Below are 49,529 nucleotides of genomic sequence, written 5' to 3'. Positions count from 1 at the left end.
CAGACGGCTGGAGCCGGGCCGTTTAGCTGCCGGTCCGAGACGGCCGGCGTGACGTGCACGGTGACCTCGGGGCGCGGCTTCACCATATCCAACGCCGGGATAACGGCCGTGGGCTGACTTTCGGCCCTCAGCCGCCCCGCGCCTCGATCATCGCCGAGCGGTTGACCTTGGTCGCCGCGGTGCGGGGGATGGCATCGACGAACTCGACGGTCTTTGGGGCCTTGTAGTGGGCGAGCCGGCCCTTCGCGTACTCGATCACGTCGTCCTCGGTGAGCGTCGCGCCGGCGGCGAGCTGCACCACCGCATGCACCCGTCGTCCCCACTGCGCATCGGCGAGGCCGATCACGACGACGTCGGCGATCTCGGGGTGGCCCGCCAATGCCGACTCCACTTCCGCCGGAAACACATTCGCTCCGCCGGTGATGATCATGTCGACCCGGCGGTCGACGATGTAGAGGTAGCCGTCCTCGTCGAGGTAGCCGATGTCGCCCGCGGAGCGGAAGCCGTCCTCGGTCGACGGCAGCGGCGCCGCGCCGCCCACGTAGCGGGACCCCGCGCTCATCGGTGCGCGCAGATAGATTTCGCCGTGCTCGCCCGGGCCGAGCTGTCTGGTGCCGGCGTCGAGAATCCGGATCTCGGTGTCCCGGAATCCGCGGCCGACGCTGCCCGGATGAGCGAGCCACTCGTCACCCCGCAGCGCGGTCAGCCCGAGGTTTTCCGTCATGCCGTAGGCCGACACGATCTGCTGCGGGCTCAACAACTCGAACCAGGTATGCATGAGCGACGGCGGCATCACCGCGGCGCCCTGCAGGATGAACACGATGCTGGACAGGTCGCGTTCCCGGACATCCGGCCGGGCCGCTATCCGCGCGAGCATCGTGGGCGTGGCCGTGAAGTTGGTGATCTTGAAGCGTTCGATCACGTCCAGAACCAGTGCGGCATCGAACTTTTCCAGTATCACCAGATGATCGCCGGTCAACAGGAAGAAGAAGGTGGCGAAGCCGTTTGTGTGATACATCGGCGCGGGCACCATGATGGTCTGCGGCTGCGCGACCGGCGTCCAGTTCGACAGGAACGGCTCGCCGTGCTGGGGCGTCCAGAGCGACGGCGCCAGGCTGAGGATCACCTTCGGTGTGCCGGTCGAACCGCTGCTGCAAATGCCGTTGACGTTGGGGGACACTGCCACCGGCATCGGGTCGGCGGACTCGGCCGCGGCCTGCTCCTCGAGGCGCCACCGACTCGCCTCATCGACGACGACGGCCGGATCGATCACCTCACGCACCCGATCCCGCTCCCATTCGGGCAGGTCCCAGTGCATGGGAACGGGAACGGCGCCGATCTTCCAGCAGCCGAGCGTGGCGAGGACCAGGTGCGTCGAGTTCGGAATTGCCAGCGCCACAAGGGAACCGAGCTCGGCGCCGTTGGCGGCCAGCGCGCGCCCCCACTGGTTGGCACGGGCGTCGAGCTCACCGAACGTCAGCGACTCCGCGGCGCCGTCGAGGGCGACGATGGTCACCCCCGGCTCGTCCCGACGCTGCGCGGCGAGCTCGGAAAGCTTGACCCCGAACGGGATTCCGTCAGCTAGCGGATTCGCCGCGCCTTCGGCCGCGATCGGTTCGGTGGTACTCACGCCGATACCGGCCCGCTGAACAGCGTCTCCAGCGAGCCGTCCGGGACACCCGGGATGAGCCGCAGCGTCAGCCCCTCGGCACCCAGCGGCAAGCGGATCAGCGGTTGGGTGTGCCGGTCGAGCACGCTCACGTCGGACTCATCGCAGAAGCCCAGGGCGCCGAGCAATTGATGGGAGGTGCGCAATACCTGCCGGGCAGTGTCGGATGCCTTGAGCCGCAGAACCAGTGCGTCCGCCGACCGAATCTGCGTCGGCAGCGATTTCGGGCGGCAGATGGTGTACTTCGCCAACTCGTGCAGTCCACGCACGGCGACGGCGGCCTCGGCGACGGCGAACCTGACGGCCTGGAAGTCCGCCAGCGGCTTGCCGAACTGGATTCGGGAGCGCACGTGATCGGTGACGATCTGCAGCGCCTGCTGCACCGATCCCAGAATCCGCCATGATCCCAGCACGAGATGAAGGTTAACGTCGTCGGCCGGAATCGTGCCATCGGGTGCGTCGAGGGAAGCGGGCACCAGGAACGGCCCCAGTTTGGCGTTGGTGCGCGACGCGGCCCGCGGGCGGTACCGGTTGCCGTCCAAGTCGGCGGCGACCCAGTCGCCGGGCAGGTCGCCGTGGTCGATGCGCGGCGCCTCGGGGTTGACCAGGGCGAGGCGCGCGCCGTCGATCGAGAGCAACTCCTCGACGAGGGGATAGGGCAACACGGTCGCGCCGGCCGCGCGGCACAGCACGGCCCCTGCGAGCAGGTCGTCGGGTGCCGACCGGACATCGAGCTCGAACGCGCCGACCTCGGTCAGGGCCGCGCGGGCGGCGTCCCGGACACCGTCGTCCGTTTCGGCGCGCAACGCCGCCGGCGGGCCGCCCAACCGGGCGAGCCGCTTGGCCGCGACGGCGGCAAAGTCGCTGATGTCTTGTGGCAGATCGGTTTTCACCGGTGTTCTCCCAACACGTCCCGGGCCACCAGCATCTTCTGCACTTCGATGGTGCCCGATGCCACGGTGGCCGCCTGTGCGTAACGCCAATGGTCTTCGATCGCCCCGTGCAGTGCGGCACCGGCGCCGCTGTCCAACGCGACCGGGCCCAGGACGTCGAAAAGTAGTTCGGCCACCTGCTGATCACAGGTCGTGGTGGCGATGCGGGCGGCGCTGGCCGCCGCGCCGGCCGCGGGGTCGTCCTGCAACGACACCGCGCGATACGCCAGCAGCCGGGCCACCCGCAGATCGACGAGCGCCCGCACCCAACGGGAGCGCAGCGATTCCGGCAGCGCGCCCCAGTCGTCGCCGAGCGCGGTGCTCATCCGGTCGAGCAGCGATTCGCAGCGCGCGTAGCGGGCGATGCCGACCCGCTCGAAGGCCAGCGCCTCGCGCATGACGCGCCAGCCGTCGCCGACCTCGCCGAGAACGTCGCCGGGGAACGCCTGCACGTCGTCGAGGAACATCTCGTTGAGGTGATGCGGTCCCAGCATCGACCCGATGGGCCGGACGGTGAAGCCGGGCCGGTCCATCGGGATCAGAAAGAGCGTGAGGCGCTTGGGTTTTGGCGCCTCGGGATCGGTGCACGCCGCCAGCACGCACCACGACGCCATCAAAGCGTACGACGTCCACACCTTCTGGCCGGTGATGCGCCAACCGTCCCCATCCGGGATGGCACGCGTGCGCAGCGAGGCCAGGTCGGTACCGGCCTCCGGCTCGGAGAAGCCCTGGCACCAGATCACGTCGCCGGCGGCGATGGCGGCCAGGTGCTTGGCCTTCTGTTCGGCCGTTCCGTAACGCATCAGTGCCGGACCCACCCAGTTGATTCCCATGTACTGCGGGCCGCGGGGCTCGTGCTGGGCCCACATCTCCTCGCGCAGCACCGTCTGCTGCCAGACCGAACCGCCGCCGCCGCCATGCTCTTTCGGCCAGGCCAGCGCCAGCAGGCCCTCGGCCGCCAGCAGTTTGCAGAACGTCTCGGTGGTGGCCAGGTCGCGCGGGTTCTCGGTGCAGGCGCCGAGGAAGTCGGCGGGGATGTTGTTGGAAACCAGCTCGCGCAGGTGCTTTCGCAGCTGCGCGGCGTCGTCGCCGAGGTCGTAATCCATTCGTCGTCATCCCTTCGGCAGCCCGAGCAGCCGCTCGGCGATGATGTTGCGCTGGACCTCCGATGTGCCGCCGTAGATGGTCGCGGCCAGCGCGTCCTGGCGTTCGAAGAGCAGATCCGGATCGCTGAGCGACTGCGTCCCCTCGGCGACGGCGGCGAGCTCCCAAACACGCTGCAAGGTAACCGATCCCAGCAACTTCATGATGTCGGCCTCCGGGCTCGGTCGTCCGGCCAGCTCGTTGCCCAAGGCGCGGTAGCCGGTGACCCGCAGCGCTTCGGCGTCCGCGAGCAGGGAGCCGAGTTCCGTGCAGATGTCGGCGGTCGGCTGCGCCCCGCGCACCGCATCCAGCCCGCGCTTGATCTCGACCCAGTTCATGATCCAGATCATCTGGCGTTCGTGGTGCAGCGACGACAAGGCGACGTTCCACCCGCCGTGCAGGGGGCCGAGCAGGTTTTCCGCGGGCACCTCGACGTCATCGAGGAAGACCTCGCAGAAAGTCTCGTCGGAGATCGAGGCCATCCGGATGGGCTCGATGCGCACCCCCGGGGAGTGCAGGTCGAGGATGAGGCACGAAATGCCACGGTGTTTCGGCGCCGCCGGGTCGGTCCGGGCGTACAGCGTGCACCATCGCGATTCGTGGGCTTGGGTGGTCCAGATCTTGTGACCGTTGACGCAGAAGCTGTCCCCGTGGCGTTCGGCGCGCGTGCGCAGGCCGGCGAAATCCGAACCGGCTTCCGGCTCGGACATGCCCAGCGCCCACCACTCGTCACCGCGCAGCAGCGGAACCAGGAGGCGGTCGACCTGGGCCGGCGTGCCGAACTGGCGGATGCCGGGCGCGGCGACGTTGGGGCCGGCGATGTTGGGCAGCTTGGGCGCGGACCGCATCGCCGCCTCGAGCCGCACCTCCATGGCGTCGCGCAGGCCCAGCGACCGGCCGCCGTGTTCGCGGCTCCAGGTCGGTTGTAGCCAGCCGGCCTCGAAGGCCGCCCGCTGGTAATCGCGCCGCAGCTTCAGGTCCCAGCGGTAGTCGCGATAGTTGTCGTAATAGTCCCTCGGCAGGAAGTCCGTCAGCCACGCGCCGAATTCGTCGACTATCGAAACCGGCGCGGTCATGCCGCGCCTCCCGCGAAACGGCGGCCCACCTCGTGATAGAGCGCGCGGCTGTCGCCCAGCATGGCGGCGGCCTGCCAGGCGTGCCGGACGTAGAGGTGGGCGTCGTGCTCCCAGGTCTGCCCGAGCGCGCCGTGCACCTGGACCGCGGTTCGCGCGCAATTGCCGGCCGCATCACCGGCCGCCGCCTTGGCCAGCGCCGCGGCGGTCCAGGCATCGGCCGGGGGTGTGGCCGGGTCGCCGAGGCGGGCGGCGGCGGCGTAGGTGAGGCTGCGGGCGCGCTCCACTCCGACGTAGTTGTCGGCGAGCGCGTGCTTGATTCCCTGGAACGCGCCGATCGGTCTGCCGAACTGGCGGCGCGTCTTCGCGTGCTCGACGGCGCGATGCAGGGCGGCGCTCGCCGTGCCGACCAGGTCGGCGGCCGCGGCGACCATGGGCGCCGTCAACGCCTTTTCGATGCCGACGGGCGCGGTGGCCAGCGGCTCGGCTTCGACCTCGACGTCGGCCAGCGGCTGGGCGGGGTCGGTCGATTCCCCCGCGACCACGGTCACCCCCGCGCCGCAGCGGGCGACCGCCACCACGGTGCCGTCATCGGAGTGCGCCAGGGTCACCAGCAGTTCCGAACGGGACAGGTTGGGGACCGCGACCGCTCGCCCGCGCAGGCGGCCGCCGCGCAGCGTCATCGGCGCGCCGGGCAGCCGAGATCCCCGGGAGTGCACGGCCAGGGTGGCGACGACACCGCCGGCGATGTCGTCGAGAACCGCGTCGAGACCGGCGCCCCGCAACGCGCCGGCGGCCAGGCCGACGCTGCTCAGCAGCGGAATCGGTGCGATCGCGGCGCCGCATTCCTCTAGCACCACCGCGAGCTCGACCGGTCCGTAGTCGCCGGCCCCGGGCGCCGCCAGTTCCGTCCAGCCGAGGTCCACCACCGTCTTCCACAGCGTGCGCCACCGCTCCGGATCCGTCATCGCCTGGCGAGCGGAGTCGGGCGGGCACTCCGCGCGGAGGATGTCGCGCACGGTGTCGCGCAGCGACAGCTGCTCCGAACTCAGTCCGACATCCATAAGACCCCTAACATAATAAAAATAGTAAACTAGCGGCCCGGTTCGCAATCGCACGGGAACACGCATAGGTGGGCGCATGGTCGAGTGGTATTTGTTCTTGCCGCAGGTGCGGCTGTCGGTGGCCGACATCGCGGAGCGGGCACGTCACGCCGAGGCCAGCGGCTTCGACGGCATGGCGTTCATCGATCACCTCGAGGCGCCGGGTCTGCCCGACGAAAGCATCTGGGAGGCAATGGGCGTCGCCAGCTGGGTGGCGGCCAAGACCGAACGGCTGCGGATCGGCCACCTGGTGCTGTGCGACGCGTTTCGGCACCCCGCCGTGCTGGCCAAACAAGCCGTCACCCTGTCCGACGCGTCTGGGGGCAGATTCGATCTGGGCCTCGGCGCGGGGTCCTGGCCCGCGGAGTTCGCCCGATTCGATGTCGGCCGGCGGGATGCGGTGGCCAGGGTCGAGCAGCTGGAGCGGCACCTGGCGCTGCTGCGGCGGTACTGGGGTGACGATCCGCAGGCAGGCCCCCCGCAGGCCCCCCGCAGGTCTCATCCGATCCCGCTCGTCCTCGGCGGCACCGGGCCCAGGATGATGAAACTCGTTCGCACATACGCGGATTGGTGGAACCTACCGGCCAACCACCTCGACAAGCTGTCCACGCTGGTCCCCGCCGCGGGGACGGCCCGGGTCTCGGTTCAGCAGATGGTGGGGTTCGTGCGGGCGGGCGGTGATCCGGACCAGGTGCGCGAAGTGAGCACGCGCCGGTTCGGCAACCTTGGGTCCGGGCTGGTGTGCGGCGACGCCGACGAGCTGATCGCCCACTTCACCGGGCTGGCCGCCCAGCGGGTGGAGCGGTTCTATGTGTGGTTCGCCGACTTCGCCGTTCCCGATTCCCTGCACGAGTTCGGCGAAACGGTGATCAAGGCGTTTGCTGCCGCCGGCGCCGGGCTTCCGTAGGCACGACGGGCGGCCGGGCGAACGGCCCGCGCGGCACCGCGCTGAGCCGGATCTCCGGCAGGTCGACCGACGGGTCGACGGTGTCCAGCCACGCGACGGCCTCGGCGACGTCGGACACCTGGATCGCGTGCATCTCGAAGGGAACGTCCTGCAGCATTTCGGTTTCCACCGGGCCCGGGGTGACGATGTGCACGGCGATGCCGTCGCGGTCGACTTCGGCCGCCAGGGCGCGGGCGAACGCGTTCATGCCGGCCTTCGACGCCGAGTAGGCGGTCCGGGCCATCATCGGCTCGTGCGCCGCCGACGACGACACGAACACGAACCGCGAGCCCGCCCGCATCCGCGGCAGCGCGGCGGCGGTCACCACGAAGCAGGAATCCAGGTTGGCCGAGAGGATGGTCCGCCACTGCTCGAACGTCTGCTTGCGGGCGTACGTTCCGCCCAGCGTGCCTGCGGCGTGCACGAGGAGGTCGATCCGCTCCAATGCGCTTGTGGCAGCGGCAAATCCGTCCGGGTCCGATGCATCGGCCACGATGTGGCGCGCGCCGATCTCCGCGGCGGCCGCCCGCAACGGGGCCTCGCGGCGCGCCGCCAGCACCACGTCGTAGCCCAGCTCCACCAGCTTGCGAGCGCACCCCTTGCCGATCCCGCCGCTGCCGCCGGTGACCAATGCCGTTCTCAAGGCTGCCTCTTTAGGGTTGGCGGAAGTCCCGCGTCCGCGACAGCGCCTGCGGCGACAGCGCGTGAATTCGTTGATCGTGCCGGTCGGAGAGCACATAGGTCTGCGTGTCGGCGAGATGACGACCCGCGATGCGGCGCGCCCGGTCGACGTCGCCCTCGGCGATGGTCTCGGTCAGCTTGACGTGCGTGCTGAGCACCGCGCGGCGTTGAGCCAGCGACGGGTAGGTGCCGCGTGCCGCGCTCTCGTCCGCCCACTGTTGTTCATGGCTGGTCCACAGCGTTTCCAGGCTGCCGACCACCGCGATGATGGTGTGGTTGCCGCAGCCGCGAACCACGAGATCGTGGAATTCGCGGCCGATTTCGGTGAACAGGCCGCCGTCCTCGATGTTGTCGGCCATGGACTCGTTGACCCGGTGGAGCTCGGGGACCAGGGTGTCGGCCCGGTCGGGGCGGCGCGCGGCCAGCGCGGCGCACGCGGGCTCGAGTTCCTGCAACGCCATGCCGAGGTCGGCCACCGCGACGGACTCGCTTTGCAGCAGCAGCCCGAGCATGTACGCGGCGCTGGTCTTCGCCGGGGCGTGCACGACGGCGCCCCCGCGGTTACCCCGCCGGACAGAAACCAGCCCCTCGGTTTCCAGGATTCGCAGCGCTTCGCGCAAAGAAACCAGGCTCACGTTGAACTGTTCGACGAGCACCTCTTGGCGCGGCAACAGGTCGCCGTCGGCGAGCTCGCCGTTGATGATCTGGCGGCGCAGCTCGTCGGCTACGATTTCTGCGATCCGCGGCGCCGACAATCGGCGACGGGCGTCGTGGCCAATTCCCAAGGCGGTCATCCGATCCTCGAAATAACTCAACTCGCTGGCTTAGCTATTTTAGCAGTAATGGTATAAATAGCTTCTTCGATCGCGTGCCGGTCGGGAGGGCGGTGTAAGTGAGCGAGCGGTCCGACAGCCACCCGGCACCGCTGCATGACCTGCGTGTCATTGAGATCAGTGACCGGATAGCCGGCGGCTACTGCGGCAAGTTACTGGCCGACGCCGGCGCGCAGGTGCGCAAAATCGAACCGGCGCAAGGAGATTGGCTCCGCCGGTACTCCGCGACGCAATCGACGGTGCCGGACGGGCAGAGCTCGCCGTTCTTCGCCTACCTCAACGCCGGCAAGCGCAGCATGACTTACCCGCCGGACACGCAGCGGTTCTCGGACGAACTGGCCGGCGCGGACGTTGTCGTGGTCACCGCGGGCCGGGCGCGGGCCGCGGCGCTGGGCGTCGACCCGCAGCGGCTGCTGGCCGCCTCGCCGCACGCGATCGTCGTCACGATCTCCGACTTCGGCTGGACGGGCCCCTATGCCGAGCGGGCCGCCAACGAATTCACCCTGCAAGCGTGGGCGGGCTCGCCGGGCTTCCGTGGCGATCCTGCCGGGCCGCCCATCTCCATCGGCGGCGACCTGGGGGAGTACATGGGCGGCGTGTACGCGGCTTTCGGCGTACTGGCCCTGCGCCGCCGGGTGGAGCGCGGCGGCCCCGGCGAGCACCTCGATCTGTCCATGCTCGAGGCGTTGACCGCGATGCAGAGCAGCGAATGGCTGCACTCCCAGCTGCTGCGCGTTCCGCCGATCCGTCGCACGCTCGAGGTGCCATCGATCGAGCCCGCGAAAGACGGCTACGTCGGGATCACCATGGTCACCGGTCAGCAATGGCTCGACTTCGTCGCGATGGTCGAGTGCCCCCAGCTCGAGGAGATCGAGCAGCTGCGCTTCCAGATCGGCCGGTGGGCCTACCGCGATCTGATCCGCGAACAGATCGGGCCATGGCTGGCCGAACGGACGGTCGAGGAGGTCGTCGAGCTTGGCCAATTGTTCCGGTTGCCCATCGCGGCGCTGGGCAACGGCTCCACGATCCGCCAGCTGGAGTACGTGACGCAACGGGGGGTGTTCATCGCCAATCCCGCCGGCTTCCACCAGCCCCGGCCGCCGTGGCTGATGTCGGCGTGCGCGCCCGCCCCGGCGCGGGCCGCCCCGGCCCTGGGGGCAGACAACGACGAGAACCCCTGGCGACCAAGGGGATCCGAGGTGAGCCCGGACGTGCGTGGGCTGCCCCTGGCGGGTGTGCGCATCGTCGACCTGACCGCGTTCTGGGCCGGTCCCGCGGCCACCCACCTGCTGGCCGCCTTCGGTGCCGACGTTGTCAAGGTGGAGTCGATCCAGCGGCCCGACGGCATCCGATACTCCGGCGGCATGCGCACCGATGTCGACGATTGGTGGGAATACGGCTGGGTGTTCCACGCGATGAACACCAACAAGCGTTCCGTCACATTGGATTTGGGTTGCGACGACGGCCGTCGCCTGTTCACCGAGCTGGCCGTCGGCGCGGACGTGGTGATCGAGAACTTCTCACCGCGGGTGATGGACCAGTTCGGCCTGACCGCCGAGGCGCTGCTGAACGTGAACCCCAAGCTCGTCGTTGCCCGGATGCCCGCGTTCGGACTGGACGGGCCGTGGCGGGACCGGGTCGGGTTCGCCCCGACCATGGAGCAGATCGCCGGCCTGGCCTGGGTGACCGGGTTGCCCGATGCCCCGCCGGTGACCCCGCGCGGTGCCTGCGATCCGTTGGCCGGGGTGCACGCCGCGTTCGCCGTGCTGGCCGCGCTGACCTTCGCCGAACGCACCGGTTCGGGCCAGCTGGTCGAGCTGCCGATGCTCGAGACGGTGCTGAACGCCACCGCGATTCAGGCGATCGAAGCCGAGGTCTTCGGGACGACGATGACCCGCCGGGGCAATCGCGGTCACGGCGAGGCGATCCAGAACATCTACCGGTGTGCCGGCGACGACGCCTGGATCGCCGTCACCGTGCGCGAGGACGCGCAGTGGCGTGCCCTGGTCGAGTTGATGGGCCGACCCGCGTGGTGCGACGAGGGGCTGGCCACCGTCGCCGGGCGGCGGCAGCGGGCGGACGACGTCGATCGCCGGCTCGCGGATTGGTTTGCCGGCCAACCCCTTCAGTCGACGGTGGAGCGGCTGGCCGCCGCCGGTGTTCCCGCCGCGCCGGTGGTGTCGCCGTCGCTGGTCACCGACAATCCGCAGCTGCGCCATCGGGGGTTTTTGGAGACCTTGCACCACCCGAGCACGGGCGCGGGCCTCTATCCCTGCCCACCGTTCGCCCGGCTGGCCGGTCGGGACGAGTGGCTGCGGTGTCCGCCGCCGCGGTTGGGCGAGCACAATGAGGAGATACTGCGCGAACGGTGCGGGCTGACCGACGAAGAACTGACGCGCCTCGCAACCAGCGGGGTGATCGGGACCCGACCCAAGGGCCTGTAAGGAGTGGAGGGCATCTGATGCGCGTGACGGTTGACGAAAACCTGTGCGAGGCCAATGGCTTCTGCGAATCGCTGGCGCCGGAGGTTTTCGAACTGGGGGACGAGGACGTCGTGCAGATCGCGGAGGGCCCCGTGCCGCCGCGACTGGAGATCGACGTGCGCGCCGCGGTGGACCAGTGCCCCAAGGCCGCGCTGCGGCTCACCCAGTGAGCCCCTAGCGCCGCTCGGCCAGCGAGATCGACATTGCGTCGAAGATGGACATGTTGGTCATCAGGTTCGGGTGAGCGACCGTGGCCGGCCCGATCTCGATCTCGTCGCAGCGCAACAACAGCTCGTCGAACACCGCGCGGAGTTCGGCGCGCGCCAGCATCGCGCCGAGGCAGTGGTGCGGCCCGCCGCCGCCGAAAGCCACGTGCGGGTTGGGTTGCCGGCCGATGTCGAACGTGAACGGCGACGAGAAAACGTCCTCGTCACGGTTCGCCGACCGCAGCGTCGACACCACTCGCTCGCCCTTGGCGATGCGCTGGCCGTCCATCTCGACGTCGACCTTGGCGGTGCGCGTCCAGTAGGCCACCGGGGACGCCCAGCGCAACACCTCCTCGACCGCGGTCGGCCGCAGGCCTTCGTCGGAGCGATAGCGCTCGACCTGCTCCGGGTTGGCCAGGAAGGCCTGCAGTCCGATCGCCAGGGCGTTCTTGGTGGTGTCGCTGCCCGCGAAGGCCAACACGAAGAAGAAGAATTCGAGTTCGTTGGGGGGCAACCGGAATTCCACGCCGTCGTCGCCGGTGATCACCGCCGACGCGAGGGTGCTCCAGATGTCATCGGTGGGATTGCGCCGTTTCTCGGCGGTCAGCTCCATCGCGTAGTCGAAGACGGACGCGAAGAGCTCCACTTCCACGTGCCCGCTCGGGCTCGCTTCCGGGGCGAGCGCCTTCAGGATGCGGTCGAAGAGGTCGAAGACCCGCGGTCGGTCCTCCTCCGGGATGCCGATGATGTCGCCGATCACTGTCATCGGCAACGCGTCGGCGACGTCGGAGATCCAATCGCCACCGCCCGCGGCGAGTAGGTCGTCGATCATCCGCGCCGCCCGGGCCCGGATGCCGGCCTCCAGCTTGGCGATCGCCCGCGGATTGAACGCGTTGGAAATGAGTTTGCGACGTTTGTTCAGGTCCGGGGGGTCCAGCGTGATGATCGTCGGCGACGACGAGAACATGGCAACCGGCTGAATGAGCGGCCCGTCGGCCGCGGTGAACGAGTCGGTGTCGCGGTGCAGGCGGACGGCGTGCCGGTGTTTGGTCGCCACCCAGAAATCGCGGTGGACGGTCTGGGCGACGCCGGGGGTCAGTTCGTGTCGGAACAGGGGCCGGCTGCGCCGTAACTCCGTGAACAACTCGTCGGGAAACCCGTTGCGCCACAAGCCGAAATCGGAAAGATCCACTGCCGCAGCCGTCATCTGTAACCCCGCTCTGCCGGACGCGTTTGGTCCCGCGTTGACGTTCAATGCTTAAAATAGTAAAAATAGACCTTGTCGTCGAACCGCGGTGAGTGATGGGCGGCCCAGTTGCGCTCGGCTCGCCTCGGTCAGGGCGGGATATGGAGAGCTCGTGACGCATACAATTTCGGATCCGGCGTCGGATCCGGCCGGAGATCCGTCGGAACGTGAGTTCGGACAGTCCGGCATCGCGCTGTCGACCTATCGGTTCCCGACGGGCTGGTTCATCGTCGCCTTCGGCTCCGACCTGGCCGCGGGTGACGTCAAGCGGGCGCATTACTTCGGTGAGGAGCTCGTCATCTTCCGCACCGAGTCCGGCCGGGTGCACGTGATGGACGCCTATTGCCAGCACCTCGGCGCCAACCTCGGTGTCGGCGGCACGGTGGAAGGCGACAACATCGTCTGCCCGTGGCACGGCTGGCGCTGGCGGGGCGACGGCACGAATGCTCTGATTCCCTACAGCAAGATCGGTTGCAAGAACAACGTCCGTATCCGCACTTACCCGACCGTGGAGTGGTACGGCTTCGTGCTGGCCTGGCACGAGCGCCACGGCCGGGCGCCGTATTGGCAGCCCCCCGTGCTGCCCGAGCTGGAGACCGACGAGTATTACCCGCTGCACCCGCACACCCAGATGCTCAACCGGGTGAAGGTGCACCCGCAGATGATCATCGAAAACGCCGCCGACCCCTACCACGTGCAATACGTCCACAAGGCCGCCAACCCGGCCACCACCGCGTCGTTCGAGGTGTCCGGCTACCACTTGCACGCCACCGTCAACGCCCATTTCGGCGGCGGGCGCGCGTCAACCTGGCTGACCCCCAACGGGCCAGTCGACGCCAAGATCATCTACGACAACTACTCGCTGGGGCTGGGGGTCGTCCGGTTCCCCAGCGAGCTGGTGGCCACGGTCCAGGTGACCGGGCAGACGCCGGTGGACGAGGATTACACCGATTACTTCTACACGCAGGCCTCCGTCCGCGAGCCCGGCGACACGGGCGACGTGCCGACCGGTCGCGCCGCCAAATTCCTGGCGCTGCAGCAAGAGGTCATCAAACAGGACTTCTTCACCTGGGAGAACATGAAGTACTTGGAGAAGCCGAACCTGGCTCCCGAAGAGGCGCATGACTATGCGGCCCTTCGCCGCTGGGCCCACCGCTTCTATCCGGGCCCGCAGCCCGCGCCGTCCGACTTCGGCTACACCGCGGCCGGTGAGCCCGACCCGGCGGCCGCAAAAGCCTGATCGGCGAGCCGATGCATGCCGACCGGAGCGCGCCGTCAGGGCCCTCCGATTTCGGCGTCGAGAGCTTCACCGTCCCCGCCGTGCTCGATCGGCGCGCCGAGCAGCATCCCGACCGGGTGATGATGTCGATCGGCGGTGTCGACGTGACGTTCGAGCAGATGCGGCAGCGGTCCTGCGCCGCGGCGAACATGCTGACCGACTTGGGTGTTGGACGCGGCGACGGCGTGGCCTTGTTCACCGGCACGTGCCCGGAATGGGTCTACTTCTGGTTGGGTGCGGCGCGCATCGGCGCGGTCAGCGCGGCGGTCAACGCCGCGAACAAAGGCGACTTTCTGGCGCACACCCTGCGGCTGGCCCAGGCCAAGGTGATCCTCACCGATGCCGAGCGCCGGCCCCGGGTCGACGAGGTCGTCGGCGCGCTGGATCAGGTGCCCACCGTTGTGCTGCAAGGCGATTCGCTCGAGGCGGCACTGAACAGTGACGCCGGCCGGCCGGTCGCCGACCTCACCGCGGCGCTGGGGGAGGTGGGCTGTCTCTTCTACACGTCGGGCACCACCGGGCCGTCGAAAGCGGTTGCCACGACGTGGCATTACCTGTTCACGGTGGCCGCGACGGTCGCGTCGGCCTGGGAATTGCGCGCCGGGGAGGTGCTGTGGACGGCGATGCCGCTGTTCCACCTGAGCGCGGCGCCCAGCGTGCTGGCGCCGATGCTGCTGGGCGCGACGACGGCGCTGGCGCGGGCGTTTCACCCCGGCGAGGTGTGGGACGACATCCGCGCCCGCGGCGCGGTCGGCTTCGCCGGCGCCGGCGCGATGGTGGCCATGCTGCGGAACCTACCCCCGGATCCGCGCGACGGGCAGCTGCCGTTGCGGTTCATCTCCGCGGCACCGATCACCGCCGAGGCCTATCGCGACATCGAAAAGCGTTACGGCTGCCGCGTCGTCACGATGTACGGGATGACCGAGGCCTTCCCGATCGCCGTCAAGGCCCTCGCCGACGACGGGGCGCCCGGAGCGTCGGGGCGGCCGAATCCGAACTTCGACGTGCGCGTCCTCGACGACGGCGGCGATCCGGTGCCCGCCGGCGCACTCGGGGAGATCGCGTGCCGACCGCGCCATCCCCACGTCATGAGCGAGGGCTACGTCGGCCAAGGCCTGCGGGTGATTCCCCACCAAGAATGGTTTCGCACCGGCGATCTGGGCCGGATCGACGCGGAAGGCAACCTGACGTACGTCGACCGCAGAAAAGACTCGCTGCGCCGCCGTGGCGAGAACGTCTCCTCGGTGGAGGTGGAAACCATCGTGATGAGTCATCCCGCCGTGGCCGAAGCCGCCGCGGTCGGGGTGCCCAGCGACTTGGGCGAAGACGACATCCTGGTGGTCGTGACGTTGCGGCCCGGGGCGGCAGTCGATTACACCGAGCTGCTCGATTTCTGCGCGGCCCGGATGCCCTATTTTTGCGTGCCGCGATTCGTCGAGACCGTCGACGAGCTCCCGAAGAATGTCATCGGGCGGATACGCAAGGACTTGTTGCGCGAGCGGGGGGTGACTGCAAAGGCGTGGGATCGTGAAGCTCAGGGCTATATCGTTAGCCGGTAAGTTACGTTAATGTTACGTAATCGTCGGAAAGTTACTTTAATGTTACGTCCGTCCGCTCATTGGCAGTCGTTTCCCAGGAGAGTCTGGAGTCCAGAATGACCATGTCCTATCAGGAGCAGCAGATGCTGCAGGCCGCCACGGGTCGCGCTGCCATCCTCAACCTGAACGCCCGACACAACCGCGCCTACTCCGACGGGGATCGCGAGCGCTGGATCGCCACCTTCCGCCACTCCGGCGCCACCTATCACCGCGACGGCGACACGTTCGACGACCTGCGCGCGGCATTCGACGGTGGCGACGGGCAGCGGCTGGTCACGGTTGACCACGAGATCCGCGTCGACGGGGTCAATGCGACACAGCATTGTGTCGCCGTGCTTTTCGCCGCGATGTACGGTGACACCACGCTGCGCGCCACCGGCATATTCCGGGACACGCTGATCTACGAGCGGGGCGGCTGGTACTTCACTTCCCGCTCGCTGCAATGGGATTCGGTGCCCAGTCGGCACCCGCTCGTTATGTGAGCGGCGTGGACCCGGACCTCAGTTACCAGCTGGCCTTCGGCACCTATGACGACGCGCTGCGGATGGTCGGCGCGACCAGCGAGCCGCGCACCGCGGCCACGGCGGTCAGCGGGGCGCGCATCCAGTTGTTCGCCGCGATGGTCCACGACAGCAATCGCTCCTACTGGGACGCCGAGTTCGCCCGCGGCAAATGGGGGGGCCTGCTGGCGCCGCCGGCCTTGCTGATGGGCTGGCTGATCCCGCCGCCCTGGGAGCCGCTGGGCCGGCCGCCGGTGGCATCCCTGGTGTTGCGGGTGCCGCTGCCGGGCACCACATTCATCAACGCCGCCAACGACGTTGAGCTCCTGGAGCCCATCATCGAAGGCGACGTGCTCACCGTCGTCGAGGAACTGGTGTCGGTGTCACCGGAGAAGCGGACGCGGCTGGGCGTCGGCCATTTCGTCGAAACGCTGGAGACGTACCGCCGCCAGGACGGGGCGGTGGTCGCCACCTGCCGCAACACGTTGTTCCGGTTCACGCCGGGGGCGGCATCGTGACCGCAGACGACCTCAGCTTCGACGAAATCACCGTTCCGGTCGACCTGCCCGAGGTGGTCGACCACATCGGCTACCAGCGGGTGGTCGAGAATGCCGGAGCGACGTGGGATTACTTCCCGGGCCACTTCGACCCCGAATACGCTCGGCGGCAAGGCAATCCGACGATCTACGTCAACACGATGCACCTCGCCGGCTTCGCCGACCGCGTCGCGACCGATTGGGCGGGCCCGAGCAGCCGCGTGGTGCGGCGCTCGTTGCGGTTGACGGGCTCGGTGTACGCCGGCGACACCATGATCGGCCGGGGACGAGCGGTGGCCAAGCGGCTGGACACCTCGGTGGACCCGCCGCGCCGCCTCGTCGACCTCGAGATCCAAGTGACCAATCAGCACGGCGCGCTGTGCTGCCCGGTCGAACTCACCCTGCAGATGCCGCATGGCCCCGGGCGATGACGAGGCGGCCGCAGGTTCTATAAGGGCGGCAACTGCCCTTTGCACACCAGGGTCTGAAGCTCGACATACTCGTCGAGGCCCTCGGGGCCGAACTCGCGACCGATCCCGGACTGCTTGAAGCCGCCGAACGGCGCGCCGATGTCCAGCGTGTACATGTTGATGCCGTAGGTGCCGGTGCGCACACCCGCGGCGATCTGAAGGCCGTGCGCGATGTCGGAGGTCCACACCGAACCGGCCAGGCCGTAATCGCTTTCATTGGCGATCCGGATCGCGTCGTCCTCGTCGAGGTAGCGCAGCACGGTCAAGACCGGCCCGAAGATCTCCTCCCGGGCGATGCGCATGTCGTTCGTGGCGTCGGTGAACAGCGTCGGCCGCACATACCAGCCCCGGGCCGACGGACTGTCCTGGCCGCCGAGCACGATGCGGGCGCCGTCGGCCTGGCCGGACTTGATGTAGTCCTGCACGCGACGCTGTTGCCGTTGCGCGACAAGGGGTCCGATGTCGGTGGCGTCGTCGGCCGGATCGCCGACGTTCAGGCCCGACATCATCTCGGCCAGCGCGTCGACGACCTCGTCGTGGCGCCGGTCGCTGACGAGGATGCGGGTCTGCGCGACGCAGGCCTGACCGTTGTTCATCAGACCGGCGGTTTTCAGGCCGGCGACGGTCTTGTCGATGTCGGCGTCGTCGAGAATGATCGCCGCGGACTTGCCGCCCAGTTCCAGGCTGACGCGTTTGAGCTGTTCGCCGCACAGGGCGGCGATGCGACGCCCGACGGCGCTGGAACCGGTGAACGCGATCTTGTCCACACCCGGATGGCGCACGAGCGCCTCCCCGATCTCGGGGCCGCCGGGCAGCACCGAGACGACGCCGTCGGGAAGGTCGAGCTGCTCGATCATTTCCGCCAACCACAAAGCGTCCAAGGGCGTTTCGGGTGCCGGCTTGATGATGACCGTGCAACCGGCGATCAACGCCGGGATGAGTTTGGGCATGATCAGGAACTGCGGCACGTTCCACGGCACGATCGCACCGACCACGCCGACCGGGGCCCGGCGCAGGTGCACCTCGCCCAGCACGCCCTGGCGCCGTTCCTCCCAGGGAAAGTCGCGCGCGGCGGCCAGCGCCAGATGGATGAGCGTCGCGGCGGCCGCCGCTTGGCCCAGCCGGCTGAAACTGCGCGGGGAGCCCATCTCGTCGGTGATCAGGTCGGCCATCTCGTCGATGTGTCCGGCGTAGATCCCGGCGAGCTGTTCGACCTTGGCCATGCGCTCGGCGTGCGTCATCCGCGGCCACGGACCGCGGTCGAACGCCCCTCGCGCGGCGGCAACCGCGGCGTCCACGTCCGCGGGCCCGGCCAACTGGACGTGGCCGATCGGTTCCTCCGAGTGCGGGGAGATGACGGCGAGCTGCCGGGGGTTGGCGGGCTTGCGCCACTGCCCCCCGATGAAGAGTTCGCTGTAGGACCGGTGGTCGACAACTGCTGTCATCGGACACTTCCTCGAGGGGTCGGGCGCACCTGGCACAGTGACCGTGAATTCGCTATTGACGCTAACATAGCGAAAAAAGCAGCGAGGGCCGATATGACCAGCGATTGGCGCAGTTACCCGTTCCAGTTGGTGCCCGGCGACAGCCAGCTGGATTTCCCCGCCGCCGAGGGCGAGCATCCGGATCAGGAGTCGGACACCTGGTTCATCGCCGGGCAGCTTGATGCCGCCGAGACCGGCCGGTCGTTCGCCTTTCTGACGATCTTCAACAAGAACCGGCCCGGCGGCACCGTGGTCGCGGATTTCTATACGCTGGCGCTGTTCGATCTGGATTCCGGTGACTACGGCACCTACACGGACTACGACATGCCGCCGGCCAACCTCAAGCCCGGAGCGCAGCACAAGTTGGCGTTGACCCCCGGCTATCTCGACATCCATTACGCCAGCGGGGCCGGCACCGCCTCCTGGACCACCTGTCGCGACGGCGATGGCGGGTTGCTGCCCTACACCTACCGCGTCAGCCTGGTCGGCGAGGACCAGTCGGGCCGGCCCATGCGGCTGGACCTGGCCGTAACGCCAACGCGCGCACCGACACCGGTGGGCGCGTCGACCTACAACGGGAAGATCTGCTGCTTCGGCCAGACCGAAACCTATTCGTATTTCCAGACCGGCATGGCGATGACAGGCACCCTGCGCTGGGGCGACCTGGTCCAGCAGGTGTCCGGCAGCAGCGGGCACATCGACCGGCAATGGTTCCCGAAATACGCCGGCGGCGGGGGAACCGGGGGAGACCCGAGGGCCCGCTCGCACGAATGGCGCACCATCAACTTCGACAACGGCGTGGACCTGAGCATCTGGCGGCAGTTCGACCGCACCAATGGCAATGCGCTGCAACCGTTTACCGGCGTGACAACCAGCCATCCCGATCCCGCCGTGCCGCCCGAATGCGCCGAAGACGTCGAGGTAACGGTCAGCAGCTACGTGCGCTGGCCGGACGCGGTGCAGCCGTTGGTGCGGCCACACGCGGACGCCCGCTACCTGCCGGACCGGCACCGGATCACCTGCCGCACCATGCAACTCGACATCGTCGGGGAGCCGCTGGTGCCCGCGCCCGCCCACGGCCTGCCCATCGAGTACATGGAGGGCCCCTACCGGTACCGCGGAACGTTGTGGGGCGAGCCCGTGACCGGCTTCGCGTTCAATGAGCGCTCCCTGGCCCTGTACCGGGATTGGGAGCTGGCCGAAGTGCTGACCACCACCGTCGCGAACATGGAGCCGGCCGACCGGGACCTGCAGACGGCCGCCGGCCTGCTGGTGCAGCTGCTGGCCCGGGGCCGCCGAAGCGAAGCGATCGGCTTGTTGACCACGGTGCGTTCGGGCCAAAACGACACGCTCACAACGTTGTTGGACGATCTGGTAACGGCGCTGTCCGTCGAGGGTTGAGGGACCGGGCCGCGAGACTGAAACCACGCACGTGTGTTGCGGCGTGTCGTGTGCGTGGTTTAAGTGTCGCGAAGCGCCTGGGCCCAGGCGTTGTGGCGATGCTGCAGTCCCGGCTCGTTGCGGCCGAACAGCAGGTGATCGCGGGCACCGGACTCGAGGTTGGCCTGCAGGCCTTCGACCAGCCGGTAGTCCTCGTCGCGCACCGTGGCGTGGGCGTAGTCGAAGACGGCCTGCGCGCCCGCGGCCACCGATTCGTCCGAAATGTCCAGCGGCGTCGAATTCTGATGCACCGTAATCGATCTCCCCGGGCGATCACCGGGGTAGATCCGAAACAGCTCGCCGTTGGCGATGGTCACCGACAGCACGATGTTGGGGAACAACGCGTAGATGACGACCACGTTCTGGAACGGATCCCATTGCTCCTCGGGCACTTCGTCGAGCCCCACGATCGTGTTGAGCGGGAAGATCAACCGATGGTGTGGACCGAACGCGTCGAACACCGTGCAGTTGCTGCGCGCGATGGTGGCGAAGGTCTGCTGGTGCACGGTGGCGAAATGGTAGTTCTCCGAGAAGGTGTCGACCGCAAGCTTCCAGTTGATCGGGCAGTCGAGCACCTTTTCGCCCAGCGGCGACCAGCGTCCGATGCCCCACGAATCCAGCTCGTCGGCCAGGGGGCCGAGGTGTGCGGCCACGTCCAGGACGGCCCCGGAATCCAATGCGACCCAGAGGAATCCGGCGAACTCGGCGGCCGGGAGCTCGGTCAGCCCTTCGGCTTTCACCGTGATCTCCGGGAAGCCCTCGCGGCCCGGCAGCGCGACCAGCCGCCCGGTGTTGTCGTACGTCCACGCGTGGTACGGGCAGGTGAACCGCTTCGCCGTGCCGCAGCCGGTCACCACCTGCGACTGGCGATGCAGGCAGACATTGTCGAACGCCTTGACCGATCCGTCGGCCGTCCGGGTCAACAGAATCGAGCGGCCCATCACCGTCTTGGTGCAGTACGCGCCGGGGCCGGGCAGCTCCGAGACGTAGCCGACCAACTGCGGGCTGGCCAGCACCATGGCCCGATCCCGTTCGTGGCGTTCGGCCGACGTGTACGCCCGCGCCTCGATCCGGGCCTGCGCCGCGGCGAGGTCGGTGGTCTTGTCGCGCGCCAGTTTCAAGGCGCGGCGGGTGAGGTCGATCAGCTGGTCGCGTTCCATCTGACCAGTACAGACCTTGCCACAGTTGTAAGGTCAAGGAGTGGCTGAGCAGTTGCTGATCGGCGACGTCACGGCCCTGACCGGGATCGCGTCCGGCCGCATCCGCCACTACGAGAAGGTCGGCCTGCTGCGCGCCGAGCATCTGTCCAACGGCTATCGGGTCTTCGACGTGGAGCAGGTCCTCGACCTGCTGCGCATCGACCTGATGCGAAGTCTCGGCCTCAGCATCAATGACATCCAGCGCCTGACCGAGGGCGGGCGCACCACGCTGGCGGGTGTCCTCGACGAGCACCGGACGTTGCTGATGCGCCAGCGCGACCGGCTGGACCAGTTGATCGCGGCCATCGATGCCGCGACCGACTGTCCCGACGCCGACGTCAGCGAGGACATCCTGCGCCGGCTGGCGACCACGCACCGCGACAGCATCGGCGTCATCGGGCGGCTCAGCGCGCCGTTGGCCGCGCCCGTCGCCGCCATGTACGCCGACCTGTTCGACGAGTGGGAGTTGCCGGTTCCGGTCTTGTTCGGCCAGATGGTGCTGCCGCCGGCGGCCAGCACCCTGCTGGCCCAACTGGCCGAGACCCCGGGACGGGAGGTGCTGTTCGACCGGTTGCGCACCCTCGCGGGCGACGTCATCGGGTTGGGTGACGATCGGGCGGCCGCGACGGAACTCGCGCGCAGCTGGATCGCCAAGCAGCTGGCCGACCCGCTGCCCGACGACGTGGTCGGTGTGCTTCGGAGCGTGCAACCGTCGTTGGAGCGTGACCCCGTGATCGTGCAGGGCTTCCGCGCCTGGGCGGGATCGATCAACCCGGCGGCCGCTCATTTCCTGGACGAGATCGCGCGCGAGACGTCTCGCCGCGGCCTGGAGGCCGTCAGCGTGATCGTCCTGCCCGCGCCGCCGCCTTGCCAAACCGACGATGCGGCACCGTGATGCACATGTGACCTGTGTGGTCAATGTGTCAGATGGTATTTCTGTCGTACCCTGTCGCTTGTGTCCTCGGTGTCGCGGCGTGACCTGCTCAAATTGGCGGCGGCGACGCCCGCCTTGGTCGGCCTGGGCGTCGCCGGCGCCTCGTTGCGCCCGGCTCCCGCGGCGGCGTCGCTCGGCACCCTGCTCGACTACGCGGCGGGGGTCATCCCGGCCAGCCAGATTCGGGCCGCCGGCGCCGTGGGTGCGATCAGGTACGTGTCGGACCGACGACCCGGCGGCAACTGGATGCTGGGCAAGCCCATCCAGGTCGACGAGGCGCGCGACCTCAACAGCAGCGGGCTGAAGATCGTCTCCTGTTATCAGTACGGCAAGGGCAACACCGCCGACTGGCTCGGCGGCGCCAACGCCGGCATCCAGCACGCGCAACGTGGAATGCAACTCCACGCCGCCGCGGGCGGGCCCGCCACTGCGCCGATCTACGCATCCATCGACGACGACCCCTCTTACGACCAGTACAAACAGCAGATCGCGCCGTATCTGCGGTCCTGGGAGTCGGTGATCGGTCATCAGCGCACAGGTGTGTACGCCAATTCCAAGACGATCGACTGGGCGCTGCACGACGGATTGGGCTCTTACTTCTGGCAGCACAACTGGGGCTCGCCCAAGGGATTCGCCCATCCCGGGGCCCATCTGCATCAGGTCGAAATCGACAAACGCAGCGTCGGCGGGGTCGGGGTGGACGTCAATGAGATCCTCCAGCCGCAATTCGGGCAGTGGGCCTAGCCTCCCCGGCCCTTCCGCCGGCGCCGGCGGGCCGCAACTCTTAGAGATCCCAGCAAACACTCGTTCGCTCATTTCCGGAAACGGCGGGAGCGGCCGCCGCCGTGACGACGCGACGGAGGCGGCCTCCGCACGGCTCGACGGCTCGAAATTTTTACATAACGATTACATAACAAAACTGCTTTGATCAGCGCAGTTATAGCTACTCGACCGTAACCACCTGCATGCAGCGGGTTTGTTCGGCGCGCCCGCGCCGCGGCCTAAACCCGGTGTTACCCACGACACGGTTACCCGTGCGTAGAACTCACCAGTAACCGATCAGCACGCGAAACGAGGGTCGATCCTTATGACACTCTTAGTGGGGCCGATGCAGTCCGCCGCGCCGCTCGAGCCATACGGCGGCCCGCCGACAACACACCGGCCAGACGGATTTTTGGTCGCGATTCGATGCGGAATCGACGGACTCTCCAGAGTTCCTGTCCCCTTCGGACCGGCTGAACGCACTGATACGTAAGACGTACATGAGGCATTGAGGGAGATACAGACGTGACGATCCACGAGCACGGCCGGGTGTCCGCTGAGCGCGATCCGAACGGACCGCACACCGCCCATGCTCTGGTCGACCGTCTGACGGCCGGAGAGCCGTACGCCGTCGCGTTCGGGGGCCAGGGCAGCGCCTGGCTGGAAACCCTCGAAGAACTCGTGTCGTCGGCGGGCATCGAATCCGACCTGGCAACGCTGGTCGGTGAGGTCGAGCTGCTGCTCGAGCCGGTGGCCAAGGAGCTCGTCGTGGTGCGCCCGATCGGTTTCGAGCCGCTCGCCTGGGTGCGCGCGCTGGCGGCCGAGGACCCCGTCCCGTCGGCCAAGCACCTGACGTCGGCCGCGGTGTCCATCCCCGGCGTGCTGCTCACCCAGATGGCGGCCGTGCGCGCGCTGGCGCGCCAGGGCATGGACCTCAACGAGACCCCGCCGGTGGCCGTCGCCGGGCACTCGCAGGGCGTCCTTGCCGTCGAGGCGCTGAAGGCCGCGGGCGCCCGCGACGCCGAGCTGCTCGCGATGGCGCAGCTGATCGGCGCGGCGGGCACGCTGGTGGCCCGCCGGCGCGGGATCTCCGTGCTGGGCGACCGCCCGCCGATGGTGTCGGTGACCAACGCCGACCCTGAGCGCATTCGCCGGCTGCTCGACGAGTTCGCGCAGGACGTCCGGACCGTGCTGCCGCCCGTGCTGTCCATCCGCAACGGCCGGCGTTCGGTCGTCATCACCGGCACGCCCGAACAGCTGTCCCGGTTCGAGCTCTATTGCCAGCAGATCGCGGAGAAGGAAGAGGCCGACCGCAAGAACAAGCTGCGCGGCGGCGACGTCTTCTCGCCGGTCTTCGATCCGGTGCAGGTCGAAGTCGGCTTCCACACGCCCCGGTTGGCCGACGGCATCGACATCGTCGGCGGCTGGGCCGAGAAGGTCGGCCTGGACGTCGCGCTGGCCCGCGAGCTGACCGAGTCCATCCTGGTCCGCCGCGTCGACTGGGTCGAGGAGATCACCCGCGTGCACGACGCTGGCGCGCGCTGGATTCTCGACCTGGGGCCCGGCGACATCCTTACCCGGCTGACCGCGCCGGTGATCCGCGGGCTGGGCGTCGGCATCGTGCCCGCCGCGACCCGCGGCGGCCAGCGCAACCTCTTCACCGTCGGGGCCGTTCCCGAGGTGGCGCGCGCGTGGTCGACCTACGCGCCCACCGTCGTTCGCCTGCCCGACGGCAGGGTCAAGCTCTCGACGAAGTTCACCCGGTTGACCGGACGCTCGCCGATCCTGCTCGCGGGCATGACCCCGACCACCGTCGACGCCAAGATCGTCGCCGCCGCGGCCAACGCCGGGCACTGGGCCGAGCTGGCCGGCGGTGGGCAGGTTACCGAGGAGATCTTCGCCGCGCGCATCGAGGAACTTGGCACGCTGCTCGAGCCCGGCCGCACCTATCAGTTCAACGCGCTGTTCCTCGACCCGTACCTGTGGAAGCTGCAGGTCGGCGGAAAGCGGTTGGTGCAGAAGGCCCGTCAGTCCGGGGCGGCGATCGACGGCCTGGTGATCAGCGCCGGCATCCCCGACCTCGAGGACGCCGTCGAGCTGATCGAGGAGCTGAACGACGTCGGCATCAGCCACGTCGTATTCAAGCCCGGCACCGTCGAACAGATCCGCTCGGTCATCCGCATCGCGACCGAGGTGCCCACCAAGCCGGTGATCATGCACATCGAGGGTGGGCGCGCCGGTGGGCACCACTCCTGGGAAGACCTCGACGACCTGTTGCTGGCAACGTATTCCGAGCTGCGGTCGCGGCCCAACATCACCGTCTGCGTGGGCGGTGGCATCGGCACGCCCGAGCGGGCCGCCGAGTACCTGTCCGGTCGGTGGGCGCAGGCGTACGGCTTCCCCCTGATGCCGATCGACGGCATCCTCGTCGGCACCGCGGCGATGGCGACGAAGGAGGCCACCACGTCGCCGTCGGTCAAGCGGATGCTGGTCGAGACGCAGGGCACCGACCAGTGGATCGGCGCCGGAAAAGCCGTGGGCGGCATGGCTTCCAGCCGCAGCCAGCTGGGTGCCGACATTCACGAGATCGACAACAGCGCGTCGCGGTGCGGCCGGCTGCTCGACGAGGTCGCCGGTGACGCGGAGGCTGTCGCCGCGCGCCGCGAAGAGATCATCGCGGCGATGGCCAACACGGCCAAGCCGTACTTCGGCGACGTCGCCGACATGACCTACCTGCAGTGGTTGCAGCGCTACGTCGAGCTCGCCATCGGCGAGGGCAACTCGACCGCCGACACCGCCGCGCCCGGCAGCCCGTGGCTGGCCGACACCTGGCGCGACCGCTTCCAGCAGATGCTGCAGCGCGCCGAAGCGCGATTGCACCCACAGGATTTCGGCCCGATCGAGACGCTCTTCGACGACCCCGCGCTGCTCGAGAGCCCGCAGCAGGCCATCGCCACGCTGCTGGCCCGCTACCCGGACGCCGAGTCGGTGCAGCTGCACCCGGCCGACGTCCCGTTCTTCGTCACGCTGTGCAAGACGCTGGGCAAACCGGTCAACTTCGTCCCGGTCATCGACAAGGACGTGCGGCGCTGGTGGCGCAGCGACTCGCTGTGGCAGGCGCACGACGCCCGCTACGACGCCGACCAGGTCTGCATCATCCCGGGCACCGCGGCCGTGGCCGGCATCACCCGGATGGACGAGCCGGTCGGCGACCTGCTCGACCGTTTCGAGCAGGCCGCCATCGACGAGGTGCTGTCGGCCGACGGGCAACCGCGGGACGTGGCGTCGCGCCGGCGGGGCCGTCCCGACGTGACCGGGCCGCTGGCCGTCGTGCTCGACGCCCCCGACGTGCAATGGGCCGGCCGCACCGCCACCAACCCGGTCCACCGCATCGCCGACCCCGGCGATTGGCTGGTGCACGACGGTCCCGAAAGTCGGCGCGCCACCCACTCGTTCACCGGGGCCCGCCTTGAGGTTGACGGCGACCGTGTGGTGCTGAGCGTTCCGCTGTCGGGTACCTGGATCGACATCCCATTCACCTTGCCCGCCAACACCATTGATGGCGGCACCCCGGTGGTGTCCACCGAAGACGCAGCCACCGCCATGCGCGCGGTGCTGGCGATCGCCGCCGGTGTCGACGGCCCGGAGTTCCTGCCCGCGGTCGTCGACGGCACGGCCGCCGTCACGGTGGACTGGGACCCCGAACGGGTCGCCGACCACACCGGCGTCACGGCCACCTTCGGCGAGCCGCTGGCGCCCGGCCTCACCACCGTGCCCGACGCGCTCGTCGGCCTGTGCTGGCCCGCGGTCTTCTCGGCGATCGGCTCGGCCGTCACCGACGCCGGTGTCCCGGTCGTGGAAGGCCTGCTGAGCCTCGTGCACCTCGACCACGCCGCCCATGTGGTCGGCGTGTTGCCCAAGGAGCCAGCCGAATTGGCCGTCAGGGCAACGGCTTTCCCGGCTGTCGATACCGACATGGGTCGCGTCGTGCGGGTCGCGGTGACGATCGCCGGCGCCGACGGCGCGACCATCGCCAGCCTCGACGAGCGGTTCGCGATCCTGGGGCGCACCGGCGCCGCCGAGTTGACCGACCCGGTGCGGGCCGGTGGCGCGGTGTCGGAGAACGCGACCGACACCCCGCGGCGCCGCCGCCGCGACGTCCGGCTGACCGCCCCGGTCGACATGCGGCCGTTCGCGGTGGTCTCCGGTGACCACAACCCGATTCACACCGACCGGGCGGCCGCGCTGCTGGCCGGCCTGGAATCGCCCATCGTGCACGGCATGTGGTTGTCGGCCGCCGCGCAGCACGCGGTGACCGCCACCGACGGGCAGGCCCGGCCCCCGGCCCGGCTGGTCGGCTGGACCGCGCGGTTCCTGGGCATGGTGCGTCCCGGCGACGAGGTCGACTTCCGCGTCGACCGCGTCGGAATCGACCAGGGCGCCGAGGTTTTGGAGGTCGCCGCCCGGATCGGGTCCGACCTGGTGATGTCGGCGACGGCGCGCCTGGCCGCCCCGCACACGGTGTACGCCTTCCCCGGTCAGGGGATTCAGCACAAGGGCATGGGCATGGACGTCCGCGCCCGGTCCAAGGCGGCCCGCAAGGTGTGGGACAAAGCGGACAAGTTCACCCGTGACACGCTGGGCTTCTCGGTGCTGCACGTGGTGCGCGACAACCCGACCAGCATCATCGCCAGCGGCGTGCACTACAACCACCCCGAGGGCGTGCTCTACCTGACGCAGTTCACCCAGGTCGCGATGGCGACCGTGGCGGCGGCGCAGGTCGCCGAGATGCGTGAACAGGGCGCCTTCGTCGAGGGCGCGATCGCGTGCGGTCATTCCGTCGGCGAGTACACCGCTTTGGCCTGCGTCACCGGCATCTACGAGCTGGAAGCGTTGCTGGAGACGGTGTTTCACCGTGGCTCGAAGATGCATGACATCGTGCCGCGCGACGAGCTGGGCCGCTCCAACTACCGGCTGGCCGCGATCCGGCCGTCGCAGATCGACCTGCCGGACAACGAGGTGCCCGCGTTCGTCGCCGAAATCGCCGAGCGCACCGGTGAATTCCTGGAGATCGTCAACTTCAACCTGCGCGGTTCGCAGTACGCGATCGCCGGCACGGTCCGCGGTCTGGAGGAGCTGGAAGCCGAGGTGGAGCGGCGCCGCGAACTCACCGGCGGCAAGCGCTCGTTCATCCTGGTGCCGGGCATCGACGTGCCGTTCCACTCGCGGGTGTTGCGCGTCGGGGTGGCGGAGTTCCGCCGCTCGCTCGAGCGCGTGATGCCGCGCGACAAGGATCCCGACGTCATCATCGGCCGCTACATCCCCAACCTGGTGCCACGGCCGTTCACCCTGGACCGCGACTTCATCGAGGAGATCCGCGACCTGGTGCCCGCCGAGCCGCTCGATGCGATCCTCGCCGACTACGACACGTGGCTCACCGAGCGCCGAAACGAGATGGCGCGCATCGTCTTGATCGAGTTGCTGGCGTGGCAGTTCGCCAGCCCGGTGCGCTGGATCGAGACCCAGGACCTGCTGTTCACCGAGGAGGCCGCGGGCGGCCTGGGCGTGGAGCGCTTCGTCGAGATCGGCGTGAAGTCGGCGCCGACCGTCGCCGGACTGGCCACCAACACCCTCAAGCTCCCCGAATATGCCCACAGCACAGTCGAAGTGCTCAACGCCGAGCGTGACGCCGCGGTGCTGTTCGCCACCGACACCGACCCCGAGCCCGAGCCGGAAGAGGTTGCGGATGATTCCGCGGCTGTCGCCGCGGACGGCGCGCCCCTTTCTAATGTCGCCCCAGCCGTCGCTGCGGCTCCCGCCGCAGCTCCGTCCGGTGCTCCGAGACCCGACGACATCGGGTTCGACGCCGCCGACGCCACCCTGGCGTTGATCGCGCTGTCGGCGAAGATGCGCATCGACCAGATCGAGGAGTTGGACTCCATCGAGTCCATCACCGACGGCGCCTCGTCGCGGCGCAACCAGTTGCTGGTGGACCTCGGTTCGGAACTGAACCTGGGCGCCATCGACGGCGCCGCCGAGGCCGACCTGGCCGGTCTGCGGTCGCAGGTGACCAAGTTGGCGCGCACCTACAAGCCTTTCGGCCCAGTGCTTTCCGACGCGATCAACGACCAGCTGCGCACGGTGCTGGGGCCCTCCGGCAAGCGGCCCGCCGCGATCGCCGAACGGGTCAAGAAGACGTGGGAGCTCGGCGACGGCTGGGCCAAGCACGTCACGGTCGAAGTCGCGCTGGGCACCCGCGAGGGCACCAGCGTCCGCGGCGGGGCCATGGGCCACCTGCACGAGGGCGCGCTGGCCGACGCCGCCTCGGTCGACAAGGTCATCGACGCCGCCGTCGGGGCGGTCGCCGCGCGCCGCGGCATCGCGGTGGCGCTGCCGTCGTCGGGTGGCGGCGGCGGTGCGACCGTCGACGCGGCCGCGTTGAGCGAGTTCACCGACCAGATCACCGGTCGCGACGGCGTGCTCGCCTCGGCGGCCCGGCTGATCCTGGGCCAGCTGGGACACGACGACCCGGTGAGCGCGATGCCGGCGGCCACCGACGCCGAGCTCATCGACCTGGTCACCGCCGAACTGGGCGCGGACTGGCCGCGGCTGGTGGCGCCCGCCTTCGACGCCAAGAAGGCGGTGGTGTTCGACGACCGCTGGGCCAGTGCCCGCGAGGACCTGGTCAAGCTCTGGCTGGTCGACGAGGGTGACATCGACGCCCAGTGGACGAGCCTGTCCGAAAGGTTCGAGGGCGCGGGCCATGTCGTCGCCACCCAGGCCACCTGGTGGCAGGGCAAGGCGCTGGCCGCCGGTCGCCAGATTCACGCGTCGCTGTACGGCCGCATCGCCGCAGGCGCCGAGAATCCGGACCCCGGCCCCTACAGCAACGAGGTCGCCGTGGTGACCGGCGCGTCGAAGGGTTCGATCGCCGCCTCGGTGGTGGCGCGACTGCTCGACGGCGGGGCCACCGTCATCGCCACGACATCCAAGCTCGACGACGAGCGGCTGGCGTTCTATCGCGGGCTGTACCGCGACCACGCCCGGTACGGGGCGTCGCTTTGGGTGGTCGCCGCGAACATGGCGTCCTACTCCGACATCGACGCGCTGGTCGAATGGGTCGGCAACGAGCAGACCGAAAGCCTTGGGCCGCAGTCCATTCACATCAAGGACGCGCAGACCCCCACGCTGCTGTTCCCGTTCGCGGCGCCCCGCGTCGCCGGCGACCTGTCGGAGGCCGGCTCGCGCTCCGAGATGGAGATGAAGGTCCTGCTGTGGGCGGTGCAGCGGTTGATCGGCGGCCTGTCCAAGATCGGCGCCGAACGTGACATCGCGTCGCGGCTGCACGTGGTGCTGCCCGGCTCGCCCAACCGCGGAATGTTCGGCGGCGACGGCGCCTACGGCGAAGCCAAGTCGGCGCTGGACGCGTTGGTGAGCCGTTGGCACGCCGAATCCTCTTGGGCCGCAAGGGTCAGCCTGGCGCACGCGCTGATCGGCTGGACCCGCGGCACCGGGCTGATGGGCCACAACGACGCCATCGTCACCGCGGTCGAGGAGGCCGGTGTCACCACGTACTCCACCGAGCAGATGGCGGCCATGCTGCTGGACCTCTGCGACGTCGAGTCCAAGGTCGCGGCGGCGGGCGCGCCGATCAAGGCGGACCTGACCGGCGGCCTCGCCGAGGCCAACCTCGACATGGCCGAGCTGGCCGCCAAGGCGCGCGAGCGGGCCGGCTCCGCCTCGGATGACGACGCCGACGGCGTCGACGCCGAGGGCACCATCGCCGCGTTGCCGTCCCCGCCGCGCGGCTTCAACCCGGCGCCGCCCCCGCAATGGGCCGACCTCGACGTCGACCCGGCCGACCTGGTGGTCATCGTCGGCGGCGCCGAGATCGGGCCGTACGGATCGTCGCGCACCCGGTTCGAGATGGAGGTCGACAACCAACTGTCGGCGGCCGGCGTCCTGGAGCTGGCCTGGACCACCGGGCTGGTCCGCTGGGAGGACGACCCCCAACCCGGTTGGTACGACACCGAATCCGGTGAGCTGGTCGACGAGACCGAGCTGGTCGAGCGCTACCACGACGTCGTGGTCGAGCGGGTGGGCATCCGCGAGTTCGTCGACGACGGCGCGATCGACCCCGATCACGCGTCGCCACTGCTGGTGTCGGTGTTCCTGGAAAAGGACTTCGCCTTCGTGGTGTCCTCGGAGGCCGACGCCCGCGCCTTCGTCGAGTTCGACCCCGAGCACACGGTGATCCGGCCGGTGCCCGATTCCAGCGACTGGCAGGTCATCCGCAAGGCCGGCACCGAGATCCGGGTGCCGCGCAAGACCAAGCTGTCGCGGGTCGTCGGCGCGCAGATCCCCACCGGGTTCGACCCGACGGTGTTCGGCATCAGCCAGGACATGGCCAGCTCGACCGACCGGGTGGCGCTGTGGAACATCGTCGCGACCGTCGACGCGTTCCTGTCGTCGGGATTCACCCCGGCCGAGCTGATGCGGTGGGTGCACCCGGGCCTGGTGGCCAGCACCCAGGGCACCGGCATGGGCGGCATGACGTCGATGCAGACCATGTATCACGGCAACCTGCTCGGCCGGAACAAGCCGAACGACATCCTGCAGGAAGTGCTGCCGAACGTCGTTGCGGCGCACGTCATTCAGAGCTACGTGGGCAGCTACGGCGCGATGATCCACCCGGTCGGCGCGTGCGCCACCGCGGCCGTGTCGGTCGAGGAAGGCGTCGACAAGATCCGCCTCGGCAAGGCCGAGCTGGTGGTCGCCGGCGGGTTCGACGACCTGACGCTCGAGGCCATCATCGGCTTCGGTGACATGGCCGCCACCGCCGACACCTCCATGATGCGGGGCCGGGGCATCGACGACGCGAAGTTCTCCCGGCCCAACGACCGGCGCCGGCTCGGCTTCGTCGAGGCGCAGGGTGGCGGCACCATCCTGCTGGCGCGCGGCGACTTGGCGCTGAAGATGGGCCTGCCGGTGCTGGCCGTGGTGGCTTACGCGCAGTCGTTCGCCGACGGGGTGCACACGTCGATCCCGGCCCCCGGGCTCGGCGCGCTGGGCGCCGGCCGCGGCGGCAAGGACTCGCAGTTGGCGCGCTCGCTGGCCAAGCTCGGCGTCGGCGCCGACGACGTCGCGGTGATCTCCAAGCACGACACCTCGACCCTGGCCAACGATCCCAACGAGACCGAGCTGCACGAGCGGCTGGCGGACTCGCTGGGCCGCTCCGAGGGTGCGCCGCTGTTCGTGGTGTCGCAGAAGAGCCTCACCGGCCACGCCAAGGGCGGGGCGGCGGTGTTCCAGATGATGGGGCTGTGCCAGATGCTGCGCGACGGGGTCATCCCGCCGAACCGCAGCCTGGATTGCGTCGACGACGAACTGGCCGGCTCGGCGCACTTCGTCTGGGTGCGCGAAACGCTGCGGCTCGGGGACAAGTTCCCGCTCAAGGCCGGGATGCTGACCAGCCTCGGGTTCGGCCACGTGTCCGGGCTGGTGGCGCTGGTGCATCCGCAGGCGTTCATCGCCGCCCTGGACCCGCAGCAGCGCGCGGACTACCAGCGGCGCGCCGAGGCGCGGCTGCTGGCCGGTCAGCGGCGGTTGGCCTCGGCCATCGCCGGCGGTGCGCCGATGTACGAGCGGCCGGCGGACCGTCGCTTCAACCACGACGTGCCGGAGAAGCGCCAGGAGGCGGCGATGCTGCTGAACCCGGCGTCCCGGTTGGGCGACGACGACGCCTACGAGGTCGTCCGTTAGCCTGGCCTGCCATGGGAATTGTCGGTGTGGGGATCGATGTCGTCTCCATCCCTGATTTCGCCGAGCAGGTCGACCAGCCCGGAACCGTCTTCTCCGAGACGTTCACGCCGGGTGAGCGCCGCGACGCCTCGGACAAGAGTTCGTTCGCGGCGCGTCACCTGGCGGCCCGCTGGGCCGCGAAGGAGGCGGTGATCAAGGCCTGGTCGGGATCCCGGTTCGCGCAGCGACCCGTGCTGCCAGAGGACATCCACCGCGACATCGAGGTGGTCACCGACATGTGGGGGCGGCCGCGGGTGCGGCTGAGCGGCGACATCGCCCAGCATCTGGCCGACGTGACGATCCATGTGTCGCTGACCCACGAGGGGGACACCGCGGCCGCGGTGGCGATCCTGGAGACGCCCTGAACGTCATGCTGGCGTAACGCTCGACGTCCAGCGTCACGCTGGCGTGACGCTGGACGGTCTACGGGACGATAGCCTCGAGGGCATGAGCGATCTTGTCGAGCGCGTCCGCGAGGTGCTGCCGGCGGTGCGCCGCGACATCGAAGACCTTGTACGCATCGAATCGGTGTGGGCCGACCCCGCCCGGCGCGACGAAGTGCACCGTAGCGCGCGGGCGGTGTCGGAGCTGTTGTCACAGGCCGGTTTTGGTGACGTGCGGATCGTCAGCGAGGGCGGCGCGCCCGCGGTCATCGCGCGCCATCCCGCACCCCCGGGCGCGCCGACCGTGCTGCTGTATGCTCACCACGACGTCCAGCCGGAGGGCGACGCCGGCCAGTGGGCGTCGCCGCCTTTCGAGCCCACCAAACGCGACGGGCGGCTCTACGGCCGCGGCAGTGCCGACGACAAGGCCGGCATCGCAACGCATTTGGCTGCATTCCGGGCGCACGGCGGCCAACCCCCGGTCGGCGTGACCGTCTTCGTCGAGGGCGAGGAGGAATCCGGCTCGCCGTCGTTGGGCCGGCTGCTGGCCGCCCACCGCGAGGCGCTCGCCGCCGACGTGATCGTCATCGCCGACTCCGACAACTGGAGCACCGACGTTCCGGCGCTGACGGTTTCGCTGCGGGGCCTGGTCGACTGCGTGGTCGAGGTCGCCACGCTCGACCACGGGCTGCACTCCGGCATCTGGGGCGGCGTGGTGCCCGACGCCTTGACCGTCCTGGTGCGGCTGCTGGCCAGCCTGCACGACGACGACGGCAACGTGGCCGTGGCCGGCCTGCACGAAAGCACCGCTGCCCCGGTGGATTACCCACCCGAGCGGGTGCGCGCCGACTCCGGACTGCTGGACGGGGTGGCCGAGATCGGCTCGGGTTCGGCGCCGCAGCGGCTGTGGGCCAAGCCGGCGATCACCGTGATCGGCGTCGACACCACGCCCGTCGAGAAGGCGTCGAACACGCTCATCCCGCGGGCCCGGGCGAAGATCAGCATGCGGGTCGCGCCCGGCGGCGACGCCGCGGCGCATCTGGACGCGTTGACGTCGCACCTGCACGAGCACGTGCCGTGGGGCGCGCGCCTGACCGTCACCCGTGGCGATGTCGGCGAGCCCTACGCCATCGACGCCAGCGGCCCGGTGTACGACGCCGCGCGCGCCGCGTTCCGGCAGGCGTGGGGTACCGATGCCATCGACATGGGGATGGGCGGCTCCATCCCGTTCATCGCCGAGTTCGCCGAGGCCTTCCCGCAAGCCAAAATCCTGGTCACCGGCGTCGAGGACCCAAACACCCAGGCGCACAGCATCAATGAGAGCCTGCACCTCGGCGTGCTGGAACGCGCCGCGATCGCCGAGGCCCTACTGCTGGCCAACCTGGGCTGACGGGCGCCCGTGTATCAACCGGTTACGGCCGCTGAGATACGGCGTTGTTGTTTCCCGTCTTCTCGATCCTCGGTGAGCCCGAGTGGTAGGTCACCGCGTTGTCGTTGCCCAAGACGCTGATGGTGTCGGCGCTGTCGGATGCGACGCGATTCCCGCTGCCGAAGACCTCGAGCCTCTTGCAGTGGCCGGTGACCGTGTAGTTGTTGTTGTCGCCGTCCAGCTTCAGGTTTCCGTTGTTGCAGTCGATCTTGTCCCTCGCGCCGCTATTGATCATCACGAGGTTCCCCTGCACGGTGGTGCCGGAGTGGCTCAAGAAGAACCCGATCGCGAACACCGCTACGACCGAGCACGCTCCCAAGATCACCTTGCCCCGCGGCGTGTTCAGTGACTTCACGAAATCCGCGAATGCGCGTAGGCCGCCGGATTGCCCGTCGTTCGCCGTGCCGAACGGCTGCGGCGTGGACCCGTTGCCCTGGCCGGCGCCATGCTCGAGCTTGCGAATGTATTGCTCGGGGTCGTCCGCGTCCACGGCTAGATGATCCGCTTCGCGCGGTGTGCAGCGCAACGGTCTGCCGGCAAGGGCCGCATCAAGCCGTCACGGCCAGGGGAAGCCCGGCGCCGGGGGCGGAACCTGGGACGGATCGGCTTCCGCGAAGTGATACACCGGGCCCGACGGGCCGTTCTCAACGGTTACGGCGAACCAGTGGCACACACTCAGGTCGAATCCCGGGGGTATCGGAACCGTGTATCCCCACTTCTGGCCCGGGCAGTAGTGCCAATACGACGGGCCGGCCTCGGCGGGTGCGGCCAAACCCATGCCGGCCACGGCCACGCCGCCCGAAAGCAGCGCGGCTGCAATGACCCGCCGCAAAGAGCGAGGTGCGTTCATCTGATGGTCCTTTCGTTGCTGATTGTGCCGCACGCCGAAGCGCACCGCTGGCGAAATTTTCGGCGTTCGCTCGCGCTACCGATCTCAACCTGGTTGACGTGCACACCGGTGTAGAAGTTGCCGAAGCTCCGGCGTTGGCGCAGAGTACGCGTCAGCGGGGGCGGCAGAAGGGAGTACTTATGAAGTCACAAATCGCTGCGGCCTCCGCACTGTTGGCGTCAGCGATAACTGCGCCGGGTGCACTCGCCGCGCCGGGCGATGCGGTGGTGTACACCGTGACCTCGGACGCGCCGTTGGCGGCGGTGTCGTACATCGACGCGACCGGCGCCCTGCAGATGGTGACCAATCAGCCTGTGCCGTGGTCGATCTCGTTTACCAGCAAGGACACCAGTCCCGCGGCGGTGCTCACCGTCGCCGCGAACCCGACCGGCCAGAAGACGACCTGCACGATCACGGTCAATGGGACGGTGAAGGACACCAAGTCGACGACGGGCACGGGTGAAGCCGGCCTGGCGCAGTGCGCCGCGTAACCGGGGGCGGCTCAGACTGACAGGTCGCGGCGCAGCTTGGCGACGTGGCCGGTGGCCTTCACGTTGTATTGAGCGACGGCGATCTTGCCCTTCTCGTCGACCACGAACGTCGAGCGGATGACGCCCTGCACGGTCTTGCCGTACATCTGCTTCTCGCCGTAGGCGCCCCAGGCCGTCAACACCTTGCGGTCGGGATCCGACAGCAGCGGGAACGTCAGCTTCTCGGCGTCGCGGAACTTGGCCAGCTTCTCGGGCTTGTCGGGGGAGATGCCGATGACGTCGAGGCCGGCGTCACTCAGTTCGTGCAGGTTGTCGCGGAAGTCGCAGGCCTGCTTGGTGCAGCCCGGCGTCGACGCGGCGGGGTAGAAGTACACGATGAGGCGACGGCCCTTGTAGTCGGACAGCGACACCGTGTTGCCGTCGGCGCCGGGCAGGCTGAAGGAGGGCGCTTTGTCACCCGGCGCAAGCCGCGTGGTCTCGGCCAATTCTGGGCCCCTTTCTGTTCACCGGAGCGTTGGGGTTATCGCCAGCTGATCTAGGGTAGTGCCTCAGGTGCATCAGGCCGATTGGGAGGACAGACACGTGGCGGACCGGGACCCCGAGGCCATCAAGCGCGACATCGACGTCGCTCGCGACCAGCTGGCGGCGACCGTCGACTCGCTGGCCGTGCGAGCCAACCCGCGCCGCCTGGCCGACGACCTGAAGGTCAAGGTGGTCGAGTTCGTCAAGAAGCCCGCGGTGACCGTCTCGCTGGCCGGGTTCGGCGTCCTGGTGGTCGTGGTCGTGGTGCACCGGGTTCGCAACCGCTGACCCCTCAGGTCATGCCGGCGCCCGTGCCGCTCTGAACGTGCACCGGGAGGTCGTCGGCCCAGGGCTGCGTCGTGACCATGTCCTCGACCTCGACGTAGCCGCGTTCGAATTCGCCGGTCGCCGCGTCCACCAGCCGGTACTCCTGCCGCTGGAGGTGGATGGGCTGCGCGTCCAGGATCACCACCCGAACGTCGCCGGGCTGGAAGTTGCAGCGCCGCTGTAGCGCCTCGATGAGGCATTCGTTGTGCATGTGCCCGTCGCCGAAGTTCCAGCCCAGCACCATCGCGCACAGCACCTCGCCCTCGCACAGGTTGTAGTCGTCCTCGTCGTAGTCGGCCAGCGCGCGGTGCACGAGGGTGAACAGCGCGCGGCCGTGGGTGTTCATCCCGCGGAACGCCATGGCCAGGTGCAGCGGGACCAGGGTCTCTTCCTTGGAGCCGTACAGCCGCTCGAGCTGCAGGTGTTGCATCGGCCCCAGCGCGCGCGAGCCGGTCCGGAACTTGTCGTCGACCGACGGCTTCACGCACCACACGGTGGTGTCCCAGTTGCCCGCGTAATACCGCATGCCCGGCAGGAAGGACACCTTGCGGGGGTAGAGGTTTCCGACGACGACGACGCCGGCGATGACGACGAACAGGATCGCCACCGGCACCGGGTTGGCCAGGTCGGACAGCCCGAGGGATGCGTGCGCGACGAACAGCGAGAGCACCCCGAAGATCATGAAGACGTTCCACTCCAGCGGCACCCCCATCGGGAAGGCCAGCAGGATGTTCAGGTGGAAGACGATCATCACGAACGCGGCGACGGCGGTCGGCCAGCCGCCGTGCGAGAAGAGCAGCGCCAGCGGCACCAGGCCTTCCACGGCGGTGGAGAAGTGCGCGATGAATCCCGCGAGCGCACTGGGCCGCAGGTCGTCCGGATAGCGCTTGAACATCGACCGCTTGAGCGCGCCGGAGGGGATGAACGGGTTGTTCGCCAGCATCGTCGAGATCACGAACGGGAAGTGCCGGTTGAGTTTTGAGGTGGCCGCCCCGAGCCAAATCACCATGAAGACGACCTTGGCCCCGATGATGGAGTCCGCCCCGGCGAACAGGAAAACCAAAGCCAGCGGCGCGTAGACCTCGCCGCGGGCGGCCAGGAAAATCACCTTGTCCCGCAAGCCGACGACGGCCAGCACGGCCAGGATCGCGACGGTGTGCCAGGGCGCCAAGACGCCAATGTTCGTGTGCAGGGCCGGGATTGGGCCGGTTCCGTCGGACAACAGCGCGATGGCGAGCAGCACCAGCAGCGCGCCGTAAAGCATCGCGTCGATCGGGCTGCGGACGCTGCCCTTGGTCAGCGGCACCCGTTCGGGCCACGGCGGCAAGCGGATGGTGCCGGGCCGCAACCAGTACAGGATCGAGCCCATCGGCGGGAAGTACCGGCCGGCCAGCGGACCGAAGCAGCAGCCGAGGCCGATCACCTCGAACAGCATCGTGTACAGCACGGCCTTCTCGAACACGATCGGTTCCGACCACCACGCGGCGACGCCCGTGAAGCTGCCGATGCCGGTCGTGCACCACCCGAACACCCAGCCGCCGAGGATGTACAGCGCGATCTTCACGCCATACATCACGTGCATGATCAGCGGGGTGCCGAAGCCGTTCTCGGCGATGTGGCGCACCATCGGCACGATCCGCTGCGCGCGCGTCTGCTTGCTCCATTCGGCCACGTCGACGACGGGCAGATTCGGCTGGATGAACCCCATTGCAGCTCCTTCGACGCGGCTCGTTTCCAGGGGCAATCGCTGTGAAGGAGAAGCTACCGGCAGGATCGGCCGCGCGGCGGGCAAATCAGGCCGAAAAAATGGGGCGGTCGGCGGCCGCCCTAAACGTTCAATGGTGCGCCGTCAGGGTTTCGAACCCCGGACCCGCTGATTAAGAGTCAGCTGCTCTACCAACTGAGCTAACGGCGCTTTCGACGGCCGAGACCGCGTACGCGACAATAACAGGGTCCTGCCGCGGAGTGAAATCCCGCGATTTGTCGTGCGGTAGCCACCCGGGAGGGCCCGCGGGGGCGTCGGCGCCGCCGAGCGGCGGAAGCGACTGCGGCGCAACGTCTCTCAGAAAAGCGTCCCGCAGTAAGGCGCGCGATCCGTGCTGAAGGCGGCATCCAGGTCCAGGATTGCACCCGGGCGCTCTTCGGTGATCCGGCCGGCTCGCAGGAGCTCGGAGGCGGGGTGCGCGCCCAGGTAAATCGTGGCCAGGTCGGCCAGGCCGATCTTGACGTCGGTGGGCCCGTCGTGCGGGGTGCATTTCCCCACGCCGTCGCGGGCCTGCAGGAGAAACCGGCCGCCGGCCAGGTCGAGGGGGTCGGTGACCTCGAGTGCGAGCTCGATATCCGCGGCGTACGCGCGGGTGCCAAGCACCTCGGGCACGTCGTTGATGCGCACCCAGAGGAAATCGCTGACGCCGGTGGTTTCGGCGGCCCGCGGGTCGGTGAGCTTGAGAGGCAGCGGGTCGTCCACAGGCAGGTCGATCTCGACGGTGTTGAACATCTCCAGGACGAGCAACGTCTGCAGTAATTCGGTGTGGGCCTCGTCGGTGATGGGGCAGAAGTCTTCGACCACCACGGTGCCCAGTGGCGGCCGGTAGCCGTGATCCGCCTCACCGACGACGCGGTAGGTCAGGAAGCCGTCCGGGTGGATCGTGTAGTTCAGCGCGGTCCCGTTGCCTCGCTGCGTCGGCAGGTCTAGCAGGTGATCCGCCCACCACGCCTCGTCCCGGGCGACCGCGCCATTCGTTGTGGCACACCATCGTTCGTAGATTTCCGGCAGGTGGCTTTTCGCCTCCGCGGCGGTGATCTCCCGAGCGCGGATCTCCTTCGGCGGCGTCCGCAGCTTGGCGAACCGGCGGTCGATCGAGTAGCTGCGCAGGTAACTGCCCACGCCGGCGCCGAAGCCGTCGTACATCGCGGTCTGGGTCGGCACGCCGAAGACGATCGGATAGCCCCGCTCGATCAGGATGCCCAGCCCCTCGGCGCTGAGATGTCCCCACACGCCCTTGCCCTGATGTGTGGACGCGACGGCGATCATTGTTAGCCACGCGGATCGCAGGCTCGCGCCGCCCGGCACTGTCAGCTGCGTGGGATAGATGATCGACGTGCCCACCAGGAATGGCTGTTGGGCATCGGAGACGTCCTCGGCCACCAGAATGTCGTCGACGTCGACGCGGCGTTTCCACGCCTCGATGCCGCGTGGGTCGACCGGATCGCCGAACGTGCGGGCCTGATTTTCGTAAACGGCGGCCAGGTCGTCTTCGGTTGGATGTCGCATGCTGATGGCGTCGTTTTTCGAGTTCAAGGCTCATCCAATCCGCTTATAGCCCAGCCGAACCGGCGCTCCGCAGAGCGAATGCCGTACTGAGGGTGCCCCTTTGAGTCCGATACCCGAGCGGTGGACAACCAAACATGGCCGCCGTCCCAACTGCATATGGGTCAGGTCGTCGCGTTCGGGTATAGGGATACGCCGGGGGATTCCTACCGAAGGGACCGAAGATGCTGCAAGCGATCACCCGACTTGCCATCGCCGCGCCGCGCCGCATCATCGCGGTTGCGGTCTTGGTCCTGGTGGGAGCGGCGATCTTCGGTCTGCCGGTGATCAAGAGTTTGTCCGGCGGCGGCTTTCAGGACCCGACTTCGGAATCCGCCCGGGCGTCCGGCGTCCTTCGCGACAAGTTCAACCAAACGGATCAGCAAATGCTGATCGTGGTAACCGCCCCCGCCGGCGCTCAAAGCGATCAGGCGCGGCGGGTCGGCTTGGACATCGTCGACCACCTGCGCCGATCGCCGTGGGTGTTGAACGTGTCCTCGGCGTGGACGTCGTCGCCGCAGGCCGCCGCCCAACTGATCAGCAAGGACCAAAAATCCGGGTTGGTGGTGGCCGGCCTGAAGGGCGGGGAGAACGACGCCCAGAAATACGCCAGCCGGCTCACCGACAAACTGGTGCACGACCGCGACGGTGTCACCGTGCGCGCCGGGGGCATGGCGGTGGCGTATGCCCAGATCAACGACCAGAACGAGCGCGACCTGCTCTTGATGGAATCCACCGCGATCCCGCTCAGCTTCGCGGTGCTGGTCTGGGTACTGGGCGGCGTGGTGGCGGCCGCGCTACCGATCGTGCTGGGCACCCTCGCGATCGTCTGCACCATGTCGGTGCTGCGGCTGATCAGCTTCGCGACCGACGTGTCGACCTACGCACTGGACCTGAGCATCGCGATGGGGCTTGCCCTGGCGATCGACTACAACCTGCTGATCATCAGCCGTTTCCGCGAGGAGCTGGCGCGCAGCGGCGACCGCGAGCGCGCGCTCGTGCGGACCATGGCCACCGCCGGCCGGACGGTGTTGTTCTCGGCCACCACCGTCGGGTTGTCGATGGCCGTGATGGCGGTCTTCCCGATGTACTTCCTCAAGTCGTCGGCCTACACGATCGTGGTCACCGCGGTCATCGTCGCGGTCGCGGCGGTGGTGGTCACCCCGGCGGCGATCGCGCTGCTGGGTCCCCGGCTGGACTCGCTGGACGGCCGCCGGGTGCTGCACCGCATCCTGCACGGGCGGCGGTCGTTCCGCGACCACGCGCACAAACCGCTCGAGGAGCAGTTCTGGTACCGGTCGACCCGGTACGTGGTCCGCCACGCCATGCCGGTCGGCCTGAGCGTCGTGGCGTTGCTGCTATTGCTGGGGGTGCCGTTTTTGGGCGTGAAGTGGGGGTTCCCTGACGAGCGCGTGCTGCCGCGGTCGGCGTCGGCGCGCCAGGTCGCCGACATGTTGGACAACGACTTCGCCAACGGGTTCGGCAACGGGGTCACCGTCGTCGTGCCCGACGCCCGCGGCGTGGGCCCCGCGGATCTGGATCACTACGCCGCCGAGCTGTCCCGGGTTTCCGGCGTGTCCGCGGTCACCGCACCGACCGGGACGTTCGTCGCCGGGAGCCGGGTCGGCCCGCCCGCCGGGCCCCCCGGCGCCGCCAACGGCACCGCGTTCCTCACCGTGGCCAGCAGCGCGCCGCTCTACTCGGCGGCCTCGAACACCCAGCTCGACCGATTGCACCAGGTCGCCGGGCCCGCGGGGCGGGCGGTCGAGATGACCGGGTTGGCGCAGATCAACCGCGACAGCGTCGGCGCGATCACCAAGCGGCTGCCCGTGGTGTTCGGGCTGATCGCCCTGATCACCTTCGCGTTGCTGTTCTTGCTGACCGGCAGCGCCTTGCTGCCCCTGCAGGCGCTGGCGTGCAATCTGCTGTCGCTGACGGCCGCGTTCGGGGCGATGGTGTGGATCTTCCAGGACGGCAACCTCGGCGCCTTGGGGACCACCCCCAACGGGACGTTGAACGCCAACATCCCGGTGTTGTTGTTCTGCATCGCGTTCGGTCTGGCCATGGACTACGAGGTGTTTCTGGTCTCGCGGATCCACGAATACTGGCTCGCGTCGCAGGCGAGTCAGGAGACGCCGCCGACGCCGGCCGAGGCGCGTGCCGCCACGGACGAGAGCACGGCCCTGGGCATCGCCGGCATCGGCCGGGTCGTGACCACCGCGGCCGTGGTGATGTCGATTTCGTTCGCCGCGTTGATTCCCGCGCACGTGTCGTTCATGCGGATGCTCGGCGTCGGGCTGACCCTGGCCGTGCTGGCCGACGCCACGCTGGTGCGGATGGTCCTGGTGCCCGCGTTCCTTCACCTGCTCGGTCGGTGGACGTGGTGGGCGCCCAAACCGCTGCAGAGGCTGCGGGAACGCTTCGAGACGGGTGAAGCGGAACTCCGCGACAGGGTCGGCCAACCGGCCTGAGCGCGCCGGCGCGTGACACCTGATCGCGCAGCTGTCAAGGTCGGCATGCGAACACACAAAACGCATTACAATGCATGCACTGTTTCTGGTCAGCGGTGACCAACGGGATCAAATTCGTGGAAGGTCACTCGATGACGCCTTTGCGCAGACGACGATCGTGGCTGGCTGCCGCGATCGCTTCGGTTGCTGTGTTCGGCGTTGCCTGCGGTGGCAACCACACCGCGGCGCCGGCGAAAGTGATCTTCGACAAGGGCACCCCCTTCGCCGACCTGCTGGTGCCGAAGCTCACCGCCTCAGTGACCGACGGCGCCGTCGGCGTCACCGTCGATGCGCCGGTGACCGTCAGCGTCGCCGACGGCGTCCTCGCGTCGGTCACCATGGTCAACGAGAACGGCAAGTCGATCGGCGGCCAGCTGAGCCCCGACGGGCTGCGCTGGTCCACCACGGACCAACTCGGCTACAACCGCCGCTACACCCTGAGCGTCAAGGCGCTGGGCATGGGCGGCGCGGCGAGTAGGCAGATGACCTTCCAGACCAGCTCACCCGCCCACCTGACCATGCCCTACGTCGCCCCCGGCGACGGCGAGGTCGTCGGCGTCGGTGAGCCGGTGGCGATCCGGTTCGACGAGAACATCGCGGACCGCGCCGCGGCGCAGAAGGCCATCAAGATCACCACCAACCCGCCGGTCGAGGGCGCGTTCTACTGGCTCAACAATCGCGAAGTGCGTTGGCGCCCAGAGCATTTCTGGAAATCGGGCACGGCCATCGATGTGGCGGTCAACACCTACGGCGTCGACCTGGGTGACGGAATGTTCGGCGAGGACAACGTCAAGACCCACTTCACCATTGGCGACGAGGTCATTTCGACCGCCGACGACACCACCAAGACCGTGACCGTGCGCGTCAACGGCGAAGTGGTCAAGACGATGCCGACGTCGATGGGCAAGGACAGCACGCCAACCGCGAACGGTTTCTACATCATCGGTGGGCGGTTCAAGCACATCATCATGGACTCGTCCACCTACGGCGTTCCGGTCAACTCGCCCAACGGATATCGCACCGAGGTGGACTGGGCCACCCAGATGTCCTACAGCGGCGTCTTCGTGCACTCCGCGCCCTGGTCGGTCGGCGCCCAGGGGCACACCAACACCAGCCACGGCTGCCTGAACGTGAGCCCCAGCAACGCCGAGTGGTTCTACGACCACAGCAAGAGCGGCGACATCGTCGAGGTCATCAACACCGTGGGGTCGACGCTGCCGGGCACCGAGGGGCTGGGCGACTGGAACGTCCCCTGGCCGCAGTGGAAAGCGGGCAACGCCAACACCTGAGGCGTCAGCCGACCTTCTGCCAGACCCCGCAGTTTCTGGTCATGAATGCCCGGTCGGTCGGCAGGATCTGCACCGCCTGGGGACCGTCGTTGACGTTGTTGTCGATGACGTCGTTGGTGTTCAGGCTGCGCAGCCTCGCCCAATAACACCCGCTCTTGCCGGCGCTGCGGTAGGTGCCCGGTTCGATGTCGGTGCCGACGATGAACGTGCCGTCCGACTCGATGGTCGTTTTCGGACCGGGCGGCGGCGGCGGGGTTACGGTCACCGTCACCGTCTTGGTCTCCGCGGGCAGGGTCGAGGTGACGGTGGCCGCCGGGTGGCTGGCCCCGCCGCAGCCCGCGAGCAACACGGCGCAGACCGCGACGGCTGCTCGGATCTGTGGGTTCGGCGGCACGGCCCGCTGTCCCTTCCGCTCACGGGTGCAAACGCGTGGGTCGTCGAGGACCCGAGCGGGCGGGAAGGCAACGCCTCCCAGCCGATTGGGGTGGCTGACGGGGCTCGAACCCGCGACATCCAGGATCACAACCTGGTGCTCTACCAGCTGAACTACAGCCACCATTGCCGCCAACGAGCGGCGACGTCGATACTAACCGGTCGGTGGCTCCGGGGCCGAATCGATTGGTCCCGATGCGCCGTCGCCGCCGCCCAGATCGGCGACCACCGCCTCGATCTCGCTGGTAGACGGTCCCGGCGGCGCCACGAACGCCGTGCGGCGGTAAAACCGCAGCTCGTTGATGGATTCGTGGATGTCGGCGAGCGCCCGGTGGGCGAGGCCCTTCACCGGCTGGCCGAAGTAGATCCGCGGATACCAGCGCCGGCAGAGCTCCTTGATCGAGCTGACGTCGATCATCCGGTAGTGCAGGAACGAGTCCAGCGCGGGCATGTCGCGGGCGATGAAGGCGCGGTCGGTGGCAATCGAATTGCCCGCCAGCGGCGCCGTCTTCGGTTGCTTGACGTGCTGGCCCACGTAGTCGAGCACCATGGCCTCGGCGGTCGCCAGGTCGACGGTGGACGCCCGCACCTCGTCGATCAGCCCTGAACGCGAATGCATTTCGGTGACGACGTCGATCATCGACGACAGCGCCGCGTCGTCGGCGTGGATCACGACGTCGACGCCGTCGCCCAAAATGTTCAAATCGGCGTCGGTGACCAGGGCCGCGATCTCGATCAACTTGTCCGAGCCGAGATCCAGCCCGGTCATCTCGCAGTCGATCCACACCAACTCGTCACGCACAGCGCTCACACTAGGCCCCCGCGGCGCTCACGCCGCCCGTCGCCCCCGCCGGAGAAGTAGTGTGAGCGGTGCCGGACTGCATGCCGAACCACTCGAAGGGCGCAGCACGATGAGCACCGAATCGGCGGAGACACCCGCGCGCCGGATCGCCAACGGCTACGCCGTCGACGGGCAGGCGCTCGAATTGGGCACGGTGGTCGTCGACGGGGCGGCCGACCCGACCGCGCAGATCCGCATCCCGCTGGCCACGATCAACCGGCACGGCCTGGTGGCCGGCGCCACCGGGACCGGGAAGACCAAGACGCTGCAGCTGATCGCCGAACAACTCAGTGCGGCCGGTGTCGCGGTGCTGATGGCCGACGTCAAGGGCGACCTGTCCGGTCTGGCGCGGCCGGGGGAGGCCAACGACAAGACCGCCGCGCGCGCCAAAGACACCGGCGACGACTGGGCGCCGACCGGGTTCCCGGTCGAGTTCCTGTCGCTGGGCACCGGGGGATTGGGCGTGCCGGTGCGCGCGACGGTGGCCAGCTTCGGCCCGGTTTTGCTGTCGAAAGTGTTGGGGCTCAACGCCACTCAGGAATCGACGCTGGGTCTGATATTCCATTGGGCTCAGCAGGCCAACCGCCCGCTGGTCACCCTGGACGATCTGCGCGCAGTCATCAGCCACCTGGCCAGCGACGCGGGCAAAGCCGACCTCAAAGACCTGGGCGGCGTTTCGTCGACGACCGCCGGGGTCATCCTGCGGGCGCTGGTGAACCTCGCCGCCGAGGGCGGCGACACCTTCTTCGGTGAGCCCAAGCTCGATCCCCAGGATCTGCTGCGCGTCGATGCCCAGGGGAACGGCATCGTTTCGCTGCTCGAGTTCAGCGGTCAGTCGTTACGCCCGGTGATCTTCTCCACGTTCTTGATGTGGGTGCTCGCCGACCTGTTCGCGGTGCTGGCGGAGGTCGGCGACGTCGACAAGCCGAAGCTGGTGTTCTTCTTCGACGAAGCGCACCTGTTGTTCGCCGATGCGTCGAAGGCCTTCCTCGAACAAGTCGAGCAGACCGTGAAGCTGATTCGCTCCAAGGGTGTCGGGGTGTTCTTCTGCACCCAGCTGCCCACGGACCTGCCCAACGACGTGCTCTCCCAGCTGGGCGCCCGAATCCAACACGCGCTGCGGGCATTCACGCCCGACGATCAGCAGGCGTTGAGCAAGACCGTGCGAACGTATCCGAAAACCGATGTCTACGACCTGGAGTCGGCGCTGACGTCCCTTGGTATCGGCGAGGCCGTCGTCACTGTGCTCTCCGAGAAGGGCGCCCCCACGCCCGTGGCGTGGACTCGGATGCGGGTGCCGCGCTCGTTGATGGCCTCGATCGGCACCGACGAGATCACGAAGGCGGCGAAAGCCAGTCCGCTGCAGGCGAAGTACGGCCAGACGGCCCAACGAGCGGCGCCGCCGCCCGATGTCGGTGCCCCGAGCGCGCCGCAGCGGCCGCAATCGCAGTCGGACTACCCGCCGGTCCCGGCGAACGAGCCGCCCCCGCCGATGCCGCAGCCGGCGGAACCCAAGGGGCCCGCCTTGTGGGAGGACGTGCTCAGCAACCCAACCGTGAAGAGCGGGATCAACACCGCCATCCGGGAAGCGGTGAAAGGCATCTTCGGCACCGGCCGGCGCCGCAAGAGGTAGGGCTAGCCGCCGCCGAGCTTCTTGTAGAAGCTGCCGACGATCGGCGCGACGATGGCGCGCGGCGCGTACCCACTGGCCACCGACATTGCCTTCGACGTCAAACCCGGAACGACGCGCATCTTGTTGCGCTCCAACGCATCCAGTGACAGCTGGGCGGTGTGCTCGGTCGAGATCCACAAGAAGTCCGGCACCAACCGTTCGACCAGCGAGCGTTCGGCGTCATCGGGGAGGTCGGTGCGCACGGGACCGGGCGCGAGCAGCGTGACGTGCACCCCCGAGTTGCGCAGCTCGCCGCGCAGCGATTCGCTGAAGGTGTTCGCGAACGCCTTGGTGGCCGCGTACGTGGCGTTGTAGGGAATCGGCGAATTGCCCGCCGCCGAACCGGAAATCAGGATGCCGCCGGCCCGGCGCTCGACCATGCCGGGCAGCACCGCCAGCGTAAGGTCGTGCACGCCCAGCACATTCAGCTGCAGCTGGGCTTTTTCCCCCGCCGGGTCCAGCGTGGCAACCGGACCGAACGTGGCGGTGCCCGCGTTCGCGCACAGGATCGAGATGGGCCGGGCCGCCAGTTCGTCGCACAGTTTCGCCCGCTCACCCGGGTCGGCCAGGTCGGCGGGCCGCACGTCGACCGCGACGCGGTACTTATCGGTCAGGCGGGCGGCCAGCTGGTTGAGCAGGTCTTCGCGTCGCGCCGTGACGATCAGGCTGTGTCCGCGCGCGGCCAGTTCGGTGGCCAGCGCTTCGCCGATATTCTGCGAAGCCCCGGTGACGACGGCGCGCGCCTCTGGGCTGGGAGCTGGGATCGGCATAAGGGCAATCGTAGACAGCGGGCGCAGCGCGGCTGGGCGCGGCGGGTGAGCTGCACATAGGCTGCCGGGCATGGCCCAGCCGTCGTCGCGTTCACTCACGCCGGTGCCATCGCGGGTGGTGGCGTGGGCGCTGTGGGACTGCGGCTCCACCGGACTGAACGCGATCGTGGCCACCTTCGTGTTCGCGGTGTATCTGACCAGCAGCGTGGGGGTGGGCATCTCCGGTGGCACCACCCCGGCGAGTTGGTTGGGCCGCGCCGCGGCCATCGCCGGGTTGACCGTCGCCCTGCTGGCGCCGGCGGTCGGCGTCTGGGTGGAGTCGCCGCGCCGCAGGCGGGTGGCACTTGGCGTGCTGACCGCGCTGGCGGTGGCGCTGACGTGCGGGATGTTCTTCATCCATAACCGCCCCGGCTACCTGTGGGCGGGGCTGGTGTTGATGGGAGCGACGGCGGCCTGTAGCGACCTGGCCAGCGTCCCGTATAACGCTATGCTGCGCCAACTTTCGACGCCGCAGACCGCCGGCCGGATCTCCGGCCTGGGCTGGGCGGCCGGCTACGTCGGCAGCGTCCTGCTCCTGCTCGTGGTCTACACCGGGTTCATCTCCGGGAAGGGCTCCGGACCGGATGCCACCCGAGGGCTATTGCACGTGTCCCTGCACGACGGCCTCTACGTCCGCGAGGCGATGCTGGTCGCGGCGGCGTGGCTGGCCATCTTCGCGCTGCCCCTGCTGTTCGTCGCGCACCGGCTGCCCGATTCGACCGAGGTGCACGAGCCGACGAGCATGCTCGGCGGCTACCGCAAGCTCGTCACGGAGGTCGCCGCCGAATGGCGGCGCGACCGCAACCTGGTGTACTTCCTGTTCGCCAGCGCGTTGTTCCGCGACGGGCTGGCGGCGATCTTCGCCTTCGGCGCCGTGTTGGGGGTCAACGTGTACGGCATCTCGCAGGGCGACGTCCTCATCTTCGGGGTGGTGGCCAGCGTGGTGGCGGCGGTGGGCGCGGTCGCCGGGGGATTCGTCGATCACCGAATCGGGTCGAAACCCGTCATCGTCGGGTCGCTGGCCGCGATCGTCACCCTGGGGCTGACGTTGATGCTGCTGTCCGGCTCGGTGGCCTTCTGGATCTGCGGCCTGCTGCTGTGCATGTTCATCGGCCCGTCGCAGTCGTCCTCACGCGCCCTGTTGCTGCAGATGGCCAAGCACGGCAGGGAAGGGGTCGCGTTCGGCCTGTACACGAAGACCGGACGCGCGGTCGCGTTCCTCGCGCCGTGGCTGTTCTCCGTATTCGTGGACGTATTCGGCGCCGTGCGCGCCGGGCTGGCCGGCATCTGCCTGGTGCTGACCGCCGGGCTGTTGGCGATGCTGGCGGTCCGGGTTCCGGCGCGCGGCGCGCTCGCGGCCGAACCGTCGTAGGGCGCTCAGCCCCTGCTGTCGCAGATCGTCAGCCCCACACCCACTCGCTTGCTCACCTGGACACCGTCGATGGTGACCGAGCAGGTGACGTTGTGGCCGATGTTGACGATCGTCACGTTGGCCGGGTGCACCGCCGACTTGGACAGGCTGACCTCTTTGGTCCACGGCAGCGCGACGTTGAATTCGGTCTGGATGACGTCACCGCTGTCGACGTACATGATGCTGATCGCGCGGCCGTCACCGGCGACGCTGTAGACGATGTCCTGCATGGCGGCCGGCCCGGTGGACTCGGTGGGCGTGGGCGCGCCGGCGCTCGGCGGCACCGGAGCCGGGAGGCGCGGTGACGACGTGCGCGGCGATGGGCTCGGCATCGTCGTGGTCGTCTCCGGCATGGCGGGCAGCGGCGGGACGGCGGTCTGGGTCTTGATCGCGTCGTTGACCAGCACCAGGGCGATGACCAAGGCGACCACCAGCAGCACCGCCGCGGCGGCGACGATCCACAGCCAGCGCGGTGGGTTTTTCGGGCCTCCAGGGGGCGCGGAACCCGTGCCCTGCGAAGGCAGGTCGCCCGACGGGGGGAGGTCCTGTTGCCAATACGCCGGCAGCTGCCTGGTCGTGTTGGCGTCGTTCGTGTTCGGCGCCCACGGCGGAACCTGCCCGCCGTAGGCGGGGGCGTATGGCGCCTGCTCGGCGTACGCCGGATCGGTGGGCGGTGGGTACCACGGGCCCTGCGCCGGCAACGGGGGACTGAACCGGTCGGTGGGACGTGAATCGTTCATGTCCACCTCATGGATTGCAGAGTACCTGCGCCGGGCGCCCGAACGGCGAATCACCTCACCGGCGCCGGCTCCGGGGGCACCCGTTGCCGGCGGCGAGGGCGGCGACCGTCATCGCCCGCATGACCGCGCGGGACCGCGCCGCGCGGGCCGGCTTTC

At 68.8% G+C, this 49,529-nt stretch carries 39 protein-coding genes and 2 tRNA genes; 20 read left to right on the top strand and 21 right to left on the bottom strand.

The features are described from left to right. Positions 1-127 precede the first annotated feature (127 nt). Genes A5702_RS14235 through A5702_RS14215 form a run of 5 tightly spaced genes read right to left on the bottom strand, consistent with a single transcriptional unit; the run spans position 128 to position 5,881 of the window. Positions 128-1,630 carry a class I adenylate-forming enzyme family protein gene (locus A5702_RS14235; protein ID WP_068221483.1) on the bottom strand — a complete coding sequence of 501 codons (1,503 nt, stop codon included), beginning with the start codon at positions 1,628-1,630 and terminating at the stop codon, positions 128-130. After that, a complete protein-coding gene (locus A5702_RS14230; RefSeq protein WP_068221481.1) occupies positions 1,627-2,562 on the bottom strand; it encodes an acyl-CoA dehydrogenase family protein in 936 nt (311 codons plus the stop codon). The genes A5702_RS14235 and A5702_RS14230 overlap by 4 nt, the downstream gene beginning before the upstream one ends. Beyond that, on the bottom strand, positions 2,559-3,707 hold the full coding sequence (locus A5702_RS14225; RefSeq protein ID WP_055402496.1) for an acyl-CoA dehydrogenase family protein: 1,149 nt from the start codon (positions 3,705-3,707) through the stop codon (positions 2,559-2,561). The genes A5702_RS14230 and A5702_RS14225 overlap by 4 nt, the downstream gene beginning before the upstream one ends. A gap of 6 nt (positions 3,708-3,713) precedes the next feature. Then, on the bottom strand, positions 3,714-4,820 hold the full coding sequence (locus A5702_RS14220) for an acyl-CoA dehydrogenase family protein (RefSeq protein ID WP_068221479.1): 1,107 nt from the start codon (positions 4,818-4,820) through the stop codon (positions 3,714-3,716). Next, positions 4,817-5,881 (bottom strand): acyl-CoA dehydrogenase family protein, encoded by a 1,065-nt coding sequence (locus tag A5702_RS14215; protein WP_068221477.1) that lies wholly within the window; start codon positions 5,879-5,881, stop codon positions 4,817-4,819. Before A5702_RS14215 ends, A5702_RS14220 begins: the two co-directional genes overlap by 4 nt. A 76-nt stretch (positions 5,882-5,957) precedes the next feature. Between A5702_RS14215 and A5702_RS14210 the strand changes: the two genes are divergently transcribed. Beyond that, entirely contained in the window at positions 5,958-6,827 is an 870-nt protein-coding gene (locus A5702_RS14210) for an LLM class flavin-dependent oxidoreductase (protein ID WP_067819641.1), read from the top strand. Here A5702_RS14210 and A5702_RS14205 read toward each other — a convergent pair. Together A5702_RS14205 and A5702_RS14200 are read right to left on the bottom strand one after the other, a co-directional pair. After that, a complete protein-coding gene (locus A5702_RS14205; protein ID WP_068221475.1) occupies positions 6,790-7,509 on the bottom strand; it encodes an SDR family oxidoreductase in 720 nt (239 codons plus the stop codon). The genes A5702_RS14210 and A5702_RS14205 overlap by 38 nt on opposite strands. A 10-nt stretch (positions 7,510-7,519) precedes the next feature. Then, positions 7,520-8,341 (bottom strand): FadR/GntR family transcriptional regulator, encoded by an 822-nt coding sequence (locus tag A5702_RS14200; protein WP_068221473.1) that lies wholly within the window; start codon positions 8,339-8,341, stop codon positions 7,520-7,522. A gap of 98 nt (positions 8,342-8,439) precedes the next feature. Between A5702_RS14200 and A5702_RS14195 the strand changes: the two genes are divergently transcribed. Further along, entirely contained in the window at positions 8,440-10,824 is a 2,385-nt protein-coding gene (locus A5702_RS14195; protein ID WP_068221471.1) for a CoA transferase, read from the top strand. Positions 10,825-10,841: 17 nt separating this feature from the next. Further along, on the top strand, positions 10,842-11,033 hold the full coding sequence (locus tag A5702_RS14190) for a ferredoxin (protein WP_055402510.1): 192 nt from the start codon (positions 10,842-10,844) through the stop codon (positions 11,031-11,033). Between the two features lie 4 nt (positions 11,034-11,037). Here the strand turns inward: A5702_RS14190 and A5702_RS14185 are convergent, their stop codons facing one another. Further along, entirely contained in the window at positions 11,038-12,324 is a 1,287-nt protein-coding gene (locus A5702_RS14185; RefSeq protein ID WP_369808512.1) for a cytochrome P450, read from the bottom strand. Between the two features lie 103 nt (positions 12,325-12,427). Between A5702_RS14185 and A5702_RS14180 the strand changes: the two genes are divergently transcribed. The 5 genes from A5702_RS14180 to A5702_RS14160 all read left to right on the top strand — a co-directional run bounded on the left by A5702_RS14180 (position 12,428) and on the right by A5702_RS14160 (position 16,659). Then, positions 12,428-13,555: an aromatic ring-hydroxylating dioxygenase subunit alpha gene (locus A5702_RS14180; RefSeq protein ID WP_055402513.1), complete on the top strand. Its 1,128-nt coding sequence runs from the start codon at positions 12,428-12,430 to the stop codon at positions 13,553-13,555. An 11-nt stretch (positions 13,556-13,566) separates the two neighbouring features. Further along, positions 13,567-15,153: an AMP-binding protein gene (locus tag A5702_RS14175; RefSeq protein ID WP_068221469.1), complete on the top strand. Its 1,587-nt coding sequence runs from the start codon at positions 13,567-13,569 to the stop codon at positions 15,151-15,153. Positions 15,154-15,248: 95 nt separating this feature from the next. Further along, positions 15,249-15,674, top strand: a complete 426-nt coding sequence (locus A5702_RS14170) for a nuclear transport factor 2 family protein (protein WP_067819656.1) — start codon at positions 15,249-15,251, stop codon at positions 15,672-15,674. 62 nt (positions 15,675-15,736) lie between these two features. Further along, positions 15,737-16,210, top strand: a complete 474-nt coding sequence (locus tag A5702_RS14165; protein ID WP_197506565.1) for a MaoC family dehydratase N-terminal domain-containing protein — start codon at positions 15,737-15,739, stop codon at positions 16,208-16,210. Further along, positions 16,207-16,659 (top strand): MaoC family dehydratase, encoded by a 453-nt coding sequence (locus A5702_RS14160; protein WP_068221467.1) that lies wholly within the window; start codon positions 16,207-16,209, stop codon positions 16,657-16,659. The genes A5702_RS14165 and A5702_RS14160 overlap by 4 nt, the downstream gene beginning before the upstream one ends. Before the next feature lie 17 nt (positions 16,660-16,676). Here A5702_RS14160 and A5702_RS14155 read toward each other — a convergent pair whose 3' ends face one another. Beyond that, positions 16,677-18,143 carry an aldehyde dehydrogenase gene (locus A5702_RS14155; RefSeq protein ID WP_068221465.1) on the bottom strand — a complete coding sequence of 489 codons (1,467 nt, stop codon included), beginning with the start codon at positions 18,141-18,143 and terminating at the stop codon, positions 16,677-16,679. 93 nt (positions 18,144-18,236) lie between these two features. Between A5702_RS14155 and A5702_RS14150 the strand changes: the two genes are divergently transcribed. After that, a complete protein-coding gene (locus tag A5702_RS14150) occupies positions 18,237-19,583 on the top strand; it encodes a lipocalin-like domain-containing protein (protein ID WP_068221463.1) in 1,347 nt (448 codons plus the stop codon). 59 nt (positions 19,584-19,642) lie between these two features. Here A5702_RS14150 and A5702_RS14145 read toward each other — a convergent pair whose 3' ends face one another. After that, complete coding sequence (locus tag A5702_RS14145) at positions 19,643-20,782, bottom strand: aromatic ring-hydroxylating dioxygenase subunit alpha (protein WP_068221461.1); 1,140 nt, start codon at positions 20,780-20,782, stop codon at positions 19,643-19,645. A gap of 40 nt (positions 20,783-20,822) precedes the next feature. Between A5702_RS14145 and A5702_RS14140 the strand changes: the two genes are divergently transcribed. The 5 genes from A5702_RS14140 (at position 20,823) to A5702_RS14120 (ending at position 34,091) form a co-directional block, all read left to right on the top strand. After that, on the top strand, positions 20,823-21,716 hold the full coding sequence (locus A5702_RS14140; protein ID WP_068221459.1) for a MerR family transcriptional regulator: 894 nt from the start codon (positions 20,823-20,825) through the stop codon (positions 21,714-21,716). A gap of 60 nt (positions 21,717-21,776) precedes the next feature. Further along, positions 21,777-22,499 carry a DUF1906 domain-containing protein gene (locus A5702_RS14135; RefSeq protein WP_068221457.1) on the top strand — a complete coding sequence of 241 codons (723 nt, stop codon included), beginning with the start codon at positions 21,777-21,779 and terminating at the stop codon, positions 22,497-22,499. A 543-nt stretch (positions 22,500-23,042) separates the two neighbouring features. Then, positions 23,043-32,279 (top strand): type I polyketide synthase, encoded by a 9,237-nt coding sequence (locus A5702_RS14130; RefSeq protein ID WP_068221455.1) that lies wholly within the window; start codon positions 23,043-23,045, stop codon positions 32,277-32,279. An 11-nt stretch (positions 32,280-32,290) separates the two neighbouring features. Beyond that, a complete protein-coding gene (locus A5702_RS14125; protein WP_068221453.1) occupies positions 32,291-32,683 on the top strand; it encodes a holo-ACP synthase in 393 nt (130 codons plus the stop codon). A gap of 82 nt (positions 32,684-32,765) precedes the next feature. Beyond that, positions 32,766-34,091 (top strand): dipeptidase, encoded by a 1,326-nt coding sequence (locus A5702_RS14120; RefSeq protein ID WP_068221451.1) that lies wholly within the window; start codon positions 32,766-32,768, stop codon positions 34,089-34,091. A 22-nt stretch (positions 34,092-34,113) separates the two neighbouring features. Here A5702_RS14120 and A5702_RS14115 read toward each other — a convergent pair whose 3' ends face one another. Together A5702_RS14115 and A5702_RS14110 are read right to left on the bottom strand one after the other, a co-directional pair. Further along, positions 34,114-34,620 (bottom strand): DUF3060 domain-containing protein, encoded by a 507-nt coding sequence (locus tag A5702_RS14115; protein WP_068221449.1) that lies wholly within the window; start codon positions 34,618-34,620, stop codon positions 34,114-34,116. Between the two features lie 66 nt (positions 34,621-34,686). Beyond that, a complete protein-coding gene (locus A5702_RS14110; RefSeq protein ID WP_156669627.1) occupies positions 34,687-34,980 on the bottom strand; it encodes a hypothetical protein in 294 nt (97 codons plus the stop codon). Between the two features lie 179 nt (positions 34,981-35,159). Here A5702_RS14110 and A5702_RS14105 point away from each other — a divergent pair, with 179 nt between their 5' ends. Beyond that, positions 35,160-35,510 carry an MmpS family transport accessory protein gene (locus tag A5702_RS14105; protein ID WP_082956067.1) on the top strand — a complete coding sequence of 117 codons (351 nt, stop codon included), beginning with the start codon at positions 35,160-35,162 and terminating at the stop codon, positions 35,508-35,510. A gap of 11 nt (positions 35,511-35,521) precedes the next feature. Here the strand turns inward: A5702_RS14105 and bcp are convergent, their stop codons facing one another. Continuing rightward, positions 35,522-35,995, bottom strand: coding sequence for a thioredoxin-dependent thiol peroxidase (gene bcp, locus A5702_RS14100; RefSeq protein ID WP_068221445.1), 474 nt, complete (start codon positions 35,993-35,995; stop codon positions 35,522-35,524). 97 nt (positions 35,996-36,092) lie between these two features. On the opposite strand from bcp, the gene A5702_RS14095 reads away from it, so the two are divergent. Further along, positions 36,093-36,320, top strand: coding sequence for a DUF3618 domain-containing protein (locus A5702_RS14095; RefSeq protein ID WP_068221489.1), 228 nt, complete (start codon positions 36,093-36,095; stop codon positions 36,318-36,320). Between the two features lie 4 nt (positions 36,321-36,324). On the opposite strand, the gene A5702_RS14090 is transcribed toward A5702_RS14095, so the two are convergent. The 3 genes from A5702_RS14090 to A5702_RS14080 form a co-directional block, all read right to left on the bottom strand. Beyond that, positions 36,325-38,067 (bottom strand): DUF3556 domain-containing protein, encoded by a 1,743-nt coding sequence (locus tag A5702_RS14090; protein ID WP_068221443.1) that lies wholly within the window; start codon positions 38,065-38,067, stop codon positions 36,325-36,327. A 131-nt stretch (positions 38,068-38,198) separates the two neighbouring features. Further along, positions 38,199-38,274, bottom strand: a tRNA-Lys gene (locus A5702_RS14085). A 147-nt stretch (positions 38,275-38,421) separates the two neighbouring features. Continuing rightward, complete coding sequence (locus A5702_RS14080; protein WP_369817910.1) at positions 38,422-39,633, bottom strand: GNAT family N-acetyltransferase; 1,212 nt, start codon at positions 39,631-39,633, stop codon at positions 38,422-38,424. 221 nt (positions 39,634-39,854) lie between these two features. Here A5702_RS14080 and A5702_RS14075 point away from each other — a divergent pair, with 221 nt between their 5' ends. Both A5702_RS14075 and A5702_RS14070 read left to right on the top strand, forming a co-directional pair. Continuing rightward, positions 39,855-42,140: an MMPL family transporter gene (locus tag A5702_RS14075; protein WP_082956066.1), complete on the top strand. Its 2,286-nt coding sequence runs from the start codon at positions 39,855-39,857 to the stop codon at positions 42,138-42,140. A 131-nt stretch (positions 42,141-42,271) separates the two neighbouring features. Continuing rightward, on the top strand, positions 42,272-43,468 hold the full coding sequence (locus tag A5702_RS14070) for an Ig-like domain-containing protein (protein ID WP_082459959.1): 1,197 nt from the start codon (positions 42,272-42,274) through the stop codon (positions 43,466-43,468). Positions 43,469-43,472: 4 nt separating this feature from the next. On the opposite strand, the gene A5702_RS14065 is transcribed toward A5702_RS14070, so the two are convergent. From A5702_RS14065 to orn, 3 genes are all read right to left on the bottom strand, one after another. Then, a complete protein-coding gene (locus tag A5702_RS14065; protein WP_156349678.1) occupies positions 43,473-43,862 on the bottom strand; it encodes a hypothetical protein in 390 nt (129 codons plus the stop codon). An 86-nt stretch (positions 43,863-43,948) separates the two neighbouring features. Next, positions 43,949-44,024, bottom strand: a tRNA-His gene (locus tag A5702_RS14060). A gap of 30 nt (positions 44,025-44,054) precedes the next feature. Beyond that, entirely contained in the window at positions 44,055-44,702 is a 648-nt protein-coding gene (gene orn / locus A5702_RS14055) for an oligoribonuclease (RefSeq protein ID WP_055404880.1), read from the bottom strand. Between the two features lie 109 nt (positions 44,703-44,811). Here orn and A5702_RS14050 point away from each other — a divergent pair, with 109 nt between their 5' ends. Beyond that, positions 44,812-46,374, top strand: a complete 1,563-nt coding sequence (locus A5702_RS14050; protein WP_068221487.1) for a helicase HerA-like domain-containing protein — start codon at positions 44,812-44,814, stop codon at positions 46,372-46,374. A gap of 2 nt (positions 46,375-46,376) precedes the next feature. Here the strand turns inward: A5702_RS14050 and cmrA are convergent, their stop codons facing one another. Next, positions 46,377-47,183, bottom strand: coding sequence for a mycolate reductase (gene cmrA / locus A5702_RS14045; RefSeq protein WP_055404879.1), 807 nt, complete (start codon positions 47,181-47,183; stop codon positions 46,377-46,379). Positions 47,184-47,253: 70 nt separating this feature from the next. Between cmrA and A5702_RS14040 the strand changes: the two genes are divergently transcribed. Next, a complete protein-coding gene (locus tag A5702_RS14040; protein ID WP_068221440.1) occupies positions 47,254-48,594 on the top strand; it encodes an MFS transporter in 1,341 nt (446 codons plus the stop codon). 5 nt (positions 48,595-48,599) lie between these two features. Here the strand turns inward: A5702_RS14040 and A5702_RS14035 are convergent, their stop codons facing one another. Beyond that, a complete protein-coding gene (locus A5702_RS14035; RefSeq protein ID WP_068221485.1) occupies positions 48,600-49,373 on the bottom strand; it encodes an MmpS family transport accessory protein in 774 nt (257 codons plus the stop codon). Positions 49,374-49,529 lie beyond the last annotated feature (156 nt).

It is taken from the genome of Mycobacterium sp. E3339 (genome assembly GCF_001666915.1).
Classification (GTDB): Bacteria; Actinomycetota; Actinomycetes; order Mycobacteriales; family Mycobacteriaceae; genus Mycobacterium.
The sequence above is the reverse complement of the archived record's forward strand: the minus strand, read 5'-3'. Positions and strand labels throughout refer to the sequence as shown.

Bases quoted from the DNA above. Each gene is read 5' to 3' on its own strand.
- A5702_RS14200 (WP_068221473.1), bottom strand. From the start codon at position 8,341: ATGACCGCCTTGGGAATTGGCCACGACGCCCGTCGCCGATTGTCGGCG.
- A5702_RS14040 (WP_068221440.1), top strand. From the start codon at position 47,254: ATGGCCCAGCCGTCGTCGCGTTCACTCACGCCGGTGCCATCGCGGGTG.
- A5702_RS14075 (WP_082956066.1), top strand. From the start codon at position 39,855: ATGCTGCAAGCGATCACCCGACTTGCCATCGCCGCGCCGCGCCGCATC.
- A5702_RS14220 (WP_068221479.1), bottom strand. From the start codon at position 4,820: ATGACCGCGCCGGTTTCGATAGTCGACGAATTCGGCGCGTGGCTGACG.
- A5702_RS14155 (WP_068221465.1), bottom strand. From the start codon at position 18,143: ATGACAGCAGTTGTCGACCACCGGTCCTACAGCGAACTCTTCATCGGG.
- A5702_RS14125 (WP_068221453.1), top strand. From the start codon at position 32,291: ATGGGAATTGTCGGTGTGGGGATCGATGTCGTCTCCATCCCTGATTTC.
- A5702_RS14215 (WP_068221477.1), bottom strand. From the start codon at position 5,881: ATGGATGTCGGACTGAGTTCGGAGCAGCTGTCGCTGCGCGACACCGTG.
- A5702_RS14145 (WP_068221461.1), bottom strand. From the start codon at position 20,782: ATGGAACGCGACCAGCTGATCGACCTCACCCGCCGCGCCTTGAAACTG.
- A5702_RS14110 (WP_156669627.1), bottom strand. From the start codon at position 34,980: ATGAACGCACCTCGCTCTTTGCGGCGGGTCATTGCAGCCGCGCTGCTT.
- A5702_RS14070 (WP_082459959.1), top strand. From the start codon at position 42,272: ATGACGCCTTTGCGCAGACGACGATCGTGGCTGGCTGCCGCGATCGCT.
- A5702_RS14080 (WP_369817910.1), bottom strand. From the start codon at position 39,633: ATGCGACATCCAACCGAAGACGACCTGGCCGCCGTTTACGAAAATCAG.
- A5702_RS14120 (WP_068221451.1), top strand. From the start codon at position 32,766: ATGAGCGATCTTGTCGAGCGCGTCCGCGAGGTGCTGCCGGCGGTGCGC.
- A5702_RS14165 (WP_197506565.1), top strand. From the start codon at position 15,737: ATGGTCGGCGCGACCAGCGAGCCGCGCACCGCGGCCACGGCGGTCAGC.
- A5702_RS14050 (WP_068221487.1), top strand. From the start codon at position 44,812: ATGAGCACCGAATCGGCGGAGACACCCGCGCGCCGGATCGCCAACGGC.
- A5702_RS14150 (WP_068221463.1), top strand. From the start codon at position 18,237: ATGACCAGCGATTGGCGCAGTTACCCGTTCCAGTTGGTGCCCGGCGAC.
- A5702_RS14105 (WP_082956067.1), top strand. From the start codon at position 35,160: ATGAAGTCACAAATCGCTGCGGCCTCCGCACTGTTGGCGTCAGCGATA.
- A5702_RS14035 (WP_068221485.1), bottom strand. From the start codon at position 49,373: ATGAACGATTCACGTCCCACCGACCGGTTCAGTCCCCCGTTGCCGGCG.
- cmrA (WP_055404879.1), bottom strand. From the start codon at position 47,183: ATGCCGATCCCAGCTCCCAGCCCAGAGGCGCGCGCCGTCGTCACCGGG.
- A5702_RS14210 (WP_067819641.1), top strand. From the start codon at position 5,958: ATGGTCGAGTGGTATTTGTTCTTGCCGCAGGTGCGGCTGTCGGTGGCC.
- A5702_RS14170 (WP_067819656.1), top strand. From the start codon at position 15,249: ATGACCATGTCCTATCAGGAGCAGCAGATGCTGCAGGCCGCCACGGGT.
- A5702_RS14090 (WP_068221443.1), bottom strand. From the start codon at position 38,067: ATGGGGTTCATCCAGCCGAATCTGCCCGTCGTCGACGTGGCCGAATGG.
- A5702_RS14175 (WP_068221469.1), top strand. From the start codon at position 13,567: ATGCATGCCGACCGGAGCGCGCCGTCAGGGCCCTCCGATTTCGGCGTC.
- A5702_RS14225 (WP_055402496.1), bottom strand. From the start codon at position 3,707: ATGGATTACGACCTCGGCGACGACGCCGCGCAGCTGCGAAAGCACCTG.
- A5702_RS14190 (WP_055402510.1), top strand. From the start codon at position 10,842: ATGCGCGTGACGGTTGACGAAAACCTGTGCGAGGCCAATGGCTTCTGC.